This window comes from Rhodosalinus sp., from assembly GCF_046542825.1.
Classification (GTDB): domain Bacteria; phylum Pseudomonadota; class Alphaproteobacteria; order Rhodobacterales; family Rhodobacteraceae; genus Rhodosalinus.
On record NZ_JBKHAQ010000010.1, the window covers coordinates 1 to 42,186 of the forward strand.

Below are 42,186 nucleotides of genomic sequence, written 5' to 3' on the forward strand. Positions count from 1 at the left end.
CAAGGAGGATGGTACCGCCTCCCTGGCTTGAACAGGGGACCTCTGGATCCACAATCCAGCGCTCTAACCAACTGAGCTAAGGCGGCACGTGGCCGGTCAGTTAGCCGCGCGCGCCGCTCAATGCAAGCCCCGCAAGCCCGATTTCCCGGTCCTGCCGGACCAGATCGCGCCCGTAGCTGGGCACCAGCGCGGCGGCCGTCAGGGACCGACCTGTGCGCGCATGGAGCGCACAGGCCGCCCGGTGGCTTTCGTGCGTCGACAGGATCATCCGCGCATAGCCCACGTCCCGCGCGACGGCGAGGCAGCGCACGACCTTCGCGCGCCCAAGGCCCCTGCCCGCACTTCCGGCGACGGCAGGTAAAGCTGCAGTGCGCAGTTGCGGCATCCTCTCGCGGGCGCAGAAGGCTGCCGCAGAGGCGGCCGTCGCGCGGCGCGGTGACGGCGCGCGCGGCCTGGGTCGCGGGCGGCCTTGACCCGCGCAGGCGCCTTCGGGACGCCCCTGGGGTCGCGCGCGGCGTGATGGGCGACGATCCTGCCGGCATCGCCCGTCTTCAGGTCGCGCGACGCGAAGCCCTGCATCCCGCCCGCTTGCGTCTTGCCATGCTCCAGGGGCGAGGCTAGGCCCCCTCCAACGGACCCGCAAGGGTCGCTGCGCGCACGAGGCATCGCATGGGCATCAACGACGAGAAGGACATCGAGGCGAACCTGCAGATCGGCCCCACCGACCGCGGGTTCGTGCGCATTTTCGTGGCGACGGAGGACGGGGTGGAGATCCCGATGGATTTCGAGCCCGACGAGGCGCTGGAGATCGCCGAGGAAATCCGTGCCGCGGCCGAAGCGGCCCGCGCCGGGAAGCGCAAGCCGAAGCGCTAGACCGCGCCCAGCCGCGCGCCCGGATCGCGCAGCGCCTGCAGCCGGCGCGCCGCATGGGCCGCGAAGCGCCGCGTGACGGCGCTGCGGCGGGCGCCGGCCAGCCGCGTCTCTGGCGGCATCCGCAGGATCTCGGCTCCGTAGCCGTCCGCAAGGATCAGACCGGTTTCCTCGGGCAGCAGCTCTGTCGGGAAATCGGCGTCAACCGCCCAGAAGAAGCGGTCGCCCCAGTCGAGATAGTGCTGCCACTTCCGGTCCGAGGTGAAATCGGCGCGGCACGACTTGCACTCCACCACCCAGAGCTCGCCCTTCGGACCCAGCGCGAGGATATCGAGGCGCAGGCCGCGCGCCGGCACGAATTCCTCGACGCAGGAAAAGCCCAGCGCAGAAAGATGCCGCGCGGCCCCGCGGGCGATGAGTTGTCCAGGCATCAGGTCGGGTAAAGCGGTCTGCAGGATCATGGGCCAATAATGAACAATCCGTGAACAGACCGCAAGCCCGCCGGCACCGGCCGTTCCGGTCGCTCCGCGCGGGCCGCGATGCTATATGACAGGAACCGCAGCCCCGGAGCCCGCCCATGCCGCAGCCCCATCCGCAGCCCGCGCCCACCGACCTGCGCGCCGCGCAAGAACTGGAAGGGCACCTGGGCTGGCTCGACAGCTTCACCGGTGCGGCGCTGGCCGTGCTGGCGACCGCCTCGGGCATCTACACCTATCTCGGCGTGCAGTCGCTGCTCGACGACACCGGGGCGATGTCGGCCTTCGCGGCCATTGCCTATTCGGTCGCCGTCTCGGTCGGCATCTTCGTCTTCTGGTCCTACATGCTGCGGCTCTTCCCGGCGATGCGCTCGACACGGGCGCGCATGGGCCTTCTGGGCGCGATGGGGCTTGGCAGCCTTGCCATCGTGGCGATGTCGAGCTGGCTGAACGCGGCGGCGCTGGCGGGGTCGGCGGCGGTGGAGCAGCACCTTGCCAACACGGTGCAGGACTACCAGCAGTCGCTGGAGCGCGCGCACGAGATCGCCGTCTCGGCGCAGGGGCTGGAACAGGACGTGGCGCGCGTGCGCCAGAGTTTCGAGGATCTCTCGGCACAGGAGGCCGAGGGCGGGCTTTCTGGGCTTGCCGGGCGGGGCTCGGTCTATTCGCTCCTGCGGCAGAAGGCGACGGAGCTGGGCGCGCTCGAATCGCAGATCGCCGCGCAATCGTCGCAGGTCGAAACCGCCTTCGACGAGGGCAACGCGATCCTGAGCCGGATGCGCGCGCTCACGGTCGAGCCCGGCCCGGTCGAGGCGCGCTCGGTCGAGTTCTCGGAACAGGCGGTGCGGCTGGCCGGCATCGTGACGACGCTGCGGCAGCTGTCCGTGGCGCCGCTTGTCCAGCGCGCAGCGCAGGACCTCGCGGCCTCTGCCGTGCTGCCCGACCTCGACGGGCGGACCGAGACGATCCGCGGCGACCAGGCATCGACCATCGAGGCGGTGCTTGAGGTGGTGGCGCAGCGCGCCGAGACGCTGGAGGCCGCGGCGGACGCGGTGATCGCCATACCGGCCCCGCCCGAGACACGCTACACGCCGATCTCCGCGGCCGATGCGGTGATCCTCTATGCCTCCAGCTTCGTGCCCTCCTGGGCCGGTGCCATCGCCATCGACCTGCTGCCCGCCGTGCTGGTCTTCATCCTTGCCGTGACACAAGGCGCCATCCGGCAGGGGCGCGAAGGCGCGCGCGTCGAGGACACGCTGACCCTGGCCGAGCTGCGGGCAGCACTTGGCGCGCTCCGGGAGGTCGAGGCAGCCTCTGACGCTCTCCCGCAGCACGCCCACGAACGCGAGACGCCCCGCGCCGATCCACCCGACGAGACACCGCGCGTGGCCCCGGTGCCGCGCAGCCGATGAGCGCGCAGGACGATCAACCGACCAGCGCAGCGCCGATCCGCAAGGCGCTGCTGGCGGTGCTGGTCTTCCAGCTGGCGCTTGCCGGGCTGCTGTTCCTGGGCGATCTCGGGCAGGAATTCACCCTGTCCGCGCCGGGGCGCGACGCGCCGGGCCTCGATCAGCCTACCCGCCCCGGCGACCAGACCCGCCGCTTCGCGCCCCGCACTCTGCCGGCCCGGACCGACGGCCCGCCGATGCCCGTGCGCCTGACGCTGGAGCCCGACGGCGCGGACCGCGCGCTTCTGCGCGGCGAGATCGCGCCCGGCGATGCCGACCCGCTCGCAAGGCAGCTTGCCGCGCTCGACCCGGCGCCACGGGTGATCGCGCTGGACAGCCCCGGCGGCTCGGTCGCCGATGCGCTGGCGATCGGGGAGCGGATGCGCGCGCTGGGCGTCGAGACCGAGGTCGCGGCAGAGGCTGTCTGCCTGTCCGCCTGCCCCTATCTGCTGGCCGCGGGCGTCGAGCGGCGCGTGCATCCCCGCGCCCTGGTCGGCGTGCATCAGCATTATTTCGGCGAGAACACGCTGCTGCCCGCCTTCATCGCGGTCGAGGACATCCAGCGCGGCCAGGGCGAGGTGATGGGCTACCTGATCGCGATGGGCGTCGATCCCGCCCTGATGCGCCCCGCGCTGCTCACCCCGCCGGAGGACATCTATCTTCTGACGGCAGAGGAGTTGTCGGAGTTCCGCATCGTTACAGGCGACTGGGACGACTGATGCCTCTTGCCGGGAGCTGCCCTGGGCCCTAACTCTTGGGCGTGGCGGGGTCTGCCCTTCCCGTGAACGGTTGCATTCCGGTGGCCTTAAGCAATTCCGAGGGAGCTGGCTCTGTCCGGGCCCTGGTCCGGTTACCTGGCGCCCACCTGTATATACAGGTCCTCGGGAATGAGATAACCCCACGGTTGCGGCGGTCCCGTCACGCTCAAGCCTGTCCCGCACGAACATACTGCCCCGCGCACGAAAATGGCCGCACCGGCAATCGGCGCGGCCATCGTCGCGGGTAGGCCCCGGATCAGATGCGGCGGCGCGGCCGGTCGTCCACGCGCGCGGGCACCGTGGCATAATCCAGCGCGGGCTCGACCGCTTCGGGCGCGCGCGGCCCGCCGCCCTCGTCCTCCCGCTCGGCCATCCGCATGATCGAGATGCCGAACTGCACGCCCGAGAAGACGATGCCGTTGAACATCCACAACAGCAGCACCGCGAGCGGCCCGGCCGGGTCGTGCGTCACCAGATGCCAGAGGTTCGCGACGTTGAACCAAAGTATCATCGCGACGAAGGCCGCGGAAATCACGAAGCCGATCACGACCTGGCGGATGTAGAGACGGATGAGGTCTGGCATGGCGCGCTCCCTTGCTTGCCCGTGCTCCAATGTAATGGCTCCGGGCGCCGGGGAAACCCCCTGTGCACCGCCGGCACCGCGCCCGCGTCAGAACGCCTCGGGCCGGGCCTCGCGCGCCATGTGGTCGAGAACGGCGTTGACGAACCCCGCCTCGCGCCCCTCGGGAAAGAAGGCGCGCGCAACCTCGACGTATTCCGAAATCGCCACCCGGGGCGGGGTATCGAGCGCCACCAGTTCCGCACCGCCCGCGCGAAAGAGCGCCCTCAGCGTGGGATCGATGCGCGCGATCGGCCACTTCGCCACCAGCGCGCGGTCGGTCATCTGGTCGATCCTTGCCTGCCAGTTCACCGCCTGCTCGACCACCTCGCGGAAATGGTCCGGATCGCCCTCGGTCATCTCGTCGCCGTCGTAGCTGGCGCCGAATCGGTGCTCGAGGAATTCGCGGATCACCCGCGCGGAACTCTGGCCGGACGCCTCCATCTGAAAGAGCGCCTGGACGGCATAGAGGCGGGCGGCAGATTTCATCTGCCGCGCAGAGGGGGCGCGGGTCGCGGGGTCGGGGGTCATCGGGCGCTCATGCGGTGGAGGGGTCGTCGCCCCCGCGCGCAAGGCGGTATTCCTCGCTCGCGGGCACGAAACCGACGGGTTTCTGCCGGCCGCCCCATCTACGCGCCAGCGCCAGAAGGTGCAAGGCCGCAGCCGCCGCGCCGCCGCCCTTGTTCTGGTCCGCCGGGTCGGCGCGCACGACGGCCTGCTGCCTGTTCTCGACGGTGAGGATGCCGTTGCCGATGCACAGCCCCTGCAGGCCCAGCAGCATCAGGCCCCGCGAGCTGTCGTTGCAGACGGTGTCGTAATGCGTGGTCTCTCCCCGGATCACGCAGCCCAGCGCGACGTAGCCGTCGTAGTTCGACAGCCGCCCCGCCATGCCGATCGCGGGCGGGATCTCCAGCGCGCCGGGCACCTCCACGAGGTCGTGCGCGGCGCCCGCCGCCTCGATCTCGGCCACCGCGCCCGCGATCAGATCGTCGGCGATGTCGCGGTAATAGGGGGCGACCACGATCAGCAGCTTCGCCGGCTTGTCGAACGCGGGCCGGGGCAGCGTGTAATGCCTTTCCTGTCCCGCCATCAGTCCAGTCCCTCGATCCGCCGTGTCCCGACAATCTCCAGCCCGTAGGCCTCGAGCCCCACGACCCGCGGCACGGGCGAATTGGTCAGCAGCACCATCTCCGACAGGCCCAGCGAGGACAGGATCTGCGCGCCCAGCCCGTATTGCCGGAGCGTCTTGGGCGAGGTCTCGCCAGGCTGCGTCATCTTCATCTCGGTGTCGCGCAGGAGCACCACGACGCCGCGGCCTTCGCGCGCCACCTGCTCCATCGCGAGTCCGAATTCGCGCACCCGCCCCGCGGGCCCCGCGCCCACCACGTCGAGCATGGGGTCGAGCGCGTGCATCCGCACCAGCACCGGCCCCTCGCCCGGCACCTCGCCCCTGGTCAGCACGATATGCTCGTCGCCATGCGCGGTGTCGGTGTAGATGCGACGCTGCCACTCCCCCCCGAACTCCGAGGTGATCGTGTCCTCGCGCACCACGCGCACCAGGTTGTCGTGCCGCCGGCGGTAGGCGATCAGGTCGCTGATCGTGCCGATCTTCAGCCCGTGCTTCTGCGCGAAGGACACGAGCTCCGGCAGCCGCGCCATCGTGCCGTCCTCGTTCATGATCTCGCAGATCACGCCGGAGGGGTTCAGCCCCGCCAGCCGCGCCACGTCCACCGCGGCCTCCGTGTGACCCGCGCGGACCAGAACGCCGCCGTCGCGCGCGCGCAGCGGAAAGACATGGCCCGGCGTCGCGATGTCCTGCGCCCCTTTCGAGGCGTCGATCGCCACGGCGACGGTGCGCGCCCGGTCGGCCGCCGAGATTCCCGTCGTCACGCCCTCGCGCGCCTCGATCGAGACGGTGAAGGCGGTCTCGTGCCGCGAGGAATTCTGCTGCGCCATCAGGCTCAGGCCCAGCGCATCAACCCGCGCGGCCGGCAGCGCCAGGCAGATCAACCCGCGGCCGTGCAGCGCCATGAAGTTGATCGCCTCGGGCGTGGCCATCTGGGCGGGGATCACCAGGTCGCCCTCGTTCTCGCGGTCCTCGTGATCGACGAGGATGAACATCCGCCCGTTGCGTGCGTCCTCGAGGATTTCCTCCACCGAAGAGATCGCGTCCCGCCAGCTTTCCTCGACCGGTCCGCGGCTTTCATAGGTCATGGCGCCTGCCTTCGCTTGCCTGAGCCGCATCTAGACCAGCCATGCCGCTTTGGCCAGAGCGCGGGGCCGGCAAGCCGGCCCCTGAAGGCTGTCGCGGCGGCCGGCCCCGGATACGGCGCGCCGCCCCGTCCTTCCTCTTGCGCGAAATACCCTCGGGGGGTGAGGCCCGGCACGGGCCGAGGGGGGCAGACAGCCCCCCTTCCCCGCGGCCCGGCACCCGCTCAGTCGAAGATGTCCTCGATCACGTCGAAAGCTTCGGACAGCGCCTTGCGCCAGAGCGACTTGCGTTTTCTCTTCCGCGTCTTCTTGGCCGGCGAGGGCCGCGGCGGTTCCGCCCGGCGGTCCCGATGCGGCGGGGGTGTCAGCCCGCGGTCGTTCCTGCGCCGCCGCCCCTTCGCGCCGGGCGCGGGAGGGCGGTGCATCTCAGGGTCCACTGCATCCGCGCGCAGCATTTTCAGGTCGTGCAGCGGCGCGCCGCAGGCGGTGCAGACCAGCTCGTGCCGCCCGCGGTCGAACTGCAGCGCCGCGCGCGTGCCGCAATAGGTGCAGGTCGCGATCTTGGTGCCCCGGGGCATTCGCCCTCCCTCAGCCGTTGCGCGCCGCAAAAAGGGCGACAGCCGCCGCGTTGGAGACGTTGAGCGAGCCGAAGCCCCCCGCCGGCGCGATCCGGGCCAGAGCATCGCAGGTCTCGCGTGTGCGGTCGCGCAGGCCCGGCCCCTCCGCGCCCAGCACCAGCACGACCGGCCGGTCGGCCAGCGGCGCGAGCGCCGCGCCCAGATCGGCCTCGGCCGCACCGTCCAGCCCCAGCACGGCGAAGCCCTGCGCCTTCAGTTCCTCCAGCGCGTCTGCAAGGTTGCGCACACGAAGATAGGGCTGCCGCTCCAAGGCGCCGGAGGCGGTCTTGGCGAGCGCCCCGGTCTCGGGCGCGGAATGATGGCGCGGCGCGATCACCGCCGCCGCGCCGAAGACTTCCGCCGAGCGCAGGATCGCGCCCACGTTGTGCGGGTCCGTCACCCGGTCAAGCGCAACGATCCGCAGCGGCGCGGGCCCCGTCATCGCCACCTCCGCCAGCGGCCCCCAGTCGAGCGGCCGCACCTCCAGCGCCGCGCCCTGGTGAACCGAGCCTGCGTCGAGCGGCGCGGCAAAGCGGCGCGGGTCGCTGATCTCGGGCTCCATGCCCGCGGCCTCGATCGCATCGGCCAGCCGGTCGCGGGCATTGCGCGTGACGATCAGGCGCTGCCGCTCGCGGCGCGGGTTCATCAGCGCATCGCGCACGGCGTGCAGCCCGAAGAGCCAGACGGTCTCGGCCGCCGACGCGCGGCGCGCGCGCTCCTTCTCGATCACCCATGCCGGCTTCTTCGCCACGCGCCCTCTCCTGTCGAACGGGGCGGACAATGGGCTCCCTGCCCCAGGCCCGCAAGGGATTTTCCCGTTGACGGCTTCCCGGCCCGCAGATAATGAGCGGCCTACTGTCGGGCCATGGCCCGCCGGTCGGGCGACGCGCTGCAAGGTGCGGCAGCGGACTGTAAATCCGCCGGGGAGACCCATGCCTGGTTCGATTCCAGGGTCGCCCACCATTCCCCACAAAACCAATGACTTAGGTTGCATAACCCGCCGGTGGGCCACCATGGCGGGACACATCATGCGCCTCGCAGCCTATCTCTGCACCTCTCGGCACGGCATTTTCTACTTCCGGTTCCCCGTCCCGGTGGAGCGCCACCCGGCCCAGAAACGCGGGCATATCAAGGTATCTCTGGGCACTAGAGACCCCCGAGAAGCCCTTAAAATCGCGCGCTTTCTCGGAGCCGCTGGACAATCGGTGGTCTCACGGCCAAAGGTCCGCAGCATGCGATACGAAGACATGCGCAATCATGTGCGCGACCATTTCAGCGATATGCTCAAGAAGTTCCAGGACCGAACCGCCGACGAAGGCCCGGCGGATGAAATACGTATGGGGCGTCCGGGCCACCGTCCACCTCAATCGCGGTCAGGACCCAAGGCCCGCCGGGCCGCCACGCCTCAAGAAACCCCACCGCCGCGTTCGCGTCCGGCCCCAAGGAATTTTGCTCGGCTCTGGGAGCATCCGGGGCTATACTATCCCCGATGATGTGATGATGGCCTGCCCGGTCCTCTCCTGCGCCCCCGGCGTCCGTCCCGGAGCTAGGGGCGTTCATTTCGCCCCCCCTTTTTTCGCCTGCCTCCATCCACGCGCTCACGTCATCGGCGCGGTAGCGGACGCTGGTGCCCACCTTAAGGAAGGGCGGTCCCTGACGCTTGGCGCGGCATGCCTCAAGCGCCCTGGTCGAGAAGCCCGTCATCTGGGCCATCTGGTCGGGGGTCAGGTATTCCGGGGTCATGGGGAGCCGCCCACGGGGCAGCTCACGCAGGAGGCGCTCTGCGACGGCCTCCGCTACGGCTTCAACGGTCTGTTGGTTCACGTCTAGTCACCATTCCAGACGGCCCTGCTGTGGCAGTCGGTCGGTTGGTTGACAGGGCCATGCCCCGCGCCCCCGCATGGGGCGCTGCCCCCGCGCGGCACGTCCCGGTGCGCCGACGCAGGTCCCGACGCCGGTGTTCAACGGCGTCCCCTGTTTCAGGGTAGTCTGACCCTATCTTGCCCTTGGCGGCCCGCCTTGGGAAACCCCAATTGGCCCCTCCAGCCCTCAATCCGTTGCTGTGGAGGGCTCAAGCAGGGCGAGGATGGCCGTCGTCATGCGCTCCTGCTCTGCAAGAAGCGTGTCGAACAGCGCCCGCTCGTTGATGTAGACGCCCTCAATCCCCGGCACGGTGTGGTCCAGCAGCAGGCAGGCGTTCACCCGGTCCACCCGCGCCCACCAGTCCGCAAGGTCCTCGGGCATGATGTCGCGGTTGCTGGCCCGCTCCTTGTTCAACGTGACCGCCGCCACCGGGTCGCCCGGCAGGGCGTCCGGGTCGTCAACAACCTTGAGGGCGCAGTTGTAGGCGGCGCGGAAGTCGCGCATGGCCTTGTTCGCGGTCGTGGCTCCGTGTTTGTCGGTGATCCGGCGGGGCTCCTCGCGACGGCGCTGCGCTTCACCTCTGTTATGGGCATGTCGGCCCACTTGGGCAGGTAGCGGTCCAGCCGCTCCAACATGTCGGTGACAGACAGCTCGACACAGCCCCGGGCCAGCATGTCCGCGCCATACTCCTCGAACATGCGGCGCCCCGTCCACGCGCGCGCGTCGTCAGGCGGCGGGGCGTTGGGGTCGATGCCGCGCTTGATCTGGTCCAGCACCGCGAGCGCCCGGCTGCGCGCATCGTCCAGCGTCATCTCCTCGGTGCCCCCGAGGGTGTGGCGGACGGTCTTGACCAGCACCCGCCGCCCGCGCGGACCCTGCCAGAGGTCGCGCTGCACCTTGTATGACTTCCCTGTCTTGTTCACGGCAACGAGGAGCCCCGTCACCTTCGCATCCTGCACCACTGCGAGCTTCCCGTCGAAGGCGAGGGCATCACCCGCGCCTCTGTCAGCTTCTCCGGCATTCGTTGCCCTCCTGCGAACCGTGTGGCAGCCTGCCTGCGAACCGTAAACGAACCGGGAGCGGACCGGGCGGGTTAGGGTAGCCTAGGGTGAAGGTAGCTCCAAATGCCTGAGAACGCTACTGTTCAGGGTGGACGTGAGGGCGGGAAAGGGTTACAGTCTGCCGCCTTCCAATCGGCAGGCTCAGGGTGCGAGTCCTTCCGGGACCGCCACCCCCTCACTCCACCGTGAAGGTGACAGGCTCGGACATGACCGGCGGATCGTGGGGGACGTGGAAGGCATCGCCCAGCAGGAGCCACATGGTGTGCTCACCCGGTTCGAGATCGAGCGTCACCTCGGTCTGGCCGCCGCCGAAATGCCTGTGCTGCCCGTCCGACAGGATGGGCGCGGCGAAGTCGAAGCCGTCCTGCGAGACGTCGATGATCAGGTGGTGATGGCCGGTGTTTTCCCACTCCACCCCTGCAGGCGCGACGCCCATGCCCGAAAGCCCGAAGCGGACGGTGACGGGCGAGCCCACCGTCGATCCGGCCTTGGGTTCCACGATGTAGACCGTGGCGCCTTCCGGCGACGGGGTGCGGTCCTGTGCCAGCGCGGGCACGGCCAACGACAGCACGGCAAAGGCCGCGGCAGCGTGTCTTTTCATTGCTGTTTCCTCCCTGGACGGGGCTTTCTTCCCCAGCGTCAACTTAGGCGGGACGCGGGCTTCGGCAAGCGTGCCAGCTGCGCGGCGATCCCCGGCGCAGTGGCTTCCTCCGGCAGGACGTGCACCCGCCGTGCAAGGGCCCTGCAATCGAGCAGCACGCTCTGCACGGCGGTCGGCGGCGCGGGCGTCCAGCGCCAGGGGAGCCGCGCAGCGGTGGCCAGATCGGCCATCGCGACCGCCCCTGGTGCCGCCACGTTCAGCACGGGCGGGAGCGGATCGGTGTCGGCGGCCAGCGCGCCGAGCACATGCGCCAGCGTTGCAGGGCCGATGTAGCTGCGCAGCGGTCCCCGTCCGTCCGCGAAGCGATCGATCTCCAGCGCGCCGCCCGGTGCCAGCCGGGCCGCATTGCGCATCAAGGCGTCCGCGCCGAAGACGTTGCCGATGCGCAGGGCGCAGACCTCCAGCCCTTCGGACCGCGCCGCTGCACAGACAGCCTCTGCGTCCAGTTTGGCGCGGCCATAGGCGCTTGCCGGGCGTGGCGCATCCGTTTCCGAAAAGGGGGCGTCGCCGGGCATGCCGTAGACGGCCTGCGACGAGGCATAGAGCACGCGCGGGATGCCCACCGTGCGCGCCGCATCCAGGCAGGCGCGCGCAAGCGCCGCGTTCAGCTCCAGCGGCGTGTCGCCCCCCGGGGTGACGCCCGACAGCACGAGCATTGCCGCGGGCGGGCCGTCGCCCAGCGCAAAAAGCAGGCCTTCCGGCCCCTCCAGCGGAGCCCAGTGCAGCGCGCCCGCCTCCTGCTGCCGGCTCTGCCAGAGCGGGTCGAGCGGCGGCGGCGCGGCGGCCCAGGCGCGGGCGAGCAGCCGGCCGATCCGCCCGCTGCCTCCCGTGACCAACAGCCGGCCCGTGGTCAGCGCCTCAGCCCTCGCCGCCGGTCACGGTCAGGCCCAGCAGGCGCCAGGTCTGCATCCCGCCCCGGTAGTAGCTGATCTTCTCGGCCGGGAAGCCCGCCTCGATCATGCGGCGGATGGCGACGGGGGACTGGCCGCACCACAGCCCGTTGCAGAAGAGCGCGACGGCACTGGCCTCGGTGCAGTCCCAGCCGTCGAAGTCGATCTCGCAGCCAAGCTCGCTCATCCGGTCGACGGCCTCCGTGTAGGGAATGTTGACGGCGCCCGGAATGGTTCCGCCCGCGAACCAGTCCGGCGTGCGGCTATCGACGACGATCACCTCGGGGTCCTGCAGCATCCCGATCAGCTCGAGCTCGCCGATGGTTGAAACCCCCTCGGCCGGCTCGTGGGGCTGGATGCAGAACTCCGGGCAGGGCCGCGAGGTCAGTGCCCAGCTGCCTTCCAGCCTGTTCTCGGGATCCTGCACCCGGCGGATCTCGACAGAGCCCGAGCGGGTCTCGACGGTGACGCTGTCGATCTCGGGCGTCAGGCCCACGCGCGGATCCTCTTCGGCCCCGGCAGGAAGCGCCACGGCCAGGGCGACCGCCGGCAGCGCGGCGCGGATTGCTGTGCGGATCATGTCTCTCCTCCCTCTTGCGGATCGTCCTAGCGTATCACATGCACGGCGCAGGCGGCATGGCGAACGACCTGCGTGGCCGTGCTGCCCAGCAACAGGTTCTGCATCCCCGGCCGGTGCGAGGCGACGACAATGCAGTCGGGGTCGTTCTCCTCGGCCCAGTCGAGGATGGTGCGCCCGGCGTGCCCGTCGACCACGATCGCCTCGCCCCCCGGCACATCCCCAGCCATCTGCGACAGTTCCTCCTCGATCGCCTTGCGCGCGTTCTTGAGGTAATCCTGCGGCATGTAGGAGACGGCGTAGCTGGGCAGCCGCTCGATCACGTGCAGGAGCGTCACGCGCCCGCCCTCGTCGGCCAGAAGCTTTGCAACCTTCAGCGCCCCCGCGGCATCGCGTCCCTCCTCGAAGGAGATGGGCACAAGGATGTGCTTGTACATGCGGTTTCCTTTCCTTGATCGCACCTCACCATGAGGCTGCCTGTCCCGTCCGGTCCTTGACGCGAATCATGTCAGGCCCGCGCCACGGTGGCGCAGCAGGACCGGCACGACCAGATCCTCCTCGTCCGTCAGATGCCGATCGAGCAGGGGCGCGAAAGTGGCCAGATCCTCGGCCAGCCGCCCGGCGGGATCGGCTGTGGCGCCGCCCTGCCCCGCCGCGGCGATCAGCGCGTTGGCCCGCTCCGCCAGCCGCGCAAGCCAGGGGTCGAGCGCGTGATGATCCGCGTCAAGCAGGCCGAACCCGCGCTCGAGTTTCGACTCGAGCCGCGTGAGAACGGGGAAGTAGTGGTGATCCTCGATCATGTGGTGGCCGTGCAGCTCCTGCAGGAACATGCCGCCGAAGCGCGACAGCCGCGGCGCGAAGGCGGCGGGATCCATACCGCCGGCTTCCGTCGCGCGCGCCTCCTGCGTCAGCAGGCCGGAGAGCTTGCGGAACATCCCGTGCCGGTCGAGCCAGAACTGCACCAGCCCGGCGAAACCTGGATCCTGCGCCCAACGCGCACGCGGATAGACCTCCAGCAGTGCGGTCAGGGCCTCGGGCAACCCGTCGCGGATGCCCAGCGCCAGCGGATCGTCCGGCTCAGCCGAAGGTTGCGACGGCATCGTACATCACCGGCTCGAAATTGCGGCAGAGATCGTTGAAGCGGCGGTTGTGCCCGCGCATCTCTTCCGAGCGCAGCATCGCGAGGAAATCCTCGCGCCGCTCCCGCTGCGAATAGTTGGCGATGCGGGTCTGCGCGTCGTTGACGTGCAGCGCAGCGGCAACGAAGCCGGGCTGGCGCGAGATGAAGTTGTCGTAGGCCTGGCGCAACTCCTCCAGCAGGTCCGGGCAGGTGCCGGGCGAACACTCGAAGGTGGTGATGACGGTCTGGCAGTCGCGCTCGGGATCGACGGTGAGCATGGGCGGCCCTCCTTTGACGAGATGAGTCTGGCACGTTTGCCGGGTGGCGAAAAGCGCGCCGCGCCACGAAGAATTTTCGATCGAAAATTCTTCTGCGGGTGGCGATCGGAGCGCGGGAGGTTTTTCGATCGAAAAACCTCCCGCTGGGTCAGACGTTGGGCTCGCCCTCCAGCCCGAGCAGGCGACGCATCGTCGTCCAGTGCCCCGGCAGGCGCGGCGGTCGCGCCAGCCCCTGGGCGATCTCCGCCTCCCACGGGGCCATCTCGCGCGCGGCGAAATCCCGGCCCCAGTCAAGAAAGCGCATCGCGTCGCCCGGACGGAGGCGGCAGGCAGAGCCCACCAGCCCCACCAGTGTCTCGGCAGGCGAATACCATTCGTCCTGGATCGCCGTGACCCTGCCCCGCATCAGCGGCCCGATCGCGCGCATCAGCCGCGTGTCGGAGAAGACGAGCAGAAGGCGCCCCATCTCGCTCCGGTCATAGCCGATGAGCGGCGGGAAGGTGTCGAAGAAGACCGCCCGCCCGTCCTGCAGCGCGAAGTTGCGGATCGAGGGGTGGAAACCCACCCGCGCCGGGTGCCCCCGTACCGCGTGCCAGAAACGGGCGATCTCCTGCCCCGCCGCCTCCAGCAGCGCGACCGCCCCCGCGCCGTCGGCGGCGCGGATCTGCGGGCGCAGCATCGCCTCGGCCGGCAGCGCCTGCTGCACGACGACCGGGGCGAGGCCGCCGTCCAGCGGCACAAGGCGGAACGCCGTCTCCGGCACCCGCAAGCCTGTCTCTTGCAAGAGCGAAAGATAGGCATCATGCGACGTGGCGAGACGGTCCAGCAGGTCGCGGTCGCCCAGCGCGCGGTAGACCTTGATCACCCGGTCGGACCACGGGCCTTCTGCGGGGCGGAACGGCGCGCAGAAATAGCCCAGCCGCGAGACCGGCCGCGTGCCGCGCGCACGTTCTGCCCGGATCAGGCGGGCCAGTTCCTCCGTCTCGTCGGTCATCGCACCTCCGGCTTCATGGCGCGCCCTCTAGCCCGATCAGAGGCGGCGCGCCACCTCCGCAGCCAGCGCGCCGATCTCGTCGCGCGCAGGCGTCCTGGGCGCCTCGAGCGCGCCGAGGCCCTGGCCCAGCGTCTCGGCATAGACGACGCGGTGGGCCAGCGCCGTGTCGGCGACCATCGCCTCGAGCGCGCGGGCCGCCTCGGCCACTTCGGCACCCAGCCGGGTGCCGGCGCGGGCACGGTTCATCACCAGCATCGCGGGCCTGCCCTCGCGCCGGGCAAGGTCGAGCACGCCTTCGGTCGCCCACAGGTCGACATGCGACGAGGCAACCGGCACCAGCACCAGATCCGCAGCCCTGAGCCCCGGGCGCAGGTCGCTGTCGGCCTTGGGCGGGGTGTCCACGATGACGAAGTCGTGGCTGCAGGCGAGCTTGCGGGTCTCGTAGCCCACCCCCCAGGCGGAGGAGGTCGAGAACTCGATGTCCGGCGCCTCCATCCGCTCGATCCGGGTCATGAACCAGCGCCCGAGGCTGCCCTGCGGATCGGTGTCGATCAGCGCCACCGAATGCCCGGCGCGCGCCCAGGCGACGGCGAGGTTCGCGGCCAGCGTCGTCTTGCCGGAGCCGCCCTTCTGCTGCGCGATGGTGATGATCCGCCCTTCGGCCATGGCTGCGCCCCCGATGGTGCCGCCGGAGCCGGCGGAGAATGCCGCAGCGCAGCATAACAGGCTGCGGGGCAGAGCGCCAGCGCCTGCACGCTGGCCGGGCCGGGCTGCGTTAAAAATGCGTTAAGCCTCCTGCGCCAGAGTCCCCGTGCAGCAGCGGAGGCCGCGATGCGACGCATGATTCTGAGCCTGTGCCTCGCCGCACTGGCGTGGACGCCGGCCACGGCCGGGCCCTGGCCGCGGGAGGAGGGCCGCGGCTTCGCCGCGCTGGCCTGGCGCGGCGGGGCGCAAGCCGCGGGAGCCTACACCTCGTTCTATCTCGACTACGGGCTGGGGCCCCGCCTGACCCTCGGGCTCGATGCCGGGCGCGCGCGGGACGGCGGCGGAAAGGCGATCCTGTTCATCCAGCGCGCCGGAACCGCGGGCCGCTTCCGGCAGTCCTGGCAGCTGGGCCTCGGCGCAAGGAACCGCGCGGCCGTCCTGACGCCCGGCCTGTCGCTGGGACTCGGGTTCGGCGATGCGCGGCGCAGCGGCTGGCTGACGGCCGATGCCGTCGCTCCGATCGGAGCGGACGGCGCCACGGACCTGAAGCTTGACCTGACCGCAGGCCTCTCCCACCCCGACGGCCGCAAGTCGATACTGCAGCTTCAGAGCGGGCGGATGGGCGACGATCTGCCCTTCGCCAAACTGGAGGCGAGCGTCGCGCTGCCGCTGGGGCGACGCACCTCGCTCACGCTTGGCGCCTTCCGGGGCCTGGGCGACAACGACGAGCGCGGTGTGGCGATCGGCCTCTGGCAGCGGTTCTGATCTGGCGCCTGATCTCGCCATGCCCTACCCATCCGCACATGGCGCAATCCCTGATTCTAGAGACCGACGAAGAAGCCCGCACGCTGGCGCGGCGGCTGATCGACACCGCCCGCCACGGCGCGCTTGCGGTGCGCGACCCCGAGACCGGGCATCCGATGGTGAGCCGCGTGGCGATTGCGACCGACCCGGAGGGCGCGCCGCTGAGCCTGGTGTCGGACCTCTCGCACCACAGCCGCGCGCTGAAGAGCGACCCGGCGTGTTCGCTGTTGCTGGGCGAGCCGGGGGCGCGGGGCGATCCGCTGACCCACCCTCGAATCACGCTGATCGCCACCGCGCGATTCCTGCCGCACGGCGACCCGGGCCATGCCGAGCTTGCCGCGCACTACCTGGCGCAGCACCCCAAGGCGAAGCTCTACATCGGCTTCGGCGACTTCGCGCTGCTGCGCTTCGAGGTATCGCACGCCCTGCTCAACGGCGGCTTCGGAAAGGCCTATGTTCTGGAGCCCGCCGATCTGACGCCGGGCGCCTGACCGGGACGGCACTGGCGGGCGACCTGCGTCATTCAATGGTCTTCAAATACCCGTCGCGACGGTGCCGTCCGCCGGGCGTGCGAACGAAGCCCGGCATGGGTATTTGTGGACCATTGAAAACCGGGGCCGTAGCCCGCGCGGACGCCGGTTCAGCTGTCCATCCGCACGGTCACGCTGACCCGGCCGCGCACCGGCTGGGACCAGTTCAGGCGCAGCTGGTCGCGGTCAGGCCCGATCTCGAGGTCGGCATGCGGCATCTCGGGCACCGAGACGCCGGCGGCGTTGCGGGTCCGGTCGGTGGGCACCAGCGCGACGATCTCGCGTGCGCGTCCGCGGAATGGCAGCCGTCCCCCGGTGTCGAGGATCCACGAGGCGGCTTCGCTGTTCTGCGTGTGGCTCAGGCGCAGCGGACAGGCGGCGCGATAGACGACGTTGTGAAAGGTGTTGCCGTCGAAGGTGACGTCGCGCGTCCGCCCGTAATCGAGGTCGGCAAAGGTGGTGTCCACTCGCTCGACCCGGTCTATGGCGCCACCCACCGCGCGAAACACGTTGCCGCTGACCGTGAGACCCGTGATCCCGTGCCCCGGTCCGTGCGGTTTGACCACGAGATAGGAGAACCAGGGCGCGACCCCGCCACAGAGGAAGGTGTTGTCGGTCATCGACAGCCCCGCGAAGCTGAAGCCGCCGGTATAGGTCGGGTTGGGGTCGCGCTCGTTCGTCCACTCGACGAAGCAGTTGTCGACGTAGTTGCCGGTGATCGTGGCGGAGGTGTTGGTGGTCACCAGCGCGATGCCTGCGAGCCGCACGCCGTTGGCCGCCGAATCGCCCTGGAAGAAGTGATTGCCCGAGATGATGCTGTTCTGCCCGCCGAGGATCGCGAAGTGGCGGAACTGCGTGCAGCGGTTGTTGCGCAGCTTCACGTCGTTGGCGTTGGCGTTGAGCGCCACCGTGGTGCGGTTCTGCGCCAGCACGTCGCCTTCGCGGGTGATGAACTGGCAGCGGTCCACCAGCAGGCCCTGGCAGCCCTCGCCGATCGAGGTGATGCCACGGTCGCGCGGGCGGGTGATGAAGCATTCGCGCAGCTGGAAGCCGACGCCCACGGGCGCCAGCATGATGCCGCTGGCCACCGTGTTGCACTGGACCTCGATGTCGGCCAGCGCGAAGCGGTCGAGCCGGTCGAAGCCGCTGAAATCCAGCATGTACTTGAAGCGGGTGAAGGTGAAGACCTGCGTGCCTTCGGCGTCGTAGAGCGGCTCCGACAGCGTGAGGTCCCCGGCGGCCACGTTCTTGGAGCGGACGTAGATCTCGCGCCCCACGCCCGCGCCCTCGACCAGCGCGCCGACGGGGATGTTGGCGATGTTGGTGACGTTGCTGAGCCGGCGGGGCGCAGATGCCGAATATGTCGCCTGCGAGGTCACGACTTCGGGCTCCCAGACCGTGTCGCCCTCGGCATAGATCTGGCCGTTGCGGATCACCCGCCGCTGCGCGAAGCTCGAGCGGTTGGGCACCGCCGCGGCCATGTCGATCGGCCCCGAGATCGAGACGCGCCGCCCGCCCATGTCCAGCGATTCGTGATCGGCGTTGTTGAGCAGCGCCTGGAACGCCTTGCGAAAGCCCTGCTCCTCGTCGCCGAAGGCGTCGATATAGACCGGCAAGCGGAAGTCGCGGGTCAGCGACAGGATCGCGTCGTCGGGCATCGACAGCTGCCCCTCGAAGATCATCGGGCTGTCGAGCGTGACATTCTGCGTCAGCCGCCAGATGCCCTCGGGCACCAGCACGCGCCGGCCGTTCGCGGCCCGGTCGGCGGCCTCGAAGGCGGCGCTGTCGTCGGTCGTGCCGTCGCCCACGGCACCGAAGTCGCGCACGTCCACCCAGCTCATCATGTCGCGGTGAAAGACGTGGGTCGCGTCCTCGATCCGCACATCGTCGATGCGCACCACGCCGCCCGAGGGGCCGGTGAGGTCGAGGCCGAAATGGCCGTAGGCGGGGTCGGTGCCCCAGACCATGTCGACGCCCCTGCGCAGCCCCGGCCCGACAATCGCGCTGATCTCGACGACCTCACCGTATTGCGTGAGCGGCACGGTTGGTCCGGTTTCCGTCAGGCCGCCGACGCCCGTGCCATCGGCGCGCGCCGGCCAGCCGGCGATGCGCACCGACGGCAGGTTGCCCGACACGGCCTTTACCCGCGCGGTGACGCGCAGGTAGCAGCCTTCAAGCATCGGCGTCTGCCCCATGTAGCGCAGCCGCTGCACGTCATCGGCCTTGAGCAGTTCCAGACAGCCGCCGAAGTCCTGGTCGGCGGGGACGAAGGCCGCGTTCGGATCGCCCTCGTAGGTGTCGGTGCCGGGCGTGCCGTTGCCCTTCGACCATTGCCCCAGACCGTCCGCGAAGGGCGGCGGCATCAGGACCGCGCCCTCGGTGATCGCCTTGTTCATCGCTTGCCCCTTCTCGCCGCGCCGGAACCCGCTCCGGATCCTCTCGCTTCGTGGGTAGCGAGCGTGGCTTAACACTCCGCGAGACCACCGGTACGTTGCGTGCGAGGCAAAAGAGGACGAAGCGGATGCCGTTCAGGCTGAAGGAAACCGATCCCACGCTGGGCGACGCGGTCCGCCGTATCGCGCTGGAACAGGTGCAGCGGGCGCAGCGCGAGGCCTCGGACGCCGATCTTGCGCCGGGCCACGCGATCCACCAGATCCGCAAGCGCTGCAAGAAGCTGCGGGGGCTGATCCGCATGGTGCGCCCCGGCTTTCCAGCCTACGCGGAAGAAAACGCCGCCATCCGCGACCTTGCGCGCGGCCTGTCCGGCCTGCGCGATCTCGAGGCGCTGATCGAGACGCACGACCGCCTGATGGCGCGCGACGAGGCCGAGGCAGGGCGCTTCGCCCCGGTCCGCGCGGCGCTGACGCGGCGCAAGCCGGACACGATGGAGCAGGTCGGCGACGACACCCGCACCGCGCTCGAGGCGCTGGCGCAGCGCATCCCCGGGTGGGAGGTCAGGGGCAAGCCGCGCAAGGCGCTGGAGGGCGGGCTGCGCAAGACCTGGGAGCGCGCGGCCCGCGCGCATGATGCCTGCCGGCAGGCGCCCACCGCAGAGGCGATGCACGAATGGCGCAAGCGGGTGAAATACCACTGGCACCACTGCCGCATCCTGACGCCGGTCTGGCCCGGCCCCGTGGGTGCGCGTGCGGAAGAGGCGAAGCGGCTTTCGGACATCCTGGGCGATCATCGCGACCTGGCGCTCTATTCGGACTACCTGGCATCCGCCGAGGCGCCGAAGCTCTCGCCCGAGGCCGCAACCGATCTTGGGCGGATCGCTGATCGCGCGCTGGCGGAGCTTGAGCGCGAGGCCTTTGCGCTCGGCGCGCGGTTCTTCGTGGAAAAGCCCAAGCGCGTCGCCGTCCGGCTGGCCGCGTTCTACCGGATCTGGGAGGCAGAGCCGCGGCGCCAGGCATGATGTCGGCAGGCGGGTGCGTGCGAGCACGCACCCTACGGACGCCGCGTCAGGCCGCGACCTCGGGCGCCTCGAGGATGCGGACGCCGTCGATCTTCCATCCGCCTTGCCCGTCCGGCTCCATCCTGTAGTCGAGCACATGATTGGCGCCCGCGCCATCGCGGATCAGCACCTTCTGATGCAATGCGCCCTCCCGCTCCTCCAGGTCGAGGAACCGCACCTCGTCGGGCCGCCAGACCATCGGGTAGCCCTGCCGCACCATGCGCCCGAAGGTCTCGGGCGTGCGAAAGATGCCCTGGATGCCCGGACTTGCATAGGTGAAGGCGCGCGCGAAATCGTCGGCGAGGAAGGCGTCGATCTGGCTCTGGATCACGTCCCGTATCGCCGGCGCGGCGGCCTCGTCTGCCCGCAGCGGCACCGCGAGCGCGAGCGTGGCGAGAAGGGCGAGCAGCAGGCGGCGCATGGGCGGGTCTCCTTCGGCTGACGCAGGGACAGCTAGACCGGTCGCCGCCAGCGTCAAAGCACGCGGGCGAAGGCGCGTTCCAGTTCGCGCACCGCACCCGTCTGGAAGCAGTGCCCATGCGCCAGCACGAGGCGCTCGGGGCGCCAGGCGATCATCCGCTCGACGCCTGCGCGGAGCTTGGCCTTGTCGAAGGTGGCGGCCATGTCGGGCGGCATCCGGCCCTTCGGATGCGCGATGCCTGCCAGCCGCACCAGCGGACGCATGAACCAGGGCAGGCGCGCGGGCTCGAAGTTCTCGATCAGGTCGGTCAGGATCAGCGTGCGCGAGGCGCGGTGGAAGAACACCGCCTCGCGGTGCACCGCGCTTCCTTCGACGATGAAATGGTCGATCTCGGCCGACCACGGCGCGGGGCCGCCCAGCCCGTGGTCAACCCGCAGCGTCATCCCGCGCGAGGCGGCGCGCCCGGCCACGCCCGGCGCGGCCCATGTCTCTGCCTGCGGGCACGCCTCGGCCCAGTCTCCGAGCCAGGCGTAGTGGATCCAGTTGGGCGCGATCAGGTGGCGGATCGGGCCGATCTCCGCAAGCCTCTCGCACAGTTCCGGCCGCCGCGGGATCGGCGAATGCAGCCAGAGCCCGCCGTCCGACAGGCGCACCACGGTCATCCGCGTCGAGAAGGGCATCCCGTAGAAGCGGATCGCGGGTCCGTCCACCAGCCACAGGTCGCACCCGAAGGGCTTGGGCGTGAAGAGGGGCGGATACCCTCGCGGCACCGCCCGCCCCCGTCAGACCAGTTCGCCCGCGAGGGCCTTGTCGATCAGCGCCACGGTCTCGGCCACGCCATAGACCGCGATGAAGCCGCCGAAGCGCGGCCCCTGCGAGGCCCCCAGCAAAACCTCGTAGAGCGCGCGGAACCAGTCGCGCAGCGGATCGAACCGCTCGCGCCCGACGGCGTAGACGACCGACTGCAACGCTTCGGCGTCCGCCGCGCCGTCCCATGCGCCGAGCTTGTCGCGCAATTCGGTCAGCGCCTCGCGCTCGAGATCGGTGGGCGCGCGGTAGACCTTCGCCGGCTTCACGAAGTCGTTGAAGTATCGCACCGCGTAGCCCGCCGCCTGATCCAGGTCCGGGTGGCTTTCGGGGCTGGCCTCCGGCGCATAGCGGCGGATGAAGCCCCAGAGCACCTCCCTGTCCTCTGCCGAGGAGACCGAGGCGAGGTTGAGCAGCATCGAGAAGGGCACCACCATTCCGCTTGTCGGCACGTGGCCCGAATGGATGTGGTAGACCGGGTTTTCCAGCTGCTTTTCCAGCGGCTGGTCGGGGTAGGCGCGCAGCTGCTGGTGATATTCGTCCATCGCCTTGGGGATGACGTCGAAATGGAGCCGCTTCGCCGTCTTGGGCTTGAGGAACATGAAATAGCTGAGCGACTCGGTCGAGGCATAGGTCAGCCATTCGTCGATGGTCAGCCCGTTGCCCTTCGACTTCGAGATCTTCTCGCCGTTCTCGTCGAGGAACAGCTCGTAGGTGAAATGCTCGGGCGGCTTCGCGCCAAGGATGCGACAGATGCCGTCGTAGACCGGCGTGTTGGTCGAGTGGTCCTTGCCATACATCTCGAAATCCACGCCCAGCGCCGCCCAGCGCGCGCCGAAGTCGGGCTTCCACTGCAGTTTCACATGGCCGCCGGTCACCGGCACCGTCCACTCGCGCCCGCGCTCGTCGTCGAAGGTGACCGTGCCCTCGCGCGCATCCACATGCTTGATCGGCACGTAAAGCACGCGCCCCGTCTCCGGGTGCAGCGGCAGGAAGATCGAATAGGTCTTCTGCCGCTCCTCGCGGAGCGTCTTGAGCATCAGTTTCATCAGATCGTCGTAGCGCTCGGCGCAGCGCAGCAGGATCTCGTCGAAGGCGCCGGAGCGGTAGAACTCGGTGGCCGAATAAAATTCGTACTCGAAGCCGAAGGCGTCGAGGAAGCGGCGCAGCATCGCGTTGTTGTGGTGCCCGAAGCTCTCGTGCGTGCCGAAGGGGTCCGGCACGCTGGTCAGCGGTTTCTGCAGGTGCTCGCGCAAGCCCTCGGGATCGGGCACGTTCTCGGGCACCTTCCGCATCCCGTCGAGGTCGTCGGAAAAGCAGATCAGCCGCGTCGGGATATCCGAGATCCGCTCGAACGCGCGGCGGATCATCGTGGTGCGGGCCACCTCGCCGAAGGTGCCGATATGCGGCAGGCCGGAGGGGCCATAGCCCGTCTCGAACAGCACATGCCCCTTTTCCGGCGGCCCCTTCTCGTAGCGTTTGAGCACGCGCCGCGCCTCTTCGAAGGGCCATGCCTTCGCGTCCATCGCTGCGTGTCGCACGTCACTCATCGGTTGCCTCCGGGGGATGCGGCGCGACCTGGCGCCGCCCGCGCCGCTCACCTATTGCCGGGGCGTCGGACAGTCAATAATGTCGTCCATGGACATACCCCGGACCCCGAAAATGAACGACACCGTCACGCCCCCCCTGAGCGCGCAGGATTGCCTTGTCGCGCTGATGGTCGCAGTCTCCGCAAGCGACGAGGATCTTCGCACCGCCGAGCTGGTCAAGATCCAGGCGCAGGTGAACCATCTGCCCGTGTTCGGCGACTATGACATCGATCGTCTGAACCTGGCCGCGCAGGTCGTCTTCGACCTCTTCGAGCAGGAGGACGGGCTCGACGCGCTGTTCGGCCTGCTGCGCGAGAACCTGCCCGAGCGGCTTTACGAGACCGCCTATGCGCTGGCCTGCGATGTGGCCGCGGCGGACGGCATGCTGCGCGAGACGGAACTGCGCCTGCTGGAAGAGATCCGTTACGAGCTGAACATCGACCGGCTGCATGCCGCTGCGATCGAACGGGCGGCAAGGGCGCGGCACATGCGGGGATGACGGCGGCAAGGAGCCTGCGCGCGGCCCTCCTGTCCGTCGCGGTCGGCGCGGCCTGCGCCGTGTCCGCGGCCGCCGCCCAACTCGAGGCGCGCATCGACCTTTCCGAACAGCTCATGACGGTGCGCTACAGCGGCCAGACGATCGCCACCTGGCCCGTCTCGACCGCGCGTCCGGGCAAGGTCACGCCCACCGGCACCTTCCGCCCCGAGCACCTGTCGGCGAACCACCGCTCGTCGCTCTACAACGACGCGCCGATGCCCTGGTCGGTCTTCTTTCACGGCAACTACGCGATTCACGGCACCGATCAGGTCGAGCGCCTGGGCAGCCCGGCCTCCGCGGGCTGCGTGCGGCTCGCGCCAGACAATGCGCGCCTGCTCTTCAACCTCGTGCGCAAGGTGGGCTTCGACGCCACGCGGATCGTTATCCGGCCCTGACGTTTTCAGGCATAGAGCGCGGCCCAGCGGCGCAGGAACTCGCTCTGCATCCGGCGCGAGCGGCCGGCCCAGGCGCGGGAGCCCGCGGGGCGGTCGAGTTGCGCGGGCGTGAGTGTCGCACGATGACCCAGGTCGCCCGTGAGGATCGCGAAGCTCAGCATCCGCCCGCCCGGCGACGCCAGATAGCCCGTAAGCGTGCTCACGAAATGCAGTGTCCCCGTCTTGGCATGCACCTCGAAGGGCGTGTTGCGCATCGGCGCACCCCGCTCGTCGCGCACGTCGTAGCGCTCCAGCAGCGGCTGGAACCCGCGCGCGCGCCCGGCGGCCACCATCGCGCCGGCCAACTCGGCGGCGGTGACGCGCGAGGCGTCGCCCAGCCCCGAATGATCCACGAAGCTGCAGCTTCTCATGCCCAGTTCCTCGGCCGCCCAGCGCGACATCGCCCCGGCCGAGGCAGCGAGCGACGAGGCGGGTGCGCCATGCGCCAGCGTTGCCGACAGGCCGACCGCCTCCGCCGTGAGGTTGGTGGAATAATCGAGCATGTCGCGCAGGATGTCGTCCAGCGATGCGCTTTCATGGCGTGCCACCACCTGCGCGCCGTCCGGCAGCGCCACGGCCTCGACCGGTGCAGGCAGGCGCAGTCCGCGGGCGCCGGCGAGTGTCTGGAAGACCTCGCCCGCGTAGAGCGCCGGGCGCCGCACCGGCAACCAGCGCGCGCCCTCGTCGCCCAGCGCGCCGCGCGCCACGCTCCAGTGATCGCGCCCGTCCTCGTCCCGGTAGGTATAGACGGGGCCGGCGCGATCCTCGACCTGCATCCGCGCGATGCGCACCTCGGGTCGGTGGCGGACCGAGCGCGCGTCCATCGTCACGTCGTAGTCGCTGCCGGCCCGTTTCCAGCCAAAGTGGACGCGGTTGAAGTTCAGGTTGAGACCAGAGATCGCGGGGTTGTATCCCACATAGGCCGGCTGGCCATCGTCGATCGTCCGCTCGTTGGGCAGCGCGCCGCCCCAGACACGGAAAGCGCCCAGCACCTCGCGCAGCCCGGCCTCCCTGACCGCGGCGGCGAGATCGGCCAGCGCGTCGGTGTCGAGCGTCGGATCGCCTCCGCCCGCAAGGATCAGGTCGCCCTTCAGGACGCCGTCCCGTATCTCGCCCGCGGCCAGAACCCGCGTCTCGAACCGATGATCCGCGCCCAGCGCCTCGAGCGCGTAGAGCGCGCTGATCGCCTTGGCCGTGCTGGCCGGCGGCAGCGCCTCGTCCGGCGCATGGGTTTCCAGAAGCGTGCCAGTCTGCAGGTCCGTCAGCGCGATGCCCACGCGCCCCGGCAGTCCCGCTCGTGCGACAAGATCCTCCGGGGTCGGCAGTGCGCGTTCGACGACGTTCCCGGAGCGTGCCAGGGGCCGCAACGAGGCGGCGGGCGGCACGGCGGCGGCGGGCGGCGCCGTCATCGCTGCGGCCGCAGCGGCACCGGTGAGAAATGCCCGTCTGTCCAGTCCCATGCGCCTGACCTCGCGCCGCCTACGGGCGGCAGGTAAACGCAGCGGCCCTCGGGTGACAAGCGCCCTTCCCGCTTTCGCGCTTCACGAGCGCGTGCCGGGCGCAGGCTTTGTGTGGAAGGCCGCCGGGCTTATGGTCGTCGCCAAGTGGCACGGTGGCCCCGCAGACCCTGGCTTCGATGCCGGGCACCCTGCTGCTGCTGACGGCCTATGCCCGGGCGCCGGCCACGCGCCTTGCTCCTTTCGTACGCTTCCAGCTTCTGGCGGCGGTGGTGCTGAGGTGGACGGTATTCGGGGAGTTGCCCGACGCGCCGACCTGGGCAAGGCTTGCGCCGATCCTCGGCGCGGGCGTGGCTTCAGCCCGTCCGGCGGCCCCGCCACTCGCCCCGCGCCCGGATCGCGCTCGAACTCAGGTCGATCATCGGCACGTTGACGAAGCACCAGGCCGGGGCCGCCGCCCCGCCCAGCCGCCGGCTCTGCGCCGCGGGCAGGCGGGCATGGCCGAACGCGCGCGCCGCGACCGAGGTCTGCGCGGCCAGCCGCAGGCCCGGCCGCGCGAGCACGCCCACCGGCACCGTCCGCATGATCCAGCGCCAGCGCTCCCAGCGGTGGAACTGCACCAGGTTGTCCGCCCCCATCAGCCATGTGAAGCGCACGCCCGGACAGGCGCGCCGCAACTCCCCCAGCGTCTCCGCGGTGTAGCGGGTTCCGACCCGCGCCTCGTAATCCGTCACGGCGATCGCCGGGTGATCCACCAGCGCCCGCACGGCCGCCATGCGCTCGGACAACGGCGCGGGTCCGTGCGGCTTGAGCGGGTTGCCGGGCGAGACCAGCCACCACACCCGGTCGAGCCCGAACCGTTTCAGCGCCTCGTGGGAGATGTGCAGATGCCCCGCGTGCGGCGGGTCGAAGGAGCCGCCCAGAAGCCCCACCCGCATCTCCGCCCGCACCGGCGGCAGCCCCGTGCCCGACCGATCCATCGCATCCCCTGCCCTGTCGCCGCGCGAGGCAGACCCGAGCGGCCCGGGAAAGTCAATCGCGCGCCCGATTGCCCCGGCCCGCGCGCTCAAGTATCACGCAGCGGACATTCCCGCAGTTTTCCGAAAGGTGCGACAGCCGATGGCCAGCTACCAGTACGTCTATCACATGGACGGCGTGTCCAAGACCTATCCCGGCGGCAAGAAGACCTTCGAGAACATCCGCCTGAATTTCCTGCCCGGCGTGAAGATCGGCGTGGTCGGCGTGAACGGCGCGGGCAAGTCGACGCTTCTGCGCATCATGGCCGGCATCGACAACGACTTCAGCGGCGAGGCCTGGGCGGCGCAGGGCGCGACCGTGGGCTACCTGCCGCAGGAGCCCGAGCTGGACCCCGCGCTCGACGTGCGCGGCAACGTGATGGAGGGGGTCAAGACCAAGCAGGACAAGCTCGACCGCTTCAACGAGCTGGCCATGAACTACTCCGACGAGACCGCCGAGGAGATGGCGCAGCTCCAGGACGAGATCGACGGCGAGGGGCTCTGGGATCTCGACAGCAAGGTCGATCAGGCCATGGAGGCGCTGCGCTGCCCGCCCGACGACGCCAGCGTCGACAGCCTCTCGGGCGGCGAGAAGCGGCGCGTGGCGCTCTGCAAGCTGCTGCTCGAAGCGCCGGACATGCTGCTCCTGGACGAGCCCACCAACCACCTCGACGCGGAAACCATCGCCTGGCTGCAACAGCACCTGATCGACTACAAGGGCACGATCCTGATCGTGACCCACGACCGCTACTTCCTCGACGAGATCACCGGCTGGATCCTCGAACTCGACCGCGGCCGCGGCATCCCCTACGAGGGCAACTATTCCAACTGGCTGGAGCAGAAGGCCAAGCGGCTGGAACAGGAGGCGCGCGAGGACAAGGCAAAGCAGAAGACGCTCGCGCGCGAGCTGGAGTGGATCCGGCAGGGCGCCAAGGCGCGGCAGGCCAAGTCCAAGGCGCGCATCCAGGCCTACGAGGAACTGGCCGGCCAGTCCGAGCGCGAGCGCGTGGGCCGCGCGCAGATCGTCATCCCGAACGGCCCGCGCCTTGGCGGCAAGGTGATCGAGGTCGAGCAGCTGCGCAAGGCGCATGGCGACAAGCTGTTGATCGAGGACCTGAGCTTTTCGCTGCCGCCGGGGGGCATCGTCGGCGTGATCGGGCCGAACGGGGCGGGCAAGACCACGCTTTTCCGCATGCTCACCGGGCAGGAACAGCCCGATGCGGGGCGGATCGACTACGGCGACACTGTCAAACTCTCCTACGTCGATCAGACGCGCGATGCGCTCGACCCTGCCCAGACCGTCTGGGAGGCGATCAGCGACGGGCAGGAGGTGATCCGGCTGGGCGACGCGGAGATCAACTCCCGCGCCTATGTCGGCGCCTTCAACTTCAAGGGCGGCGACCAGCAGAAGAAGGTGGGCCTGCTGTCGGGCGGCGAGCGCAACCGCGTGCACATGGCGCGGCTCCTGAAGGAGGGCGGCAACGTCCTGCTGCTCGACGAGCCGACCAACGACCTCGACGTGGAGACGCTGCGCGCGCTCGAGGACGCCATCGCCGATTTCGCCGGCTGCGCCGTGGTCATCAGCCACGACCGCTTCTTCCTCGACCGCATCTGCACCCATATCCTCGCCTTCGAGGGCGAGGCGCATGTCGAATGGTTCGAGGGCAACTTCGCGGACTACGAGGAAGACAAGAAGCGCCGCCTGGGCGCGGACGCGGTGGAGCCGAAGCGGATCAAGTACAAGAAGTTTGCGAGGTGAGGTGAGGGGATGGGCGGAAACGCCCGCCTCACACGCCGGGGTTTTCGTAGGGTGCGTGCTCGCACGCACCACGTTGCCGGATCAGGTGCGTGACATCACGCACCCTACGGCCATCGTCCGTGCCGGATTTCACGGTGAACGGTGGAGAATGGCCACGCCTCCGGCGTCTCGGCCAGCCCGTGTCTGACCGGATTAAGGTGGCAATACCGCTTGCAGGCCGCGAGATCGGCCGCACCGCGCACGTGATGTTCCCAGAACCGGCGCTGCCAGATCGCGCGCTCGTTGCGGGCAAGGTCGCTTGGCCGCCGCGGCCCGCGCGGGAGTCCGCGGGAGAAGCGCGCCTTGATCAGCCGCCAGCGGGTCGAGAAGTCCGCCTCGCCCTCCGGCAGCGTCCAGACGGCGTGGAGATGGTCGGGCAGCACCACCCAGGCGTCGATGCGGAAAGGGCGCTCTGCTCTTGTCTTGCGCACCGCGTCACGCAAGCGGTCGATTTCGCGCACGAGAAGGTCATCGCCCCGCTCTCGCAGGGCGACGGTGAAGAAGATGGTGGCGCCGGGAACGCGGGGACGCTTGTAGTTCGGCATGGGCTCTGCATGGCCCAACTGCGTTTAACGGCGCATGAAGATCGGTGCGTGAGATCACGCACCCTACGCCACGCCCGGCTCCTTGCCGGCCGGTTTCGCCGGGGTCTCGGGCCTGGGCGTCGGGGGCGGCCGGGGCGTCTTTCGGGCGTCGACGAAATCGTTGTAGCCCATGGGGCTGTCCTTCCCTGCCGGGGCGGGATGCGCCGGTGTCCTCCGATGACAGAGTTGACGCTGCGTGACAATCGCCTGCGCGCGCGGGGTTCACGATTTCGCTTGCCAGGCCGCCCCGGACCTGTCAGAACACAAGGGCTAACGTTACTCCACTCGACCAGCTGTCTCCCTTACCGGCGCTCAGTACATCGACACGGACGACTGACGCCAGGCTGCCGCATGTCGCGGGCAGCGCCCAAGAAGGAGACCACGGACATGGCCAATGGCACCGTGAAATGGTTCAACACCACCAAAGGCTTCGGCTTCATCGCACCCGAGACGGGCGGCAAGGACGTCTTCGTCCACATCTCGGCTGTCGAGCGCGCAGGCCTCACCGGCCTCGCCGATGACCAGAAGGTGACCTACGACGTGGAGTCGGGCCGCGACGGCCGCGAGTCGGCGACCAACCTCGCCCTCGCCTGATCCGACCCGACCGGACGACATGAGGGGCGTGGCGGAGAAATCCGCCGCGCCCTTTTTCGTGCCCACCCCTCTTTTTCATGCCCGCCCCGCCCGGCGCGGCAGCCCCCGGGCCGCACCTGCGCCCTGCCACCCATCCGCGGCAGGTGTGATTCGCATCCGTCCGGGCGCCGTTGCGCGATCAGTGCGCCCGGCTTGGACGAATTGGACCCATGCGCTCAACGGCGTCACCCGGTTCCGCCACAATTTCAGCCTGATTTCGACCGGTTTCACTGTTTCCGCAGCCCCGACAATCGAGCGGCCGATTGCGGAACATCCTCCCCCGCCCGACCTGATGACGCAGCGTCAGTGTCCTATCCGGCTCCGCGGCGGTGTCCGATACTGGAAACAATTTCTCGCGAGGCTCCCCCTCCGACCCCGTCTCTCTCCTTGCGGTTGTCCGAATATGGCCATTTTTCTTCTTTTTTGAGCAGTGGCTTGCGGCTACACAAATGGAGCCCGACTGGGGGGTAAAGTCTGCTGGCCACGGGGGCGGCCGCCGAAAAACGCTCGCTTTGCGTCTTCGGATGCACAGCCGTCGCCGGTGCGCGTGCATCGTCCCGGCAGGATAGGCGCCTGACCGGACAGAGTCTGCGGGGCGTGGCGGAAATGGTAGTCGGCCGGGACCCTCCGGCCACCCGGGCCGATGCCCATGCGGCTGGCCCGGCTTCGTGGAAGGGATGAAAAGATGCCTGATCGCGTTCTCGACTGGAGCCTGGTGGGCCCGTTGAACTATCGCCTGGAACCGACCGAGACCGTCGACACGGGCGGCATCGTCGCGACGGTCAACTACACCTCGGAGTGGAATGATAGCGGCGCGTTCTATGTCGGCGTAAGCCAGTACACCGCGCCAGGCGAGCCCTTCGACGACGCCACCGGCCTGAAGCTCGCCGGTGGCCGCAACCCGGACGGCGGGGAACAGGACGTCTCGACCACGACGATCAGCTTCGCGTCCAACGATCAGGAATTCGGCGACTCGGTGCAGAACGTGTCGTTCCGCATTTCCGATATCGACACCGGCACCGATCCGGACGCGCCCGGTGAGGGCGACGGGCTTCACGAGGACATCATCACGGTCCGCGCCTACGACAGCGACGACAACGAGATCCCGGTCAGCATCACGCCCGGCTCGGGCGTGTCGGTGTCGGGCAACACGATGACGGGCACGGGCGACAATCTAGAGCCCTCCGACCCGGAGGCTTCGGCGCTGGTCGAGGTGGCGGGGCCGGTCTCGCGCCTGGAGTTCGACTACAACAACGGCGCCGATGCGGGACAGCGCGTCTTCGTCAGCGACATTCACTTCGAGACCACCGACAGCGGCGGCGACCTGAACGGGATCGTCGAGGGCACCCCCGGCGACGACATGATCGACCTTGGCTACGACGGCGATCCCGAGGGCGACCGCATCGACAACGATGACAACATTTTCCCCGGCAACGGACCGGACGACGACATCGTCGAGGCCTTCGAGGGCGACGACACGGTGATCGCCGGCGAGGGGTCGGATACGGTCTACGGCGGCGACGGCGATGATGTCATCGAGACCGGCAACAGCGCCGGTGGCGGGCTTGGCATCATCGACGAGGAGGTCTTTCCCGGCACGCCCGTCGATCCCGACCCCGAAGACGACCGCGACCTGGTCGAAGGCGGCGACGGCAACGACTCGATCTCGGCCGGCGACGACCGCGACACCATCCTGGGCGGCGCGGGGGACGACACGATCGAGGGCGGCATCGACGACGACAGCATCGAAGGCGGCGTCGGCAACGACTCGATCACCGACGTGCAGGGCGCCGACACGATCAGCGGCGGCGATGGCGACGACACGATCATCGCCGGCACCGACACCTTCTCCGATTATGTCGGCGACGACCCGAACCTTCCGCTGCCGGGCTTCCCGGGCGTTCTGAGCGACCCCAACACCGACGACGGGCGCGACCTGGTCGATGGCGGCGACGGCAACGATTACATCGAGGGGGGAGACGACGCCGACACGATCCTGGGCGGCGCGGGGAACGACACGCTCGATGGCGGCATCGACGACGACAGCATCGAGGGCGGCACCGGCGACGACTCGATCATCGGCGCGCACGGCTCTGACAGCCTCTACGGCGGCGAAGGCCACGACTTCATCGACGCCCGCGGCGAAGTCTCCGGCGCGCTCTTCCCGAACGAGCCCGATGCCACCGATCCCGTGCCCGACAACGACCGCGACCATGTCGAGGGTGGCACCGGAAACGACACCATCCTGACCGGCGACGACGACGACACCGTTCTGGGTGGCGACGGCGACGACATGATCGACCTCGGGATCGACGACGACTCGGCCGAAGGCGGCGCGGGCAACGACACCATCCTTGGCGGTGAGGGAAATGACACCCTTATCGGTGGCGACGGTGCGGACCTTCTCGAGGGCGGCGACGACCGTGACCTGTTCATCGGTGCCGACGCTGGCGACGTGATCGCCGGCGGCGGCGGCGGCGACGACTTCGACACGCTCGACCTGCGCGGCGTGGGCCCCTTCCGGCTGACCGACCTGGTGCCGGACGCCGAAGGCGACGGGCGCGACGGGACCGTGGAATTCCTCGACTCTCCCGGCGGCGCCGTGAGCGGCACGGCGACCTTCACCAACATCGAGGAGATCATCTGCTTCACCCCCGGCACGGTCATCGCCACCCCGCGCGGCGAGCGGCTGGTCGAGGACCTGAAGGCCGGCGACCGGATCATCACCCGCGACAACGGCATCCAGGAAATCGCCTGGACCGGCACCAAGGCACTGACCGGGCATCAGCTGGCACGGATGCCGCATCTGCGGCCGATCCTGATCCAGGCCGGGTCGCTGGGCAACGGACTGCCCGAGCAGGATCTGCTGGTCAGCCCGAACCACCGGGTTCTGGTCGCCAACGACAAGACCGCGCTCTACTTCGACGAGAGCGAGGTGCTGGTCGCGGCCAAGCATCTGACCGGGCTTGAAGGCGTCGACGAGGTGACGAGCCTCGGGGTGACCTATGTGCACTTCATGTTCGAACGTCACGAGGTCGTGCTGTCGAACGGCGCCTGGACCGAAAGCTTCCAGCCTGGCGATCACAGCCTGCAGGGCATCGGCAACGCCCAGCGCGCGGAGATCTTCGAGCTCTTCCCGGAGCTCGAGCGCGAGGGCACCGTGGCCGGTGGCTTCGGCGCGGCCCGGCGCGTGCTGAAAAAGCACGAAGCGAGCCTGCTCGCCAAGTGATCGCGTCCGAGGACCGCGGCGTGCGGAGTCATCGCGCGCGGCGGTCCCTTTCAAATGCAGCGACGCCAGCGCGACCGGATCGCGCCGGCGTCACCCATGGCGGAGGGCGCGATGCCCCTCGTCAAGGCCGGGCGTCCAGGGGGCTGGCGCCTGCGCCCTAACCGCCGGGGAGCGGTCGCGCCAAGGCGCCGCTGCTCTCCGGCCAGACATCCCGGTCTGGCCCTCGCGGCGCAACGGGGCACAGTCCGGAACAGGACGGACCCAACAGGAACGGAAACATGCCGATTGCATTGCCACTGCCAAGCGCATCCGGCGAGGGCGCATCGCTCCCCCCGGTCCACGCCATTCTCGCCGGCGAAGCCGGTCCCGTGTCGCTGCAGGCACTGGGCACGGGTGACGCACTCTCGACAGCGGCCGGGTCGCCGGAAACGGTGATCTGGCTGGGCAGGCGCCGGATCACGGCCGCGCGGCTGGCGGCGGCACCGCGGCTCTCGCCCGTATGGATCCGGCGCGGCGCGCTGGGCGACAACATTCCGGCCCGTGACCTGCTGCTGTCACCCGAGCAGCGCGTGCGGTTTTCGGATCCGCGGGCGGGGACGTGGTTCGGAACCGCGGAGATTGCCGTCGCGGCCGTGCAGCTCACCTTCATACCGGGCGTCGAGCAGATCGCGCCCCGCGATGTCCTCTATGTGCATCCGATCCTTTCAGCGGCCGGCGCAATCCGCGTCAACGGCGCCTGGATCGAGGCGGCGCATCCCGGGACGCCCGAGATGGACGACCCCGCAAGCCCCATGCGCCAGGAACTGCTTCGGCTTTTCCCCGAACTCGTGACCCTGCGCGGCCGGCTGACCGCGGCCGCCACGGCGCGTCCGGCGGCCACCGCCGCCAATGCGGGCTAGTCCGCCGGATCCGTCGCTGCCTGCGCCGCGCGCGCTTCTGCAACCTCTGCCAGGGCTTCGGCGCGCGCGGCAAGTTCGGCCAGCGTTCGGGTGACCGTGTCCGGCACGACCGGCACCTCGACCCGCTCCGGTTCGGTCGGCTGTTGCGCCTCCAGTTCGGTGATCCGGGCGGCCTGTGCAGCAAGCTTCTCTTCGGCTTCACGCAGGCGGTCCTCTACCCCGGCTGTCTTGTCGGCCAGCATCAGACCGGCCATCAACAGCATCCGCGCCTCGGGCAGGCGGCCGATCTGGTCGACGAGGACGCCGGCCTCGGCGTCAAGCATCCGGGCCGCGCTCAGCAGGTAGTGTTCCTCGCCCTCCTGGCAGGCGACCTCGAAGCTGCGCCCACCGATCTCGATCTCGACATTCGGCATCACCCTGCCTCCTGTTCTTCGGCCGCCCGGTCCGGCCCCGCCTCTCCGGCCAGGGCCTGCTCCGCCAGCGGGCCGAGCACCGCGAGGATGGCCGCGACCTCGGCACTCTCCGTCGCCCGCTCGGCGCGCAGGGCCTCGACCTCGGCGCGCATCCCGGCATCGATCAGGTCGGGATCCCCCACACCCTGCTCGTTGGCCTGCCGCAGCGCCGCGTTGTTCTCGCGAAGCTGTCGCGCGACCCGACGCACCCCCTGCACCTCGGCATCGAGTTGCGCCAGCGCCGCCTTCTGCTCCTCGACCTCGCGGTGCAGCGCGGCGACCCGTGTCTCCTGCCGGTCGCGGATCGCCTGCACGCGCGCCTCCAGCTGGGCATTGGCAGTGCGCTCTTCGTCGAGCTGCGTCCGCAGCGCGGCCAGTTCCTCGGGGTCGATCTCCGGCGCTGAGGGTGGCGCCGCGGCCGCTTCGGCGAGGCGGTCCATGGCGATGCCGATCCGTTCCATCGCGGCGGCTATACGCGATTCGAGTTGCTCGATCTCGGACATCTCTGCGTCCTCCCTGACCTGCGCCGCGCCGCTCCCCGGCAGAACACGAATCGCCCGCGCGGCGTGACGCGCCGAGTGTAGCCGAGCCATCGGGAAATTGCGCCCCCTTGCCGCTCAAGGGCTTATGCGCCGCGCTTGAACTCGCCCACCTTCTGATAGAGAAGCGACCAACCGCGCCCCAGACCAAGGATCTCCCCGTGGACATTGCAGCGCTTCGTGCCGCCCATCCCGATCACTGGCGCCGTGCCGCCGCCATCCGTGCACTGACGCTCGACGCCGTCGCCGCGGCAAACTCGGGTCACTCCGGCATGCCGATGGGCATGGCGGACGTGGCCACGGTGCTGTTCTCGAAGCACATGAAGTTCGACGCGGCGGCGCCCGACTGGCCCGACCGCGACCGCTTCATCCTGTCGGCCGGGCACGGCTCGATGCTGCTTTACGCGCTGCTCTACCTGACCGGCTCGCGTGAGATCACGCTCGACGAGATCCGCAATTTCCGCCAGTGGGGCGCAAGAACCGCGGGCCACCCCGAGAATTTCCTGGCGCAGGGCATCGAGACCACGACCGGCCCGCTGGGCCAGGGCTTCGCCAACGCGGTGGGCTTCGCCATCGCCGAGGAGTCGCTGCGCGCGCGTTTCGGCGCAAAGATCGTGGATCATCACACCTGGGTCATCGCCGGCGACGGCTGCCTGATGGAAGGCGTGAGCCAGGAGGCGTTGACGCTGGCAGGCCACCTGCGGCTGTCGAAGCTGATCGTCTTCTTCGACGACAACGGCATCACGATCGACGGCCCGGTCGCGATGGCCGACCGCACCGACCAGCTGGCGCGCTTCGCCGCGTCGGGCTGGCATGTGCAGACGGTTGACGGCCACGACCCCGAGGCGGTGGATGCGGCAATCCGGGCCGCCAAGGACAGCCCGCTTCCCTCGCTCATCGCCTGCAAGACGCATATCGCGCTGGGCTCTGCCGCGCAGGACACCGCCAAGGGCCACGGCGCGCTGACCGACCCGCAGGTGGTCGTCGACACCAAGGCCGCCTACGGCTGGGAGCACGGCCCCTTCGAGGTGCCGGCAGACGTCAAGGGCTGGTGGGAAGAGGTCGGCCGCCGCGGCGCAGAGGCGCGCGCGGACTGGACCCGGCGGCTGGACGCGCTGGGCAAGGGCAAGCGCGCCGAGTTCGACCGCCGCGCGACGGGCGAGGCACCCCGCCAGCTCGCCGGGGCTCTGCGCAAGCTGAAGAAAGCGGCGGCGGAAGAGCCGCAGAAGATGGCCACGCGCAAGGCGTCGGAAACGGTGCTCGAGGCAGTGAACACCGTGATGCCGGAAACCTTCGGCGGTTCCGCCGACCTGACCGGCTCCAACAACACGCGCACCGGCGACCTGGGCGTCTTCACGGCCGGGAACCGGGACGGGCGCTACCTGCACTACGGCATCCGCGAGCACGCGATGGCCTCGGCGATGAACGGCATGGCGCTGCACGGCGGGCTGCGTCCCTACGGCGGCACCTTCATGGCCTTCACCGACTATGCGCGCCCCGCGATCCGGCTCTCGGCGCTGATGAAGCAGCCGGTCGTCTATGTGATGACGCATGATTCCATCGGATTGGGCGAGGATGGGCCCACGCACCAGCCGGTCGAGCACCTGGCGATCCACCGCGCCACGCCCAACACGCTGCTGTTCCGCCCCGCCGACCTGGTCGAGACGGCAGAGGCCTGGGAGGTCGCGCTGACCCAGGGCGACCGCCCCTCGGTGCTGGCGCTGACCCGTCAGGGCGTGCCCGCGGTGCGGCTGACGCATTCCGCACGGAATCTCGCCGCGCGCGGCGCTTACGTGCTGGCCGAGGCAGAGGGCAAGCGGCAGGCCATCCTGATCGCCACCGGCTCGGAGGTGCATGTGGCCCTCGCCGCGAAGGAGCGGCTCGAGGGCGAGGGCATCGGCACCCGCGTCGTCTCGATGCCCTGCATGGAGCTTTTCGCCGAAGCGGACGAAAGCTGGCGCCGCCGCGTGCTGCCCGGCGGCGCGGTGCGCGTCGGCGTCGAGGCGGGCGTCCGGCAGGGCTGGGACCGCTGGCTGATGGGCGAGCGGGGGCGCGAGGCGAAGGCGGATTTCGTGGGCATGGCGAGCTTCGGTGCCTCCGCACCCGCCGAGGTGCTGTTCGAGAAGTTCGGCATCACGCCCGAGGCGGTGGCGGAGCGGGTCAAGGCGCTGCTCTGAGCGCCGGGGAAGGCGCTTGAAAGCGCCTTTCCGCCCGCGCGCGCGGGCGGCCAAGGGCCTTGCAAGGCCCTTGGTCCCGGCCGCAGAGCTCCGCTCGCGATTTAACGCTAACATCCCGAGGGAAAGGCCCAATTCCTTTGCCCCGCAGGCGCCGCCCGATTATACGGGCGCCGAGGCGCAGCGCAGGAGACGACCCCAATGACCGTGACGCTCGGAATCAACGGATTCGGCCGCATCGGCCGCTGCACGCTGGCCCATATCGCAGAGGCCGCGCGCAACGACGTGCAGGTGGTCCGGATCAACGCCACCGGCCCCATCGAGACGAACGCGCATCTGCTGCGCTACGACAGCGTGCACGGCCGCTTCGGCGGCGAAGTGAAGGTCGCGGGCGACACCATGGACATCGGCCGCGGCCCGATGCAGGTCTTCTCAACCTACGACCCCGCCGAGCTCGACTGGGAGGGCGTGGACGTGGTTCTGGAATGCACCGGCAAGTTCAACGACGGCGAAAAGGCCAACATCCACCTCGCGCGCGGCGCGAAAAAGGTGCTGATCTCGGCGCCTGCAAAGAACGTCGACCGCACCGTGGTCTTCGGCGTGAACCACCGCGACCTTCTGGCCGGCGAGCGGATGATCTCGAACGGCTCCTGCACCACCAACTGCCTCGCGCCGCTGGCCAAGGTGCTGCACGAGGGCGTCGGCATCGAGCGCGGGATCATGACCACGATCCACAGCTACACGGGCGACCAGCCCACCCTCGACCGGCGGCACAAGGATCTCTACCGCGCGCGCGCCGCCGCGATGGCGATGATCCCCACCTCGACCGGCGCCGCCAAGGCCATCGGCGAGGTGCTGCCGGAACTCAGGGGCCGGCTCGACGGCTCCGCGATGCGGGTGCCCACGCCCAATGTTTCGGCCGTGGACCTGACCTTCGAGGCGTCGAAGGACGTGACCGCCGAGGACATCAACGAGATCGTGCGCGAGGCGGCCGCCGGCCACATGGGCGCGGTGCTCAGCTACGACCCCGAGCCCAAGGTCTCGATCGACTTCAACCACACGACTGCCTCCTCGATCTTCGCGCCCGAACAGACCAAGGTCGTGGGCGGGCGCACCGTCCGCGTGCTGGCCTGGTACGACAACGAGTGGGGCTTCTCCGCGCGCATGGCAGATGTGGCGGCGGTGATGGGGCAACTCGCGGACTAGCCGCGGCGGACGCACGCCATGACCAACAGCATCGCGCTCGGGCTGGGCCTCGCGATCCTGGCCGCGATCGTCGCCGATCAGGTGTGGTTGGACGGCGCGGGCTTCATCTTTCTCATGCGCCGGTTCTACGCACTCATCGAATGGCTGGCCTTCTGGCGTTGAGCGCCACGGAGGAAGGCCGCCCCACGCCCCGTTCCATCCCTGCTCTTGCGCAAGATACCCCCCGGGGGGTGCGAGAGCGGGGCAGACAGCCCCCTCTGCCTCTGCCGCCGTCACCGCCAACCGTGGGATCAAGCGCCTCGTCCGCTCAGCCCGTGAACCGCGCGCGCAGCGCCTCGTCGACCGCCGGCGGCACGAATTTCGAGGTGTCGCCGTTGAGCCGCGCAATTTCCTTCACCAGCTTCGAGGCGATCGCCTGGTGCCGCGCCTCCGCCATGAGAAAGACGGTCTCGACCGTGTCGTCGAGCGCGCGGTTCATGCCGACCATCTGGAACTCGTATTCGAAGTCGCTGACCGCGCGCAGGCCGCGGATGATCAGGCCCGCGCCCACGTCGCGCGCGCAGTCGATCAGCAGGTTCTCGAAGGGGTGAACCACGATCTCGATGCCGGTCTCGTCCGAGAGCGCGACGCATTCCGCCTTGATCATCGCGACGCGCTCCTCCAGCGCGAAGAGCGGCCCCTTGTCGCGGTTGATCGCCACGCCGATCACCAACCGGTCGACCAGCTGCGCCGCGCGGCGGATGATGTCAACGTGCCCGTAGGTGATCGGGTCGAAGGTGCCCGGATAGAGCCCGATACGCATCTGCCTTGCCTCCCTGCCCCCCGGTTCGAGGTCGCGCGGACCCAACCGCAGCAGGACGCGGAATGCAAGCGAAAGGCGCGCCTTCGACCGCCCGGATCAGTCGCGCGCGACGACGAGCGGGATCAGCGCGGCCGCGCCTGTCCGTCCCTCAGTAGCCCATGATCATGCTCTTGAGCGCGTCCTTCTCCATCGAGAGCTCGGTCAGGCGCGCCTTGACCACGTCGCCTATGGTGACGATTCCCACCATCTCGCCCGCCTCCACCACCGGCATGTGGCGAAAGCGCCCGGCCGTCATCCGCGTGAGCACCTGATCGGCGGTCTCGGTCAGCGCGCAGGTCTCGACGGTGCAGGTCATCACCTCCTCGACCTGGCGCAGCAGGCAGTCCTCGCCCTGCCGCGCGATCTCGCGCACGATGTCGCGCTCGGACAGGATGCCCGCGGCGCGCTTGCCGTCGTTCGACACCACGACGGAGCCGATCCGTCTGTCGGCAAGAAGTGTTGCCGCGTGAGCAACCGTGTTGCCAGGCGAAACGGTCACGACGCCTGCATCGCCCTTCAGCTTCAGGATCTGCTGGACCTGCATGGCGCTCCTCCCGGGCTTGCAATCCGTGCGATATTTCAGCGTCTCTTGAAAGCGCCCGACCTGTCAAGCGGCGTGGCGCCCGGCGCGGACACGCGGCGATTGCCCCTGTCGCCCGGCGCGCGGCGCGGCTATGGTCGCGCCCGAACCGGAGGATGGAGGGACACCCATGACCGAGGAACTCGCCCACTGGATCGGCGGCAAGCGCGTCTCTGGCCGCTCCGGCCGCTTCGCGGACGTCTTCAACCCCGCGACCGGCGAGGTGCAGGCGCGCGTGCCGCTGGCCTCTGCCGACGAACTCGACGAGGCGGTGAGGATCGCGGCCGAGGCGCAGCGCGGCTGGGCCGCCACCAATCCGCAGCGCCGCGCCCGCGTGCTGATGGAGTTCGTGCGGCTGCTGAACCGCGACATGGAGAAGCTGGCCGAGACGCTGAGCCGCGAGCACGGCAAGACGGTCCCCGACGCGAAGGGCGACATCCAGCGCGGTCTCGAGGTGGTCGAGTTCTGCATCGGCGCGCCGCACCTGCTGAAGGGCGAGTTCACCGACAGCGCCGGCCCCGGCATCGACATGTACTCGATGCGCCAGCCGCTGGGCGTGGTGGCGGGCATCACGCCCTTCAACTTCCCCGCCATGATCCCGATGTGGAAGTTCGCGCCCGCCATCGCCTGCGGCAACGCCTTCATCCTCAAGCCGTCCGAGCGCGACCCGTCGGTGCCGCTGATGCTGGCCGAGCTGATGGAAGAGGCGGGACTTCCCGCGGGCATCCTGCAGGTCGTCAACGGCGACAAGGAGGCGGTGGACGCGATCCTCGACCACCCCGGGATCATGGCGATCGGCTTTGTCGGCTCCACGCCCATCGCCGAATACATCTATTCCCGCGGCTGCGCGAACGGCAAGCGCGTGCAGTGCTTCGGCGGGGCGAAGAACCACATGATCGTCATGCCCGACGCCGACATGGACCAGGCAGCGGATGCGCTGGTGGGTGCGGGCTACGGGGCGGCCGGCGAACGCTGCATGGCGATCTCGGTGGCCGTGCCCGTGGGCGACGAGACCGCGGACCGGCTGATCGAGAAGCTGGTGCCGCGCATCGAGAAGCTGAAGGTCGGCCCCTACACCGCGGGCGGTGACGTGGACTACGGCCCAGTCGTGACGGCCGCGGCGAAGGAGAAGATCCTCGGCCTGGTGCAGTCCGGCGTCGATCAGGGCGCCGAGCTGGTCGTGGACGGCCGTGACTTCCAGCTTCAGGGCTACGAGAGCGGCTTCTTCGTGGGTCCGCACCTCTTTGACCGCGTGACGCCCGACATGGACATCTACCGCGAGGAAATCTTCGGGCCGGTGCTGTCAACCGTGCGCGCGGGCAGCTACGAAGAGGCGCTGGGGCTTGCCATGGACCACGAGATGGGCAACGGCACCGCGATCTTCACCCGCGACGGCGATGCCGCGCGCGATTTCGCCAGCCGCGTCAACGTGGGCATGGTCGGCATCAACGTGCCGATCCCCGTGCCGCTGGCCTACCACACCTTCGGCGGCTGGAAGAAATCGGCCTTCGGCGACCTCAACCAGCACGGGCCAGACGCCTTCCGCTTCTACACGCGGACCAAGACGGTGACCGCGCGCTGGCCCTCGGGTCTCAAGGAAGGCGGCGAGTTCCACTTCAAGGCGATGGACTGACCGAAAACTTTTCGACCGAAAAGTTTTCTCTTGCCGCGCAGGCTCCGGCCGCGAATTTTCGATCGAAAATTCGCGGCCGTTTGGAGAAGCGCCCATGCCGGATCCATCCTTCACACTCGGGATCGAGGAGGAGTATCTGCTCGTCCGCTCCGACAGCCTGGACCTGGCGGAGGCGCCCGAGGGGCTAGTGGATGATTGTGCAGCCGCGCTCGAGGGGCAAGTCAGCCCGGAGTTCCTGCAATGCCAGATCGAGGTCGGCACCCGCGTCTGCGCGGACGTGGGCGCGGCGCGGGACGACCTGCGGCGCCTGCGCTCGGTGGTGGCCGCGAAGGCCGCGCAGCACGGGCTCGCGGTGATCGCCGTCTCCTGCCACCCTTTCGGCGAATGGACGGCGCAGCACCACACCGACAAGGCGCGCTACAACGCGCTCGACCGCGACCTTGCCGGCGTGGCACGGCGGATGCTGATCTGCGGCATGCATGTGCACGTCGGGCTGGGCGACGACACGCTGCGGATCGACACGATGCGGCAGATGTCCTACTTCCTGCCGCATCTGCTGGCGCTCTCGGCCTCCTCGCCCTACTGGCGGGGCGAGGACACCGGCCTCGCCTCCTACCGCCTGACGGTCTTCGACAACCTGCCGCGCACCGGCCTGCCGCCGCAGTTCGCGGCCTGGGAGGACTATGCGCGCTCGGTGGGTGTGCTGACCGATCTGGGCATCATCGAGGACGCCTCCAGGATCTGGTGGGACCTGCGCCCCTCGGTCCGCTTCCCGACGCTGGAGGCGCGGATCATGGACGTGCAGCCGCGGCTCGAACACACGCTGGCGCTGGCCGCCGTGGTGCAGAGCGTGGCGCGGCTGCTGTGGCGGCTGCGCGCCCTCAACCAGCGCTGGCGCATCTACGAGCCGTTCCTGATCGCCGAGAACCGCTGGCGCGCGCAGCGTTACGGGATCGAGGAAGGGCTGATCGACTTCGGGGCCGGCGAGGTCAAGCCGTTCGCGCAGCTTCTTGATGAATTGATCGAGCTGGTCGGAGACGATGCGACGGCGCTGGGCTGCCGCGCCGAACTGGAGAGCCTGCGCGACATTCTGGCCTTCGGCACCTCGTCGAGCCGGCAGCGCGCGGTGGCAGAGGCCGCGCGCGCGGCGGGCGCGGATCGCGCGGGCCGGATGCGCGCCGTGGTCGCCCATCTGATCGAGGAATTTCACGCCGATCTCTGAGCCTTGCAAAAGTCCTGCAAGAAAGGGCAACTAGACCCCCGGCCAATGGGAGGAGGACGGCGATGGATTTCGGCTTGAGCGAGGAGCAGCAGGCCATCTTCGACATGGCCCATGCCTTCGGGCAGGAGCATATCGCGCCGCATGCGCGCGACTGGGAGGCGCAGGGCACGATCCCGAAAGAGCTTTGGCCCAGGGTGG

48 protein-coding genes, 2 tRNA genes and 1 pseudogene are annotated in these 42,186 nt (G+C 69.5%); 20 read left to right on the forward strand and 31 right to left on the reverse strand.

What is annotated here, in order from left to right; all coding sequences use genetic code 11:
* Positions 1-9: 9 nt before the first annotated feature.
* Positions 10-86 (reverse strand) — tRNA-His (locus ACLFOB_RS02550).
* 14 nt (positions 87-100) lie between these two features.
* Positions 101-310 (reverse strand): hypothetical protein, encoded by a 210-nt coding sequence (locus ACLFOB_RS02555; RefSeq protein WP_410924705.1) that lies wholly within the window; start codon positions 308-310, stop codon positions 101-103.
* A gap of 359 nt (positions 311-669) precedes the next feature.
* Between ACLFOB_RS02555 and ACLFOB_RS02560 the strand changes: the two genes are divergently transcribed.
* A complete protein-coding gene (locus tag ACLFOB_RS02560; protein ID WP_410916103.1) occupies positions 670-873 on the forward strand; it encodes a DUF6324 family protein in 204 nt (67 codons plus the stop codon).
* Here ACLFOB_RS02560 and ACLFOB_RS02565 read toward each other — a convergent pair.
* Positions 870-1,331 carry an MmcB family DNA repair protein gene (locus ACLFOB_RS02565; RefSeq protein WP_410916102.1) on the reverse strand — a complete coding sequence of 154 codons (462 nt, stop codon included), beginning with the start codon at positions 1,329-1,331 and terminating at the stop codon, positions 870-872. The two genes, ACLFOB_RS02560 and ACLFOB_RS02565, sit on opposite strands and share 4 nt — an antisense overlap.
* 116 nt (positions 1,332-1,447) lie before the next feature.
* Here ACLFOB_RS02565 and ACLFOB_RS02570 point away from each other — a divergent pair, with 116 nt between their 5' ends.
* Both ACLFOB_RS02570 and ACLFOB_RS02575 read left to right on the forward strand, forming a co-directional pair.
* Positions 1,448-2,758, forward strand: a complete 1,311-nt coding sequence (locus ACLFOB_RS02570) for a hypothetical protein (protein WP_410924707.1) — start codon at positions 1,448-1,450, stop codon at positions 2,756-2,758.
* Complete coding sequence (locus ACLFOB_RS02575) at positions 2,755-3,513, forward strand: ATP-dependent Clp protease proteolytic subunit (protein WP_410916100.1); 759 nt, start codon at positions 2,755-2,757, stop codon at positions 3,511-3,513. The genes ACLFOB_RS02570 and ACLFOB_RS02575 overlap by 4 nt, the downstream gene beginning before the upstream one ends.
* 295 nt (positions 3,514-3,808) lie before the next feature.
* Here the strand turns inward: ACLFOB_RS02575 and ACLFOB_RS02580 are convergent, their stop codons facing one another.
* The 6 genes from ACLFOB_RS02580 to rlmB all read right to left on the reverse strand — a co-directional run bounded on the left by ACLFOB_RS02580 (position 3,809) and on the right by rlmB (position 7,750).
* Entirely contained in the window at positions 3,809-4,135 is a 327-nt protein-coding gene (locus ACLFOB_RS02580; RefSeq protein WP_410916099.1) for a hypothetical protein, read from the reverse strand.
* A gap of 87 nt (positions 4,136-4,222) precedes the next feature.
* Positions 4,223-4,702: a transcription antitermination factor NusB gene (gene nusB / locus ACLFOB_RS02585; protein WP_410924709.1), complete on the reverse strand. Its 480-nt coding sequence runs from the start codon at positions 4,700-4,702 to the stop codon at positions 4,223-4,225.
* Positions 4,703-4,709: 7 nt separating this feature from the next.
* Positions 4,710-5,261, reverse strand: a complete 552-nt coding sequence (locus ACLFOB_RS02590; RefSeq protein WP_410924710.1) for a 6,7-dimethyl-8-ribityllumazine synthase — start codon at positions 5,259-5,261, stop codon at positions 4,710-4,712.
* A complete protein-coding gene (gene ribB / locus ACLFOB_RS02595) occupies positions 5,261-6,385 on the reverse strand; it encodes a 3,4-dihydroxy-2-butanone-4-phosphate synthase (RefSeq protein ID WP_410916096.1) in 1,125 nt (374 codons plus the stop codon). The genes ACLFOB_RS02590 and ribB overlap by 1 nt, the downstream gene beginning before the upstream one ends.
* Positions 6,386-6,606: 221 nt before the next feature.
* Complete coding sequence (locus tag ACLFOB_RS02600) at positions 6,607-6,960, reverse strand: hypothetical protein (RefSeq protein WP_410916095.1); 354 nt, start codon at positions 6,958-6,960, stop codon at positions 6,607-6,609.
* Between the two features lie 10 nt (positions 6,961-6,970).
* Entirely contained in the window at positions 6,971-7,750 is a 780-nt protein-coding gene (gene rlmB, locus ACLFOB_RS02605) for a 23S rRNA (guanosine(2251)-2'-O)-methyltransferase RlmB (protein ID WP_410924712.1), read from the reverse strand.
* A 128-nt stretch (positions 7,751-7,878) separates the two neighbouring features.
* On the opposite strand from rlmB, the gene ACLFOB_RS02610 reads away from it, so the two are divergent.
* Both ACLFOB_RS02610 and ACLFOB_RS02615 read left to right on the forward strand, forming a co-directional pair.
* Positions 7,879-7,962, forward strand: a tRNA-Tyr gene (locus ACLFOB_RS02610).
* Between the two features lie 65 nt (positions 7,963-8,027).
* Positions 8,028-8,492 carry a DUF6538 domain-containing protein gene (locus ACLFOB_RS02615; RefSeq protein WP_410924743.1) on the forward strand — a complete coding sequence of 155 codons (465 nt, stop codon included), beginning with the start codon at positions 8,028-8,030 and terminating at the stop codon, positions 8,490-8,492.
* A 100-nt stretch (positions 8,493-8,592) separates the two neighbouring features.
* Here the strand turns inward: ACLFOB_RS02615 and ACLFOB_RS02620 are convergent.
* The 11 genes and pseudogenes from ACLFOB_RS02620 to parA all read right to left on the reverse strand — a co-directional run.
* Positions 8,593-8,742 (reverse strand): annotated as a pseudogene (locus ACLFOB_RS02620) (helix-turn-helix transcriptional regulator); the annotation flags it as partial.
* 306 nt (positions 8,743-9,048) lie between these two features.
* Positions 9,049-9,366 carry a hypothetical protein gene (locus ACLFOB_RS02625; protein WP_410924748.1) on the reverse strand — a complete coding sequence of 106 codons (318 nt, stop codon included), beginning with the start codon at positions 9,364-9,366 and terminating at the stop codon, positions 9,049-9,051.
* Positions 9,273-9,824 (reverse strand): integrase arm-type DNA-binding domain-containing protein, encoded by a 552-nt coding sequence (locus tag ACLFOB_RS02630; protein WP_410924714.1) that lies wholly within the window; start codon positions 9,822-9,824, stop codon positions 9,273-9,275. The genes ACLFOB_RS02625 and ACLFOB_RS02630 overlap by 94 nt, the downstream gene beginning before the upstream one ends.
* A gap of 274 nt (positions 9,825-10,098) precedes the next feature.
* Complete coding sequence (locus tag ACLFOB_RS02635) at positions 10,099-10,524, reverse strand: DUF4399 domain-containing protein (RefSeq protein ID WP_410916092.1); 426 nt, start codon at positions 10,522-10,524, stop codon at positions 10,099-10,101.
* 38 nt (positions 10,525-10,562) lie between these two features.
* A complete protein-coding gene (locus ACLFOB_RS02640) occupies positions 10,563-11,420 on the reverse strand; it encodes an NAD-dependent epimerase/dehydratase family protein (RefSeq protein WP_410924715.1) in 858 nt (285 codons plus the stop codon).
* A gap of 22 nt (positions 11,421-11,442) precedes the next feature.
* Complete coding sequence (locus ACLFOB_RS02645; protein WP_410916090.1) at positions 11,443-12,054, reverse strand: rhodanese-like domain-containing protein; 612 nt, start codon at positions 12,052-12,054, stop codon at positions 11,443-11,445.
* A gap of 26 nt (positions 12,055-12,080) precedes the next feature.
* The gene (locus ACLFOB_RS02650) at positions 12,081-12,488 is read right to left on the reverse strand and encodes a universal stress protein (RefSeq protein ID WP_410924717.1); all 408 of its coding nucleotides are present in this window, start codon (positions 12,486-12,488) and stop codon (positions 12,081-12,083) included.
* A gap of 66 nt (positions 12,489-12,554) precedes the next feature.
* On the reverse strand, positions 12,555-13,151 hold the full coding sequence (locus tag ACLFOB_RS02655; RefSeq protein WP_410916088.1) for a hemerythrin domain-containing protein: 597 nt from the start codon (positions 13,149-13,151) through the stop codon (positions 12,555-12,557).
* Positions 13,129-13,449, reverse strand: coding sequence for an antibiotic biosynthesis monooxygenase family protein (locus ACLFOB_RS02660; protein ID WP_410924718.1), 321 nt, complete (start codon positions 13,447-13,449; stop codon positions 13,129-13,131). Before ACLFOB_RS02660 ends, ACLFOB_RS02655 begins: the two co-directional genes overlap by 23 nt.
* A gap of 148 nt (positions 13,450-13,597) precedes the next feature.
* Positions 13,598-14,443: a DUF6206 family protein gene (locus ACLFOB_RS02665; RefSeq protein WP_410916086.1), complete on the reverse strand. Its 846-nt coding sequence runs from the start codon at positions 14,441-14,443 to the stop codon at positions 13,598-13,600.
* Between the two features lie 36 nt (positions 14,444-14,479).
* Complete coding sequence (parA, locus tag ACLFOB_RS02670) at positions 14,480-15,109, reverse strand: ParA family partition ATPase (protein WP_410924720.1); 630 nt, start codon at positions 15,107-15,109, stop codon at positions 14,480-14,482.
* 165 nt (positions 15,110-15,274) lie between these two features.
* On the opposite strand from parA, the gene ACLFOB_RS02675 reads away from it, so the two are divergent.
* Positions 15,275-15,913 (forward strand): hypothetical protein, encoded by a 639-nt coding sequence (locus ACLFOB_RS02675; RefSeq protein WP_410924722.1) that lies wholly within the window; start codon positions 15,275-15,277, stop codon positions 15,911-15,913.
* Positions 15,914-15,951: 38 nt separating this feature from the next.
* The gene (locus ACLFOB_RS02680) at positions 15,952-16,443 is read left to right on the forward strand and encodes a HugZ family protein (protein WP_410924724.1); all 492 of its coding nucleotides are present in this window, start codon (positions 15,952-15,954) and stop codon (positions 16,441-16,443) included.
* A gap of 149 nt (positions 16,444-16,592) precedes the next feature.
* Here the strand turns inward: ACLFOB_RS02680 and ACLFOB_RS02685 are convergent, their stop codons facing one another.
* Entirely contained in the window at positions 16,593-18,878 is a 2,286-nt protein-coding gene (locus tag ACLFOB_RS02685; protein ID WP_410924726.1) for a right-handed parallel beta-helix repeat-containing protein, read from the reverse strand.
* 125 nt (positions 18,879-19,003) lie between these two features.
* Between ACLFOB_RS02685 and ACLFOB_RS02690 the strand changes: the two genes are divergently transcribed.
* The gene (locus ACLFOB_RS02690) at positions 19,004-19,897 is read left to right on the forward strand and encodes a CHAD domain-containing protein (protein WP_410924728.1); all 894 of its coding nucleotides are present in this window, start codon (positions 19,004-19,006) and stop codon (positions 19,895-19,897) included.
* A 46-nt stretch (positions 19,898-19,943) separates the two neighbouring features.
* On the opposite strand, the gene ACLFOB_RS02695 is transcribed toward ACLFOB_RS02690, so the two are convergent.
* The 3 genes from ACLFOB_RS02695 to ACLFOB_RS02705 are packed head-to-tail and all read right to left on the reverse strand — an operon-like array spanning position 19,944 to position 22,714.
* On the reverse strand, positions 19,944-20,357 hold the full coding sequence (locus tag ACLFOB_RS02695) for a DUF4864 domain-containing protein (protein WP_410924729.1): 414 nt from the start codon (positions 20,355-20,357) through the stop codon (positions 19,944-19,946).
* Positions 20,358-20,410: 53 nt separating this feature from the next.
* Positions 20,411-21,127: a DUF4336 domain-containing protein gene (locus tag ACLFOB_RS02700; protein WP_410924731.1), complete on the reverse strand. Its 717-nt coding sequence runs from the start codon at positions 21,125-21,127 to the stop codon at positions 20,411-20,413.
* Between the two features lie 12 nt (positions 21,128-21,139).
* Entirely contained in the window at positions 21,140-22,714 is a 1,575-nt protein-coding gene (locus tag ACLFOB_RS02705; RefSeq protein WP_410924733.1) for a lysine--tRNA ligase, read from the reverse strand.
* Between the two features lie 112 nt (positions 22,715-22,826).
* Between ACLFOB_RS02705 and ACLFOB_RS02710 the strand changes: the two genes are divergently transcribed.
* Positions 22,827-23,252, forward strand: coding sequence for a tellurite resistance TerB family protein (locus ACLFOB_RS02710; RefSeq protein ID WP_410918236.1), 426 nt, complete (start codon positions 22,827-22,829; stop codon positions 23,250-23,252).
* Positions 23,249-23,686 carry a L,D-transpeptidase gene (locus ACLFOB_RS02715; RefSeq protein WP_410918235.1) on the forward strand — a complete coding sequence of 146 codons (438 nt, stop codon included), beginning with the start codon at positions 23,249-23,251 and terminating at the stop codon, positions 23,684-23,686. The genes ACLFOB_RS02710 and ACLFOB_RS02715 overlap by 4 nt, the downstream gene beginning before the upstream one ends.
* A 5-nt stretch (positions 23,687-23,691) precedes the next feature.
* Here the strand turns inward: ACLFOB_RS02715 and dacB are convergent, their stop codons facing one another.
* Both dacB and ACLFOB_RS02725 read right to left on the reverse strand, forming a co-directional pair.
* On the reverse strand, positions 23,692-25,185 hold the full coding sequence (gene dacB, locus ACLFOB_RS02720) for a D-alanyl-D-alanine carboxypeptidase/D-alanyl-D-alanine-endopeptidase (protein WP_410924735.1): 1,494 nt from the start codon (positions 25,183-25,185) through the stop codon (positions 23,692-23,694).
* Between the two features lie 353 nt (positions 25,186-25,538).
* Complete coding sequence (locus tag ACLFOB_RS02725; protein ID WP_410924745.1) at positions 25,539-26,120, reverse strand: nicotinate-nucleotide adenylyltransferase; 582 nt, start codon at positions 26,118-26,120, stop codon at positions 25,539-25,541.
* Between the two features lie 181 nt (positions 26,121-26,301).
* On the opposite strand from ACLFOB_RS02725, the gene ettA reads away from it, so the two are divergent.
* A complete protein-coding gene (ettA, locus tag ACLFOB_RS02730; protein ID WP_410916216.1) occupies positions 26,302-27,957 on the forward strand; it encodes an energy-dependent translational throttle protein EttA in 1,656 nt (551 codons plus the stop codon).
* A 104-nt stretch (positions 27,958-28,061) separates the two neighbouring features.
* Here ettA and ACLFOB_RS02735 read toward each other — a convergent pair whose 3' ends face one another.
* Positions 28,062-28,541: an REP-associated tyrosine transposase gene (locus tag ACLFOB_RS02735; RefSeq protein WP_410916215.1), complete on the reverse strand. Its 480-nt coding sequence runs from the start codon at positions 28,539-28,541 to the stop codon at positions 28,062-28,064.
* A gap of 426 nt (positions 28,542-28,967) precedes the next feature.
* Between ACLFOB_RS02735 and ACLFOB_RS02740 the strand changes: the two genes are divergently transcribed.
* The 3 genes from ACLFOB_RS02740 to ACLFOB_RS02750 all read left to right on the forward strand — a co-directional run bounded on the left by ACLFOB_RS02740 (position 28,968) and on the right by ACLFOB_RS02750 (position 33,341).
* Positions 28,968-29,174 carry a cold-shock protein gene (locus ACLFOB_RS02740; RefSeq protein WP_410916213.1) on the forward strand — a complete coding sequence of 69 codons (207 nt, stop codon included), beginning with the start codon at positions 28,968-28,970 and terminating at the stop codon, positions 29,172-29,174.
* Between the two features lie 724 nt (positions 29,175-29,898).
* Positions 29,899-32,442, forward strand: a complete 2,544-nt coding sequence (locus tag ACLFOB_RS02745; protein WP_410916211.1) for a Hint domain-containing protein — start codon at positions 29,899-29,901, stop codon at positions 32,440-32,442.
* A 278-nt stretch (positions 32,443-32,720) separates the two neighbouring features.
* Positions 32,721-33,341: a Hint domain-containing protein gene (locus tag ACLFOB_RS02750; RefSeq protein ID WP_410924737.1), complete on the forward strand. Its 621-nt coding sequence runs from the start codon at positions 32,721-32,723 to the stop codon at positions 33,339-33,341.
* On the opposite strand, the gene ACLFOB_RS02755 is transcribed toward ACLFOB_RS02750, so the two are convergent.
* Together ACLFOB_RS02755 and ACLFOB_RS02760 are read right to left on the reverse strand one after the other, a co-directional pair.
* A complete protein-coding gene (locus ACLFOB_RS02755; protein WP_410916207.1) occupies positions 33,338-33,754 on the reverse strand; it encodes a cell division protein ZapA in 417 nt (138 codons plus the stop codon). The two genes, ACLFOB_RS02750 and ACLFOB_RS02755, sit on opposite strands and share 4 nt — an antisense overlap.
* Positions 33,754-34,296: a hypothetical protein gene (locus tag ACLFOB_RS02760; protein WP_410916205.1), complete on the reverse strand. Its 543-nt coding sequence runs from the start codon at positions 34,294-34,296 to the stop codon at positions 33,754-33,756. The genes ACLFOB_RS02755 and ACLFOB_RS02760 overlap by 1 nt, the downstream gene beginning before the upstream one ends.
* Positions 34,297-34,493: 197 nt before the next feature.
* Between ACLFOB_RS02760 and tkt the strand changes: the two genes are divergently transcribed.
* From tkt to ACLFOB_RS02775, 3 genes are all read left to right on the forward strand, one after another.
* Complete coding sequence (tkt, locus tag ACLFOB_RS02765) at positions 34,494-36,509, forward strand: transketolase (RefSeq protein ID WP_410924739.1); 2,016 nt, start codon at positions 34,494-34,496, stop codon at positions 36,507-36,509.
* A gap of 198 nt (positions 36,510-36,707) precedes the next feature.
* Positions 36,708-37,712, forward strand: coding sequence for a type I glyceraldehyde-3-phosphate dehydrogenase (gene gap, locus ACLFOB_RS02770; protein WP_410916202.1), 1,005 nt, complete (start codon positions 36,708-36,710; stop codon positions 37,710-37,712).
* Between the two features lie 18 nt (positions 37,713-37,730).
* A complete protein-coding gene (locus ACLFOB_RS02775; RefSeq protein WP_410916201.1) occupies positions 37,731-37,874 on the forward strand; it encodes a glyceraldehyde-3-phosphate dehydrogenase in 144 nt (47 codons plus the stop codon).
* A gap of 145 nt (positions 37,875-38,019) precedes the next feature.
* Here ACLFOB_RS02775 and coaD read toward each other — a convergent pair whose 3' ends face one another.
* Both coaD and ACLFOB_RS02785 read right to left on the reverse strand, forming a co-directional pair.
* On the reverse strand, positions 38,020-38,514 hold the full coding sequence (coaD, locus tag ACLFOB_RS02780) for a pantetheine-phosphate adenylyltransferase (RefSeq protein ID WP_410916200.1): 495 nt from the start codon (positions 38,512-38,514) through the stop codon (positions 38,020-38,022).
* 148 nt (positions 38,515-38,662) lie between these two features.
* Entirely contained in the window at positions 38,663-39,097 is a 435-nt protein-coding gene (locus ACLFOB_RS02785; RefSeq protein ID WP_410916199.1) for a CBS domain-containing protein, read from the reverse strand.
* 166 nt (positions 39,098-39,263) lie between these two features.
* Between ACLFOB_RS02785 and ACLFOB_RS02790 the strand changes: the two genes are divergently transcribed.
* From ACLFOB_RS02790 to ACLFOB_RS02800, 3 genes are all read left to right on the forward strand, one after another.
* Positions 39,264-40,766, forward strand: coding sequence for a CoA-acylating methylmalonate-semialdehyde dehydrogenase (locus ACLFOB_RS02790; protein WP_410924741.1), 1,503 nt, complete (start codon positions 39,264-39,266; stop codon positions 40,764-40,766).
* Between the two features lie 94 nt (positions 40,767-40,860).
* The gene (locus tag ACLFOB_RS02795) at positions 40,861-41,988 is read left to right on the forward strand and encodes a carboxylate-amine ligase (protein ID WP_410916197.1); all 1,128 of its coding nucleotides are present in this window, start codon (positions 40,861-40,863) and stop codon (positions 41,986-41,988) included.
* A 62-nt stretch (positions 41,989-42,050) separates the two neighbouring features.
* A partial coding sequence (locus ACLFOB_RS02800) for an acyl-CoA dehydrogenase family protein (protein ID WP_410924747.1) occupies positions 42,051-42,186 on the forward strand: 136 nt, incomplete at its 3' end.

Coding starts and splice junctions, on each gene's coding strand:
- ACLFOB_RS02560 (WP_410916103.1), top strand. CDS start 670: ATGGGCATCAACGACGAGAAGGACATCGAGGCGAACCTGCAGATCGGC.
- ACLFOB_RS02565 (WP_410916102.1), bottom strand. CDS start 1,331: ATGATCCTGCAGACCGCTTTACCCGACCTGATGCCTGGACAACTCATC.
- ACLFOB_RS02570 (WP_410924707.1), top strand. CDS start 1,448: ATGCCGCAGCCCCATCCGCAGCCCGCGCCCACCGACCTGCGCGCCGCG.
- ACLFOB_RS02575 (WP_410916100.1), top strand. CDS start 2,755: ATGAGCGCGCAGGACGATCAACCGACCAGCGCAGCGCCGATCCGCAAG.
- ACLFOB_RS02580 (WP_410916099.1), bottom strand. CDS start 4,135: ATGCCAGACCTCATCCGTCTCTACATCCGCCAGGTCGTGATCGGCTTC.
- nusB (WP_410924709.1), bottom strand. CDS start 4,702: ATGACCCCCGACCCCGCGACCCGCGCCCCCTCTGCGCGGCAGATGAAA.
- ACLFOB_RS02590 (WP_410924710.1), bottom strand. CDS start 5,261: ATGGCGGGACAGGAAAGGCATTACACGCTGCCCCGGCCCGCGTTCGAC.
- ribB (WP_410916096.1), bottom strand. CDS start 6,385: ATGACCTATGAAAGCCGCGGACCGGTCGAGGAAAGCTGGCGGGACGCG.
- ACLFOB_RS02600 (WP_410916095.1), bottom strand. CDS start 6,960: ATGCCCCGGGGCACCAAGATCGCGACCTGCACCTATTGCGGCACGCGC.
- ACLFOB_RS02615 (WP_410924743.1), top strand. CDS start 8,028: ATGCGCCTCGCAGCCTATCTCTGCACCTCTCGGCACGGCATTTTCTAC.
- ACLFOB_RS02625 (WP_410924748.1), bottom strand. CDS start 9,366: ATGCGCGACTTCCGCGCCGCCTACAACTGCGCCCTCAAGGTTGTTGAC.
- ACLFOB_RS02635 (WP_410916092.1), bottom strand. CDS start 10,524: ATGAAAAGACACGCTGCCGCGGCCTTTGCCGTGCTGTCGTTGGCCGTG.
- ACLFOB_RS02645 (WP_410916090.1), bottom strand. CDS start 12,054: ATGATCCGCACAGCAATCCGCGCCGCGCTGCCGGCGGTCGCCCTGGCC.
- ACLFOB_RS02650 (WP_410924717.1), bottom strand. CDS start 12,488: ATGTACAAGCACATCCTTGTGCCCATCTCCTTCGAGGAGGGACGCGAT.
- ACLFOB_RS02655 (WP_410916088.1), bottom strand. CDS start 13,151: ATGCCGTCGCAACCTTCGGCTGAGCCGGACGATCCGCTGGCGCTGGGC.
- ACLFOB_RS02660 (WP_410924718.1), bottom strand. CDS start 13,449: ATGCTCACCGTCGATCCCGAGCGCGACTGCCAGACCGTCATCACCACC.
- ACLFOB_RS02665 (WP_410916086.1), bottom strand. CDS start 14,443: ATGACCGACGAGACGGAGGAACTGGCCCGCCTGATCCGGGCAGAACGT.
- parA (WP_410924720.1), bottom strand. CDS start 15,109: ATGGCCGAAGGGCGGATCATCACCATCGCGCAGCAGAAGGGCGGCTCC.
- ACLFOB_RS02675 (WP_410924722.1), top strand. CDS start 15,275: ATGCGACGCATGATTCTGAGCCTGTGCCTCGCCGCACTGGCGTGGACG.
- ACLFOB_RS02680 (WP_410924724.1), top strand. CDS start 15,952: ATGGCGCAATCCCTGATTCTAGAGACCGACGAAGAAGCCCGCACGCTG.
- ACLFOB_RS02685 (WP_410924726.1), bottom strand. CDS start 18,878: ATGAACAAGGCGATCACCGAGGGCGCGGTCCTGATGCCGCCGCCCTTC.
- ACLFOB_RS02690 (WP_410924728.1), top strand. CDS start 19,004: ATGCCGTTCAGGCTGAAGGAAACCGATCCCACGCTGGGCGACGCGGTC.
- ACLFOB_RS02695 (WP_410924729.1), bottom strand. CDS start 20,357: ATGCGCCGCCTGCTGCTCGCCCTTCTCGCCACGCTCGCGCTCGCGGTG.
- ACLFOB_RS02705 (WP_410924733.1), bottom strand. CDS start 22,714: ATGAGTGACGTGCGACACGCAGCGATGGACGCGAAGGCATGGCCCTTC.
- ACLFOB_RS02710 (WP_410918236.1), top strand. CDS start 22,827: ATGAACGACACCGTCACGCCCCCCCTGAGCGCGCAGGATTGCCTTGTC.
- ACLFOB_RS02715 (WP_410918235.1), top strand. CDS start 23,249: ATGACGGCGGCAAGGAGCCTGCGCGCGGCCCTCCTGTCCGTCGCGGTC.
- dacB (WP_410924735.1), bottom strand. CDS start 25,185: ATGGGACTGGACAGACGGGCATTTCTCACCGGTGCCGCTGCGGCCGCA.
- ACLFOB_RS02725 (WP_410924745.1), bottom strand. CDS start 26,120: ATGCGGGTGGGGCTTCTGGGCGGCTCCTTCGACCCGCCGCACGCGGGG.
- ettA (WP_410916216.1), top strand. CDS start 26,302: ATGGCCAGCTACCAGTACGTCTATCACATGGACGGCGTGTCCAAGACC.
- ACLFOB_RS02735 (WP_410916215.1), bottom strand. CDS start 28,541: ATGCCGAACTACAAGCGTCCCCGCGTTCCCGGCGCCACCATCTTCTTC.
- ACLFOB_RS02740 (WP_410916213.1), top strand. CDS start 28,968: ATGGCCAATGGCACCGTGAAATGGTTCAACACCACCAAAGGCTTCGGC.
- ACLFOB_RS02745 (WP_410916211.1), top strand. CDS start 29,899: ATGCCTGATCGCGTTCTCGACTGGAGCCTGGTGGGCCCGTTGAACTAT.
- ACLFOB_RS02750 (WP_410924737.1), top strand. CDS start 32,721: ATGCCGATTGCATTGCCACTGCCAAGCGCATCCGGCGAGGGCGCATCG.
- ACLFOB_RS02755 (WP_410916207.1), bottom strand. CDS start 33,754: ATGCCGAATGTCGAGATCGAGATCGGTGGGCGCAGCTTCGAGGTCGCC.
- ACLFOB_RS02760 (WP_410916205.1), bottom strand. CDS start 34,296: ATGTCCGAGATCGAGCAACTCGAATCGCGTATAGCCGCCGCGATGGAA.
- gap (WP_410916202.1), top strand. CDS start 36,708: ATGACCGTGACGCTCGGAATCAACGGATTCGGCCGCATCGGCCGCTGC.
- ACLFOB_RS02775 (WP_410916201.1), top strand. CDS start 37,731: ATGACCAACAGCATCGCGCTCGGGCTGGGCCTCGCGATCCTGGCCGCG.
- coaD (WP_410916200.1), bottom strand. CDS start 38,514: ATGCGTATCGGGCTCTATCCGGGCACCTTCGACCCGATCACCTACGGG.
- ACLFOB_RS02785 (WP_410916199.1), bottom strand. CDS start 39,097: ATGCAGGTCCAGCAGATCCTGAAGCTGAAGGGCGATGCAGGCGTCGTG.
- ACLFOB_RS02790 (WP_410924741.1), top strand. CDS start 39,264: ATGACCGAGGAACTCGCCCACTGGATCGGCGGCAAGCGCGTCTCTGGC.
- ACLFOB_RS02795 (WP_410916197.1), top strand. CDS start 40,861: ATGCCGGATCCATCCTTCACACTCGGGATCGAGGAGGAGTATCTGCTC.